This is a genomic window from Streptomyces sp. NPDC047971 (assembly GCF_040653355.1).
Lineage (GTDB): Bacteria > Actinomycetota > Actinomycetes > Streptomycetales > Streptomycetaceae > Streptomyces.
On the sequence record NZ_JBEZNW010000019.1, the window covers coordinates 56,087 to 112,396 of the forward strand.

The 56,310-nt window shown below is 72.0% G+C and carries 54 protein-coding genes (1 of these 54 running past the window's edge); 15 read left to right on the forward strand and 39 right to left on the reverse strand.

Annotated elements, in window-relative coordinates; all coding sequences use genetic code 11:
• From AB0D99_RS19465 to AB0D99_RS19490, 6 genes are all read right to left on the reverse strand, one after another.
• Positions 1-529 carry the beginning of an aspartate kinase gene (locus AB0D99_RS19465; protein WP_362363154.1) on the reverse strand. The gene continues 743 nt to the left of window position 1, outside the view, so only the first 529 of its 1,272 coding nucleotides appear in the window; the start codon lies at positions 527-529; the stop codon falls past the left edge of the window.
• A gap of 209 nt (positions 530-738) precedes the next feature.
• A complete protein-coding gene (locus AB0D99_RS19470) occupies positions 739-2,727 on the reverse strand; it encodes a tetratricopeptide repeat-containing protein (protein ID WP_362363157.1) in 1,989 nt (662 codons plus the stop codon).
• The gene (locus tag AB0D99_RS19475; RefSeq protein WP_362363160.1) at positions 2,724-3,269 is read right to left on the reverse strand and encodes a hypothetical protein; all 546 of its coding nucleotides are present in this window, start codon (positions 3,267-3,269) and stop codon (positions 2,724-2,726) included. The genes AB0D99_RS19470 and AB0D99_RS19475 overlap by 4 nt, the downstream gene beginning before the upstream one ends.
• A gap of 135 nt (positions 3,270-3,404) precedes the next feature.
• Positions 3,405-4,067: a DUF5063 domain-containing protein gene (locus AB0D99_RS19480; RefSeq protein ID WP_362363163.1), complete on the reverse strand. Its 663-nt coding sequence runs from the start codon at positions 4,065-4,067 to the stop codon at positions 3,405-3,407.
• Positions 4,068-4,108: 41 nt separating this feature from the next.
• On the reverse strand, positions 4,109-4,708 hold the full coding sequence (recR, locus tag AB0D99_RS19485; protein WP_352190380.1) for a recombination mediator RecR: 600 nt from the start codon (positions 4,706-4,708) through the stop codon (positions 4,109-4,111).
• An 80-nt stretch (positions 4,709-4,788) separates the two neighbouring features.
• Positions 4,789-5,124 carry a YbaB/EbfC family nucleoid-associated protein gene (locus AB0D99_RS19490; RefSeq protein WP_362363380.1) on the reverse strand — a complete coding sequence of 112 codons (336 nt, stop codon included), beginning with the start codon at positions 5,122-5,124 and terminating at the stop codon, positions 4,789-4,791.
• A gap of 284 nt (positions 5,125-5,408) precedes the next feature.
• On the opposite strand from AB0D99_RS19490, the gene AB0D99_RS19495 reads away from it, so the two are divergent.
• Entirely contained in the window at positions 5,409-6,155 is a 747-nt protein-coding gene (locus AB0D99_RS19495; RefSeq protein ID WP_362363167.1) for an SLATT domain-containing protein, read from the forward strand.
• Between the two features lie 94 nt (positions 6,156-6,249).
• On the opposite strand, the gene AB0D99_RS19500 is transcribed toward AB0D99_RS19495, so the two are convergent.
• The 3 genes from AB0D99_RS19500 to AB0D99_RS19510 all read right to left on the reverse strand — a co-directional run bounded on the left by AB0D99_RS19500 (position 6,250) and on the right by AB0D99_RS19510 (position 9,262).
• Positions 6,250-6,900, reverse strand: coding sequence for a hypothetical protein (locus AB0D99_RS19500; protein ID WP_362363170.1), 651 nt, complete (start codon positions 6,898-6,900; stop codon positions 6,250-6,252).
• Between the two features lie 115 nt (positions 6,901-7,015).
• On the reverse strand, positions 7,016-7,714 hold the full coding sequence (locus tag AB0D99_RS19505; protein ID WP_362363173.1) for a GntR family transcriptional regulator: 699 nt from the start codon (positions 7,712-7,714) through the stop codon (positions 7,016-7,018).
• 186 nt (positions 7,715-7,900) lie between these two features.
• On the reverse strand, positions 7,901-9,262 hold the full coding sequence (locus AB0D99_RS19510) for an aspartate aminotransferase family protein (protein ID WP_362363176.1): 1,362 nt from the start codon (positions 9,260-9,262) through the stop codon (positions 7,901-7,903).
• A 215-nt stretch (positions 9,263-9,477) separates the two neighbouring features.
• Between AB0D99_RS19510 and AB0D99_RS19515 the strand changes: the two genes are divergently transcribed.
• Both AB0D99_RS19515 and AB0D99_RS19520 read left to right on the forward strand, forming a co-directional pair.
• Entirely contained in the window at positions 9,478-10,104 is a 627-nt protein-coding gene (locus AB0D99_RS19515) for a DJ-1/PfpI family protein (protein WP_362363179.1), read from the forward strand.
• Positions 10,101-10,604, forward strand: a complete 504-nt coding sequence (locus AB0D99_RS19520; RefSeq protein ID WP_362363182.1) for a helix-turn-helix domain-containing protein — start codon at positions 10,101-10,103, stop codon at positions 10,602-10,604. Before AB0D99_RS19515 ends, AB0D99_RS19520 begins: the two co-directional genes overlap by 4 nt.
• A gap of 163 nt (positions 10,605-10,767) precedes the next feature.
• On the opposite strand, the gene AB0D99_RS19525 is transcribed toward AB0D99_RS19520, so the two are convergent.
• The 3 genes from AB0D99_RS19525 to AB0D99_RS19535 all read right to left on the reverse strand — a co-directional run bounded on the left by AB0D99_RS19525 (position 10,768) and on the right by AB0D99_RS19535 (position 13,683).
• A complete protein-coding gene (locus AB0D99_RS19525; protein WP_362363185.1) occupies positions 10,768-11,658 on the reverse strand; it encodes a glycoside hydrolase family 19 protein in 891 nt (296 codons plus the stop codon).
• Positions 11,659-11,767: 109 nt separating this feature from the next.
• Positions 11,768-12,235, reverse strand: coding sequence for a MarR family transcriptional regulator (locus AB0D99_RS19530; protein ID WP_362363188.1), 468 nt, complete (start codon positions 12,233-12,235; stop codon positions 11,768-11,770).
• Positions 12,236-12,741: 506 nt separating this feature from the next.
• Positions 12,742-13,683 (reverse strand): NADP-dependent oxidoreductase, encoded by a 942-nt coding sequence (locus AB0D99_RS19535; RefSeq protein ID WP_362363191.1) that lies wholly within the window; start codon positions 13,681-13,683, stop codon positions 12,742-12,744.
• 177 nt (positions 13,684-13,860) lie between these two features.
• Between AB0D99_RS19535 and AB0D99_RS19540 the strand changes: the two genes are divergently transcribed.
• Positions 13,861-15,387: a substrate-binding domain-containing protein gene (locus AB0D99_RS19540; RefSeq protein WP_362363194.1), complete on the forward strand. Its 1,527-nt coding sequence runs from the start codon at positions 13,861-13,863 to the stop codon at positions 15,385-15,387.
• Between the two features lie 47 nt (positions 15,388-15,434).
• Positions 15,435-17,291 carry a serine/threonine-protein kinase gene (locus AB0D99_RS19545; RefSeq protein WP_362363197.1) on the forward strand — a complete coding sequence of 619 codons (1,857 nt, stop codon included), beginning with the start codon at positions 15,435-15,437 and terminating at the stop codon, positions 17,289-17,291.
• 95 nt (positions 17,292-17,386) lie between these two features.
• Here AB0D99_RS19545 and AB0D99_RS19550 read toward each other — a convergent pair whose 3' ends face one another.
• The 3 genes from AB0D99_RS19550 to AB0D99_RS19560 form a co-directional block, all read right to left on the reverse strand.
• A complete protein-coding gene (locus AB0D99_RS19550; protein WP_362363200.1) occupies positions 17,387-18,925 on the reverse strand; it encodes a kelch repeat-containing protein in 1,539 nt (512 codons plus the stop codon).
• Positions 18,926-19,091: 166 nt separating this feature from the next.
• A complete protein-coding gene (locus AB0D99_RS19555; RefSeq protein ID WP_362363203.1) occupies positions 19,092-19,442 on the reverse strand; it encodes a hypothetical protein in 351 nt (116 codons plus the stop codon).
• Positions 19,439-20,077 (reverse strand): DUF6232 family protein, encoded by a 639-nt coding sequence (locus AB0D99_RS19560; protein ID WP_362363206.1) that lies wholly within the window; start codon positions 20,075-20,077, stop codon positions 19,439-19,441. The genes AB0D99_RS19555 and AB0D99_RS19560 overlap by 4 nt, the downstream gene beginning before the upstream one ends.
• Positions 20,078-20,479: 402 nt before the next feature.
• Between AB0D99_RS19560 and AB0D99_RS19565 the strand changes: the two genes are divergently transcribed.
• From AB0D99_RS19565 to AB0D99_RS19575, 3 genes are read left to right on the forward strand one after another with little or no spacing between them, the layout of a single operon-like run.
• Positions 20,480-20,824 carry a hypothetical protein gene (locus tag AB0D99_RS19565; RefSeq protein WP_362363209.1) on the forward strand — a complete coding sequence of 115 codons (345 nt, stop codon included), beginning with the start codon at positions 20,480-20,482 and terminating at the stop codon, positions 20,822-20,824.
• Between the two features lie 45 nt (positions 20,825-20,869).
• Positions 20,870-21,637, forward strand: a complete 768-nt coding sequence (locus AB0D99_RS19570) for a hypothetical protein (protein ID WP_362363212.1) — start codon at positions 20,870-20,872, stop codon at positions 21,635-21,637.
• 7 nt (positions 21,638-21,644) lie between these two features.
• Entirely contained in the window at positions 21,645-23,678 is a 2,034-nt protein-coding gene (locus AB0D99_RS19575; protein ID WP_362363215.1) for a hypothetical protein, read from the forward strand.
• Positions 23,679-23,831: 153 nt separating this feature from the next.
• Here the strand turns inward: AB0D99_RS19575 and AB0D99_RS19580 are convergent, their stop codons facing one another.
• Positions 23,832-25,115 carry an adenylosuccinate synthase gene (locus AB0D99_RS19580; RefSeq protein ID WP_362363217.1) on the reverse strand — a complete coding sequence of 428 codons (1,284 nt, stop codon included), beginning with the start codon at positions 25,113-25,115 and terminating at the stop codon, positions 23,832-23,834.
• A gap of 144 nt (positions 25,116-25,259) precedes the next feature.
• On the opposite strand from AB0D99_RS19580, the gene AB0D99_RS19585 reads away from it, so the two are divergent.
• From AB0D99_RS19585 to AB0D99_RS19595, 3 genes are all read left to right on the forward strand, one after another.
• On the forward strand, positions 25,260-26,063 hold the full coding sequence (locus tag AB0D99_RS19585; protein ID WP_362363219.1) for a diacylglycerol kinase: 804 nt from the start codon (positions 25,260-25,262) through the stop codon (positions 26,061-26,063).
• 176 nt (positions 26,064-26,239) lie between these two features.
• The gene (locus AB0D99_RS19590) at positions 26,240-26,737 is read left to right on the forward strand and encodes a DUF2975 domain-containing protein (protein ID WP_362363222.1); all 498 of its coding nucleotides are present in this window, start codon (positions 26,240-26,242) and stop codon (positions 26,735-26,737) included.
• Positions 26,737-26,994 (forward strand): helix-turn-helix transcriptional regulator, encoded by a 258-nt coding sequence (locus AB0D99_RS19595; protein ID WP_362363225.1) that lies wholly within the window; start codon positions 26,737-26,739, stop codon positions 26,992-26,994. The genes AB0D99_RS19590 and AB0D99_RS19595 overlap by 1 nt, the downstream gene beginning before the upstream one ends.
• Positions 26,995-27,089: 95 nt before the next feature.
• On the opposite strand, the gene AB0D99_RS19600 is transcribed toward AB0D99_RS19595, so the two are convergent.
• On the reverse strand, positions 27,090-27,599 hold the full coding sequence (locus tag AB0D99_RS19600) for a MarR family transcriptional regulator (RefSeq protein WP_362363228.1): 510 nt from the start codon (positions 27,597-27,599) through the stop codon (positions 27,090-27,092).
• Between the two features lie 62 nt (positions 27,600-27,661).
• Between AB0D99_RS19600 and AB0D99_RS19605 the strand changes: the two genes are divergently transcribed.
• Both AB0D99_RS19605 and AB0D99_RS19610 read left to right on the forward strand, forming a co-directional pair.
• Entirely contained in the window at positions 27,662-28,567 is a 906-nt protein-coding gene (locus tag AB0D99_RS19605; RefSeq protein ID WP_362363231.1) for an ABC transporter ATP-binding protein, read from the forward strand.
• Entirely contained in the window at positions 28,564-30,147 is a 1,584-nt protein-coding gene (locus AB0D99_RS19610; protein WP_362363234.1) for an ABC transporter permease, read from the forward strand. The genes AB0D99_RS19605 and AB0D99_RS19610 overlap by 4 nt, the downstream gene beginning before the upstream one ends.
• Positions 30,148-30,228: 81 nt before the next feature.
• Here the strand turns inward: AB0D99_RS19610 and AB0D99_RS19615 are convergent, their stop codons facing one another.
• From AB0D99_RS19615 to AB0D99_RS19705, 19 genes are all read right to left on the reverse strand, one after another.
• Positions 30,229-31,431, reverse strand: coding sequence for a cytochrome P450 (locus tag AB0D99_RS19615; RefSeq protein ID WP_362363237.1), 1,203 nt, complete (start codon positions 31,429-31,431; stop codon positions 30,229-30,231).
• Between the two features lie 126 nt (positions 31,432-31,557).
• On the reverse strand, positions 31,558-32,217 hold the full coding sequence (locus AB0D99_RS19620) for a response regulator transcription factor (protein WP_362363240.1): 660 nt from the start codon (positions 32,215-32,217) through the stop codon (positions 31,558-31,560).
• Positions 32,214-33,512, reverse strand: a complete 1,299-nt coding sequence (locus AB0D99_RS19625; protein WP_362363243.1) for a histidine kinase — start codon at positions 33,510-33,512, stop codon at positions 32,214-32,216. The genes AB0D99_RS19620 and AB0D99_RS19625 overlap by 4 nt, the downstream gene beginning before the upstream one ends.
• 123 nt (positions 33,513-33,635) lie before the next feature.
• Entirely contained in the window at positions 33,636-34,493 is an 858-nt protein-coding gene (locus AB0D99_RS19630) for an NAD(P)H-binding protein (protein WP_362363246.1), read from the reverse strand.
• A gap of 61 nt (positions 34,494-34,554) precedes the next feature.
• Positions 34,555-35,424, reverse strand: a complete 870-nt coding sequence (locus AB0D99_RS19635) for an alpha/beta hydrolase (protein ID WP_362363249.1) — start codon at positions 35,422-35,424, stop codon at positions 34,555-34,557.
• A gap of 85 nt (positions 35,425-35,509) precedes the next feature.
• Complete coding sequence (gene kynU, locus AB0D99_RS19640) at positions 35,510-36,748, reverse strand: kynureninase (protein WP_362363252.1); 1,239 nt, start codon at positions 36,746-36,748, stop codon at positions 35,510-35,512.
• On the reverse strand, positions 36,741-37,589 hold the full coding sequence (locus AB0D99_RS19645; protein ID WP_362363255.1) for a tryptophan 2,3-dioxygenase family protein: 849 nt from the start codon (positions 37,587-37,589) through the stop codon (positions 36,741-36,743). Before AB0D99_RS19645 ends, kynU begins: the two co-directional genes overlap by 8 nt.
• 112 nt (positions 37,590-37,701) lie before the next feature.
• The gene (locus AB0D99_RS19650; protein ID WP_362363257.1) at positions 37,702-38,469 is read right to left on the reverse strand and encodes a DUF3152 domain-containing protein; all 768 of its coding nucleotides are present in this window, start codon (positions 38,467-38,469) and stop codon (positions 37,702-37,704) included.
• 314 nt (positions 38,470-38,783) lie between these two features.
• Entirely contained in the window at positions 38,784-39,197 is a 414-nt protein-coding gene (locus AB0D99_RS19655; RefSeq protein ID WP_362363260.1) for a DUF3151 domain-containing protein, read from the reverse strand.
• A 14-nt stretch (positions 39,198-39,211) separates the two neighbouring features.
• Complete coding sequence (locus tag AB0D99_RS19660; RefSeq protein WP_362363264.1) at positions 39,212-40,648, reverse strand: MFS transporter; 1,437 nt, start codon at positions 40,646-40,648, stop codon at positions 39,212-39,214.
• Positions 40,649-40,723: 75 nt separating this feature from the next.
• Positions 40,724-42,715, reverse strand: a complete 1,992-nt coding sequence (locus AB0D99_RS19665) for an Ig-like domain repeat protein (protein WP_362363267.1) — start codon at positions 42,713-42,715, stop codon at positions 40,724-40,726.
• A 108-nt stretch (positions 42,716-42,823) separates the two neighbouring features.
• Positions 42,824-43,993 carry a MalY/PatB family protein gene (locus tag AB0D99_RS19670; RefSeq protein WP_362363271.1) on the reverse strand — a complete coding sequence of 390 codons (1,170 nt, stop codon included), beginning with the start codon at positions 43,991-43,993 and terminating at the stop codon, positions 42,824-42,826.
• 72 nt (positions 43,994-44,065) lie between these two features.
• Complete coding sequence (gene fbaA / locus AB0D99_RS19675; RefSeq protein ID WP_362363274.1) at positions 44,066-45,088, reverse strand: class II fructose-bisphosphate aldolase; 1,023 nt, start codon at positions 45,086-45,088, stop codon at positions 44,066-44,068.
• Between the two features lie 246 nt (positions 45,089-45,334).
• On the reverse strand, positions 45,335-45,883 hold the full coding sequence (pyrE, locus tag AB0D99_RS19680; RefSeq protein ID WP_362363277.1) for an orotate phosphoribosyltransferase: 549 nt from the start codon (positions 45,881-45,883) through the stop codon (positions 45,335-45,337).
• Positions 45,884-45,893: 10 nt separating this feature from the next.
• A complete protein-coding gene (locus AB0D99_RS19685) occupies positions 45,894-46,709 on the reverse strand; it encodes an aldose 1-epimerase (protein ID WP_362363280.1) in 816 nt (271 codons plus the stop codon).
• A gap of 20 nt (positions 46,710-46,729) precedes the next feature.
• Positions 46,730-47,551 (reverse strand): SRPBCC domain-containing protein, encoded by an 822-nt coding sequence (locus tag AB0D99_RS19690; protein WP_362363283.1) that lies wholly within the window; start codon positions 47,549-47,551, stop codon positions 46,730-46,732.
• 68 nt (positions 47,552-47,619) lie between these two features.
• The gene (locus AB0D99_RS19695) at positions 47,620-49,329 is read right to left on the reverse strand and encodes a polyamine aminopropyltransferase (RefSeq protein WP_362363286.1); all 1,710 of its coding nucleotides are present in this window, start codon (positions 49,327-49,329) and stop codon (positions 47,620-47,622) included.
• A 75-nt stretch (positions 49,330-49,404) separates the two neighbouring features.
• On the reverse strand, positions 49,405-49,923 hold the full coding sequence (locus AB0D99_RS19700) for a DUF2617 family protein (RefSeq protein WP_362363289.1): 519 nt from the start codon (positions 49,921-49,923) through the stop codon (positions 49,405-49,407).
• Positions 49,924-50,230: 307 nt separating this feature from the next.
• On the reverse strand, positions 50,231-50,419 hold the full coding sequence (locus tag AB0D99_RS19705) for a hypothetical protein (protein WP_362363292.1): 189 nt from the start codon (positions 50,417-50,419) through the stop codon (positions 50,231-50,233).
• A 94-nt stretch (positions 50,420-50,513) separates the two neighbouring features.
• Here AB0D99_RS19705 and AB0D99_RS19710 point away from each other — a divergent pair, with 94 nt between their 5' ends.
• Positions 50,514-51,689, forward strand: coding sequence for a pyridoxal phosphate-dependent aminotransferase (locus tag AB0D99_RS19710; RefSeq protein ID WP_362363295.1), 1,176 nt, complete (start codon positions 50,514-50,516; stop codon positions 51,687-51,689).
• A gap of 144 nt (positions 51,690-51,833) precedes the next feature.
• Here AB0D99_RS19710 and AB0D99_RS19715 read toward each other — a convergent pair whose 3' ends face one another.
• Positions 51,834-52,364, reverse strand: coding sequence for a YbjN domain-containing protein (locus tag AB0D99_RS19715; protein ID WP_362363298.1), 531 nt, complete (start codon positions 52,362-52,364; stop codon positions 51,834-51,836).
• Positions 52,365-52,587: 223 nt separating this feature from the next.
• Positions 52,588-55,173, reverse strand: a complete 2,586-nt coding sequence (clpB, locus tag AB0D99_RS19720; protein WP_362363300.1) for an ATP-dependent chaperone ClpB — start codon at positions 55,171-55,173, stop codon at positions 52,588-52,590.
• Positions 55,174-55,292: 119 nt separating this feature from the next.
• On the opposite strand from clpB, the gene AB0D99_RS19725 reads away from it, so the two are divergent.
• Positions 55,293-55,706: a pyridoxamine 5'-phosphate oxidase family protein gene (locus tag AB0D99_RS19725; RefSeq protein ID WP_362363303.1), complete on the forward strand. Its 414-nt coding sequence runs from the start codon at positions 55,293-55,295 to the stop codon at positions 55,704-55,706.
• Between the two features lie 148 nt (positions 55,707-55,854).
• Here the strand turns inward: AB0D99_RS19725 and AB0D99_RS19730 are convergent, their stop codons facing one another.
• Positions 55,855-56,175 (reverse strand): (2Fe-2S)-binding protein, encoded by a 321-nt coding sequence (locus AB0D99_RS19730; protein WP_331916590.1) that lies wholly within the window; start codon positions 56,173-56,175, stop codon positions 55,855-55,857.
• Between the last annotated feature and the right edge of the window lie 135 nt (positions 56,176-56,310).

Sequence of the window (56,310 nt, forward strand, 5' to 3'; positions counted from 1 at the left end):
CGACGTCGGTGTAGATCTCGCAGACCTCGGCGTCGAGCGCGGCGGCCAGCGCGACGGCCGTCGTGTCGGACCCGCCACGCCCCAGCGTGGTGATGTCCTTCTTGTCCTGGGACACGCCCTGGAAGCCGGCCACGATGGCGATGTTGCCCTCGTCGAGGGCGGTACGGATCCGGCCCGGCGTGACATCGATGATGCGCGCTTTGTTGTGGACCGAGTCGGTGATGACACCGGCCTGGCTGCCCGTGAACGACTGGGCCTCGTGGCCCAGGTTTTTGATCGCCATGGCCAGCAGGGCCATGGAGATCCGCTCTCCGGCGGTCAGCAGCATGTCGAACTCACGCCCGGCAGGGATCGGGGATACCTGCTCGGCGAGATCGATCAACTCGTCCGTCGTGTCGCCCATCGCGGAAACCACGACGACCACTTGGTGGCCGTTCTTCTTGGCATCCACGATCCGCTTGGCGACGCGCTTGATGCCCTCGGCATCGGCAACGGAGGAGCCTCCGTACTTCTGCACGACAAGGCCCACGTGCGCTCCTCGTTCAGTCTCTGCCGCAGTCATTACTGCGGTCGGCTCAGTTTAACGAGCGGCCCGGAATCGCCGACCGTATATCAGATCCTGAGATGTCCCGCTCAGGAAGTGATCTCGACCGGTGCCCGGGCCGCCCATGGAACTCCGTCTTCCCGGGAGGACCGGGGGTACGCGGGAGTGTGGGGGTCCTCACACCCGCAGGGCGGTCAGCCCGGGGGCAGGACGTGCCGGAGGTGGTGGGTGAAGGGGTGGTCGTCCCCCAGGAAACGGACGCTGTCGTCCACGATCCGACCGAACTCCGCCGCCGCCCGATCGCCCTGCCCGACCGCCTCGTACAGGCCCACCAGATTGAGCCGCGAGGTCAGCGTGTCCGGATGTCCGGGGCCGAACCGCGCCCGTCGCCGCTCCAGGGTGGTCTCGTGCAGGGCGATCGCCCGCTCCGGACGTCCGTCCACCCGGCAGGCGACGGCCAGGTTGTTCATCGTCCACAGGGTGTCGCGGTGGCCCGGCCCCAGCAGCCGTTCGAGCCCGGCGACCGCCCCTTCCAGGAGCACGACGGCACCGTGCGTCTCGCCCAGGTGCCGCAGGGTGACCGCGAGGCGGCCGCGGGCCCGGTGCGTCTCCGGACGCTCCTCACCGAGGGCCCGCTCCAGATCGGCGACGGCCCGTCCCTGCAGCTCGGCGGAGTCGAACAGCGCCCCTTCCCTGCCCCATGCCTCGGCGATGCCCTCCCTCGCGCAGGCCGTCAGCCAGTGGTCCGCGCCGAACAGCCGCTCCCGGCACGCGACGACCCGGTCGAACAGCTCCACGGCTGCCAGGGGGTCCCCCTGGTCCAGCAGGAACCAGCCCGCGCGGCCCAGCAGCTCCGCCGTGCTCGCGGTGTCCTCCTCGGCCGGGACCTGCTGTGCGTACGTCTCGACGTGCGGAAGCAGCTCCCGCCAGCTCCCCCACTCCGCCGCGCTCCCGCTCTCCTCAGGCGCCACCAGCCCCAGCGTCTCCTCGGCGACGAGCCGGGCCGCTTCGATGCCCTCCGCCCGGCGGTGCGGATCGCTGTCGTCCGCCGTGCGCGCGACGGCCTGGACGAGCCGGTGCACCGACACCGCTCCGTCCTCGTGCAGGGTGAGCATGCTGTGCGAGGCGAGCCGGCCGAGCGCCCGCCGTACGGCGAAGGGCGCGGCGATCCGGTCGAGGAGGGTGCGGGGGATCCGGTCCGGACCCCACCAGGCGAGGACCCGCAGGAGCGTCCCGGTGAGCGGGTCGGCCGCCGCGAGGCGGTCGAGGGTCAGCCTCCAGGTCCATGCCACGGCCTGCCCGCCGTCGGCACCGCCCTCGACGGGAATCTCGTACAGCTCACCCGGGTACTGGGCGAGCTGCTCCAGGTACTCGCCGGCGGACGTGCGGGTCTCCGCGCAGTACGCGGCCGCCTGCGCCACCGCGAGCGGCAGCTGCCCCAGCGTCGCGCACAGCGCGTGCGCCCCGGAGGTGTCGCGCGGGCCGGCGTGCGTGACGATCCGGGTGAACATCTCGACGGACTCGCTCCGGTCCGGCACGTCCAGCGTGACGACCCTCGCGATCCCGTACCAGCCCGCGGCCTGCCGGGAGGTGATGAGGACCCTCCCCCGGCCGACGCGGGCCAGCAGGGACTCGACGTCGGCGGGTGCGGAGACGTTGTCGAGGACGAGCAGCCAGGTGTCGTGGCCGGAGAGCCATTGCAACGCCCGCTCGCGCAACGCCTCCTGGGTCAGTACGTCGATGAGCGCGGGCTGCATGGCGGCGGCGAGGCCGGCGAGGCCGGCGTCGAGCTCGGAACGGTTCTCCGCGGTGATCCACCAGACGACGGGGTGGTCCTCGGTCTTCCCCGCCACCCAGCGCGCGGCGAGTGTGGACTTGCCGACTCCGCCCAGCCCGCAGACGACCGTGACGTCGAACGGCTCGTCGAGGAGCCCCATCTCGCGCCGCCTGCCGACGAAATGGGCGTGGCGCCGGGGCACGTTCACCAGGCGGCCCGGGTACGCGTCCGAGGCCAGGGCCTCCGGCGGCAGCAGGACCGCCTGCTCGACCTGGGTGACGTGGTCCCCGGTCGCGACCCGCCCGATGTTCCCTCCGGCGGCGACCGACCGCTCCCCTCCGGCCTCGACGCCGCGCTCGACGCCTCGCTCGACGCCGCGCTCGACGCCTCGCTCGACGCCGCTCACGCGTCGCCCGTCGAGACGCTCCCGATGTCACCACCGGCGGCGACGGACCGGTCCCCGGACGCGGTGACGGAACGGGGGCCGACCTGCGGCGCGGAGGCGGGGTTCGACGCGGGCGCGGGCGCGGAGGCGGGCGAGGGCGCCGGGTTGGACGCGGGCGCGGGCGCCGGGTGCGGCGCGGGGGCGGGCGAGGGGGCAGGGCTCGACACGGGCGCGGGCGCCGGGTTAGACGCGGGGGCGGGCGCGGGGCCAGGGCTCGTACCGCTGCCGGTGGCCACGGAGCCGATGCTGCCGCCCGCCGCGACGGCGCCCGCTCCGGACGCCGTGACGCCCGGCACGGGCGGCGGCGTGGCCGCGCCCCGGCCGAACTGCCCCCAGAGGGAGAGCCCGAGGCCGACGGCGGCGAGGACGGCCCCGGTGACGCTCGCGATCTGGTCGGCCTTGCCGAGGTCGCCGACGGCGACGACGACCAGCGCGCCGATCCCGACGACTCCGACGCCAACACCGGTCCACAGGAGTGCCTTTGACCGCCTCTGCGTTGTCATGTCGTCATGATGGCAGCACGGCGGCGGAGTTGGACGGGGCCCACGGCGGCGTCGCCCGTCCCGACCTGGACGACCCGGTGCGCTCGGGCAGTCGGACAGGCCCGTGGCGGCCGGGCCGGACGGACGGCCGAGGCGCTACTTCTTCAGCGTGCCCAGGCCCAGCGGTCCCGCGATCTCCTCCGCCATGACCCGGCCCGCCTCCTCCGCGAGGTCGTCCTCCGTCAGGTCCTCGTCCGTGTCGAGGCCGTCCAGGGCCGCCAGCGGCTGGTCGAGGCGGACGTGCGCGACGAGGGACTGCAGCGCCCGCAGGGTCGCCGAGGCCGTCGGGCCCCAGTTGGAGAAGTAGGAGAACTGCCACCACCACAGCGCCTCGCTCACGCGCCCGGCCCGGTAGTGGGCGAGACCGTGCCGCAGGTCGGCGACGATGTCGGCGAGGTTGTCGGAGATCCGGGCCGGAACCGGCGCCTTGCGCGGCTCGTACGGGTCGAAGACCTCCGAGAAGACGTCCACCGGGTCCAGCATCACCGCGAATCGCTCGCGCAGGTCGTCCATGTCCGGCTCCGGACCCGTGTCGGTCTCGTACCGCTCGTCCGGGACGATGTCCTCGTGCGCGCCCAGCCGGCCGCCGGCGAGCAGCAGCTGGGAGATCTCCAGGAGCAGGAAGGGCACCGCGCTGTCGGGCTCGTCGCCCTTGGCCACTTCCGTGGTGGCCACGATGAAGGATTCGATCGAGTCGGCGATCTGGACCGCGAAGTCGTCCGGGTCCTGCGTGATCGCGTGCAGCGTGGCATCAGACATCGCGGGTGCCTCCTTCGGGCGCGGGCGCGCAGACCCTGTCGTCATACATCTAGCAGTCGCCGCCCCTCGAAGGCACGCCCCAGCGTGACCTCGTCGGCGTACTCCAGATCGCCGCCGACCGGCAGTCCGCTCGCCAGGCGCGTGACCTTGAGGCCCATGGGCTTGATCATCCGCGCCAGGTACGTCGCGGTGGCCTCGCCCTCCAGGTTCGGGTCGGTCGCGAGGATGAGCTCGGTGACCGTCCCGTCCGCCAGCCGCGCGAGCAGCTCGCGGATGCGCAGGTCGTCCGGGCCGACGCCCTCGATCGGGCTGATCGCGCCGCCGAGCACGTGGTAGCGCCCGCGGAACTCACGCGTCCGCTCGATCGCCACGACGTCCTTCGGCTCTTCGACGACACAGATGACCGACAGGTCCCGGCGCGGGTCACGGCAGATGTTGCACTGCTCCTGCTGCGCGACGTTGCCGCAGACCGCGCAGAACCGGACCTTCTCCTTGACCTCCAGGAGCGCGTGCGCGAGACGGCGAACGTCCGTCGGCTCGGCCTGGAGGACGTGGAAGGCGATCCGCTGCGCGCTCTTGGGACCGACGCCGGGCAGCCTGCCCAGTTCGTCGATGAGGTCCTGAACCACGCCTTCGTACAACGGAACGCCCTTCTGAGAAGTGCTTGATTCTTACGGTAGTGGCTGCCGGGGCGCCTTAGAAGCCCAGGCGGGAAAGCGGCTCAGAAGCCGAGGCCCGGCATTCCGCCCAGGCCCTGCGTCAGCGGGCCCAGCTTGGCCTGCTGGAGCTGCTGCGCGTTGTCGTTGGCGGCCTGCACGGCGGCCACGATCAGGTCGGCCAGCGTCTCGGTGTCCTCGGGGTCGACCGCCTTGGGGTCGATCACCAGGCCGCGCAGCTCACCGGAGCCGGTGACCGTCGCCGTGACCAGACCACCGCCCGCCTGCCCGTCGACCTCCGTCGCCGCGAGCTCCTCCTGGGCGCGCGCGAGATCCTGCTGCATCTTCTGGGCCTGCTGGAGGAGCTGCTGCATGTTGGGCTGGCCACCACCGGGAATCACGGTCACTCCTGGCATTTCGACGGGTTACGGATGACATCCGGACGACTGCTGTGACGACTGACGTTCGGTACGGCCGAGCCTACGTGGTCCATGCCCGGCCTGCCGCCACAACTCTTTCGAGTGAGAAACTGCGGGCTCCTCTACCTGATCAAGACCCCCTTGTGGGCGGAAATCCCGGGATTCCGGGCCCATAGCCCACCATTCGGCGGTAGGAAGGGCAGGCACCACGTGCACCGCACGTCACAGAAGGACACGAGCGCCGAGCTGAACAGAGGAGTGCCCCGGTGAGCCAGCAGCCGGAGATGCCGCCGCAGCAGCAGCCGCAGGGGCAGCCGGGACAGCCCGGAGGGTCCGCCGCGAGCCGCGATCTGACCGGGTCGCCGTTCCCGCTCGGCGACTGGGGCGAGCCCGCGGAGCGCCTGGACGAGCTCTACCGCTGGGTCGAGTCCCAGGCCCTGCGCACGGCGGAGTGGTATCTGTCCGACCGGGTCTGGAAGCGCCGCTGCGCCCGGGTCCTGCGGGTCGGCACGGCGCTGGGCGTCATCGTGGGCGCGGCGCTGCCGCTGCTCGACGTCACCGACGTCGCGGACGGGGCGGCGAGCTGGGGCTATCTCTCCCTGCTGCTCGGCGCGGCCTGTCTGCTCTGCGACCGGTACTTCGGTCTGACCTCGGGCTGGATCAGGGACGTGGCGACGGCGCAGGCGGTGCAGCGCAGACTGCAGGCGCTGCAGTTCGACTGGGCGTCGGAGAGCGTCCGGGAGGTGCTCGGGCCCACGGAGGGAACCGCCAGCGAGGCGGCGGAGCGCTGCCTCGGGGTGCTGCGCCGGTTCTCGGAGGACGTGACGGAGCTCGTACGGGCGGAGACGGCGGACTGGATGATCGAGTTCCGCTCGGGCCCCGCGCCGCTCGCCCTGCAGTCGGTGGGCGCCGGTGCGGCCCGACCGGAGGGCTCCCACCCCTCCTCCCGCTTTCCGCTGCCGCCGGGCACCCGCCCGAACATGCCGCGGCAGCGGCCGCCGGAGCCGCGCTGAGCGTCGGCCCAGCGGGCCGGAAGCGCGACGAGAGGCGGGGCACCCCTCTCTCCGAGGCGTGCCCCGCCTCTCGTCGGCCGGATGGTTCCCGGGCTCAGCTCAGGATGATCATCGAGCCCTGTCCGAGGCTCCGCGTCGCCGCCGCGTGCAGCCCGAGCCACACATGGCGCTCGCGCGCGAACGGACTGTCGTCGTAGGCGATGGCTCCCGCCGGCTCCTCCAGCGCGGTCGGGCGCTCCGGCGGCAGCGGGGCGGCCGGCGGGTTGGCCGGGTCGATCCCGATCGCCGGGGCGACGAACTCCAGCTCCCGCAGCAGCCCGTGCGAGGACCCCAGCGGGCCGCCGCCCTCCAGGAGCTCGTCGTTGGAGAGCGGAGCGGGGAAGTCCACGGGGACGTACGCGCCGGCGTGGTCGTAGTGCCAGACCAGGTGGGACTGCTGTGCGGTCGCCTCGAACATTTCGAGGAGCTGCTCGTAGTCACCACCGAGCTCGTCGACCGGTTCGACGGCGAGACCGCACATCAGCAGCAGGTAGGCGCGGCGGAGGAAGTGCAGGGCCTCGTAGTCGAATCCGGCGACGGGCGCCACGTCGCCGGAGAGTCCCGGCATGTAGGCGAAGACGGGAACGGTGGGCAGACCGGACGCGGTCAGGGCCTTGTCGTAGGCGGCGATCTCTTCGGCGAAGGGATTGTCGGGGCTGTGGCACAGCACGTCGACAAGAGGGACCAGCCACAGGTCACAGGCCAAGGGAGGCTCTCTCTCCGTCAGTTGCAGGGACGGCCAGGGTAGTCGGCGCGGTCCGTGCCGCACACCCGCTGGTGACCTGCCCTTCGGCGCCCCGGCCGACACCCGGGCACCGCCGTCACTCCGAGAGGCGTTCCAGACGGTCCGCCCACGCCAGGGACTGGCTGTTGTACGCCTGGACGACCGCGACGGCCGCCTCCGCGTCGCCGAGCGTGAGCGCGTCGACGAGGTCGACGTGCCCGCTCCACAACCAGCCGAGGACATCGCGGTCGGACCGCAGGTACGGCACGGAGAACACCCACGCCTGGACCCGCAGCCGGTGCAGGAAGTCGGCGATGTAGTCGTTGTTGGAGACCAGCCTGGCCAGCTCGCGCCAGTAACGGATGTCGTACCCGATGAGAATGTCCAGGTCGCCCGCGCGGGCCGCCCGCGCCGCCGCCTCGCCCCGGCGCCGCACGGAGACGAGCGCGACCCCGCGGGAGACGTCCGGTTCGGCGGGCGGCACGGGAAGGGGCGTGTGGCGGCGGAAGATGCCGTCCACGACGAGCATCCGGGCCTCGACCATGCCGCGGTAGTCGTCGACGGTGAACTGGTGCACCCGGAAGCCGCGGTGCTGGTCGGAGTCGAGGAGCCCTTGCGCGGAGAGGTCGACGAGGGCCTCGCGCACGGGTGTCGCCGACACCTCGTACTGCTCGGCGATCTGCTTGACGGTGAATTCCTCGCCCGGCTGCAAACGCCCAGCGAGCACCTCGTCACGGAGCGCGTCCGCGATCTGCCGCCGCAGGGTGTTGCGGGTGACAGCTCCGCTCGCGGGCATCTAGGTCGGCCCCCTCCGTCCGGCTTCGGCACACCCTAGACCAGACGGAGGGAAGGCTCCGTGACGCCGGTTACGCGACGTTCGCGCGACCCGGCGCACGACCGACGGCGACCCGGCGCACGACCGACGGCGACCCGGCGCACGACCGACGGCACGCGCCACACGGTGTGCGTCACACGTCGCGCGTCACACGGTGTGCTCGTCGGCCACGCTCAGCGCCGCGTCGAGGGCGGCGAGGCCCTCCTTGGCCTCGGCCTCGGAGACGTTGCAGGCGGGGACGGCGTGGGTGCGGTTCATGTTGATGAAGGGCCACAGGCCGTGCTTCTTGGCCTCCGCGCCGAAGGCCGCCATGGGGGCGTTGGCCGCGCCCGTCGCGTTGTACGGGACGAGCGGCTCGCGGGTCTCCTTGTTCTTGACCAGGTCGAGCGCCCAGAAGGTGCCCATGCCGCGGACCTCGCCGACCGACGGGTGGCGCTCGGCGAGCTCGCGCAGGCCGGGGCCGAGGACGGTCTCGCCGATGCGGGCGGAGTGCTCGACGACCTTCTCGTCCTCCATGACCTGGATGGTGGCCACGGCGGCGGCACAGGCCAGGGGGTGGCCGGAGTAGGTCAGCCCGCCCGGGTAGGGCCGCTGGTCGAAGGTCGCGGCGATCTCGGCGGAGATCGCGACACCACCGAGGGGGACGTAGCCGGAGTTCACGCCCTTGGCGAAGGTCATCAGGTCGGGCACGACGTCGAAGTGCTCGGCGGCGAACCACGTGCCGGTCCGGCCGAAGCCGGCCATGACCTCGTCGAGGACGAAGACGATGCCGTACCTGTCGCAGATCTCGCGGACGCCGGCGAGATAGCCGGGCGGCGGGGTCATGATGCCGGCGGTGCCGGGGACGGTCTCCAGGATGATCGCGGCGATCGTCCCCGGCCCCTCGAAGGCGATCGTGTCCTCCAGGTGCGCGAGCGCGCGCTCGCACTCCTGCGCCTCCGTCTCGGAGTAGAACGGCGAGCGGTAGAGGAACGGCGCCCAGAAGCGCACGACGCCGGCCGAGCCGGTGTCGGAGGCCCAGCGGCGCGGGTCACCGGTGAGGTTGATCGCGGTGGAGGTGGCGCCGTGGTACGAGCGGAAGGCGGAGAGCACCTTGTGGCGGCCCGTGTGCAGACGGGCCATCCGTACGGCGTTCTCGACGGCCTCGGCACCGCCGTTGGTGAAGAAGATCTTGTCCAGGTCGCCGGGGGTGCGCTCGGCGATGAGGCGTGCGGCCTCGGAGCGTACGTCGATGGCGAAGGCGGGCGCGAAGGTGGTGAGCTTGGCGGCCTGCTCCTGGATGGCGGCGACCACGCGGGGGTGCTGGTAGCCGATGTTGGTGTAGACGAGGCCGCTGGTGAAGTCGAGGTAGCGGTTGCCGTCGTAGTCCCAGAAGTACGAACCCTCGGCACCGGCGACGGCGAGCGGGTCGATCAGGCCCTGGGCGGACCAGGAGTGGAACACGTGCGCGCGGTCGGCGGCCTTGACGGCAGCGCCGGCCTGGGGGTCGGGTGCGACATGAGGGGTCATATGCCCAGGGTAAGGACGCGCAGGTCGGAGCGGCCATGACCATCTTGTCCACCGAGACCGCGGCCGACGCGACACGTTGCCGCGCCCCTCCGAGCGGACCGCGCGGGCGAACGGACGGACCCCGATCAGGACGGCGACCATTGACAGCATCCTGTCGAGATGACAGTCTTCTGTCATACAAGCACGGCACCGAAACGATCGCTGGAGGCCCGGAAATGCCCCGCACCGTCCACCTCGCCGTTTACGAGACCCTCGCCGACTGGGAGACGGGCCACACCACCGCCTGGCTCGCCCGCTCCGGCTTCACCGTGAAGACCGTCGGCCCCGTCGCGGACAAGCCCGTCACCAGCATCGGCGGCATGCGGATCGTCCCCGACCTCTCCCTCGACGACCTCCGCCCGGAGGACAGCGCGCTGCTGGTCCTCCCGGGCGCCGATCTCTGGGACGCGGGCGAGGACCTCGCCCCCTTCGCGGCGACCGCCCGCCGCTTCCTCGACGCCGGCGTCCCCGTCGCCGCCATCTGCGGCGCCACCGCCGGCCTGGCCCGCGAGGGCCTCCTCGACGACCGCGCGCACACCAGCGCCGTCTCCTTCTACCTCGACGCGACCGGCTACAAGGGCGGCGAGCACTACGTCGAGACCGACGCGGTCACCGACAAGGGCGCGGACGGCGTCGGCGACCTGATCACCGCGGGACCGACCGAGCCGGTCGCCTTCGCCCGCGAGGTGCTCGGCGTCATGGGCGCCTTCGACGGCACCAGGCTCGACGCCTGGTACCGCCTCTTCCACGACTCCGACCCGGCGGCCTTCGAAGAGCTGAACGCGGACGAAGAGGCGTCGTGAGCAGGGCGGAGCAGGACGCCCTCGCCCGCACCGCGCTCAGCGTCTTCCGGCTCAACGGCCAGTTCCTCGCCGCCTCGGAGGAACTGGCCCGCCCGGTCGGCCTCACCGCCGCCTGGTGGCAGGTGCTCGGAGCCGTACTCCGCACCCCGCAGCCGGTCGCCGGCATCGCCCGCACCATGGGCATCACCCGGCAGAGCGTCCAGCGGATCGCGGACCTGCTCGTGGAGCGGGGCCTCGCCGTGTACGAGCCCAATCCGGCCCACCGGCGCGCCAAGCTCCTGTCGCCGACTCAGGAAGGACTGGCGGCGGTCGAACGGCTCGACCCGGGCCACGCCGACCTCGCGGCCCGGCTCGCCGGAGCCCTCGGCGGCCAGGGGCAGTTCGAGGAGACCGTACGGGTCCTGGAGCGGCTCTCCCGGGCGCTGGAAACGGTCACCGAGGCGGACCCCGCTCCCCCGGTCGGCACCTGGCCCCCCGCACGCACCGCGTCGCCCGAGTAGAAGACGGGCCCGTCATCGGGCGGCCCGACTCCCCCTCGTCGACGACCCGCCGGCGCGTGGTCTCCGCGTCCTGGTGCGCGGGGCGCCCGGCGCGGGCGCCATGACGACGATTCCCGGGGCCCTTTCGGGCATCCCGGGAATCGTCGTCGTACGGGTGGGGAGCTCAGCAGTACAGGTTCGCGCCGGTCGGCACGCCGAGGATCTGCGTGAACTGCTGGTACTTGCTCACGCGGCTCTGGACCTGCGCCGGGTTCTTGCCGTCGCACTCCAGCGCGCCGTTGATCGAGCGGATCGACTGGCCGAAGCCCGCGCCGTTGACCATGGCGTTGTGGCCGGTCATCGTGCCGGGTCCGCTCTGGGTGTTCCAATACCAGAGGCCGGTCTTCCAGGCGATGGGCGCCTCGCGCTCGACGCGGTACGGGTTGTTGAGCAGGTCGATGCCGAGGGCGTCACCCGCGGCCTTGTAGTTGAAGTTCCAGGAGAGCTGGATGGGGCCGCGGCCGTAGTAGGCCGCCTGTCCGGCCGGGCAGCCGTACGGCTGGCCGCTGTCGCAGTAGTGCGGGTAGTTGGCGGTGTTCTGCTCGACGATGTGGACCAGACCGCCGGTCTCGTGGCTGACGTTGGCGAGGAAGGCCGCGGCCTCCTGCTTCTTCACCGTGTCGCTTCCGGTGGTGGCGAAGCCGGGGTAGGCGCTGAGGGCGGCCGTGAGACCGCTGTACGTGTAGAAGGAGTTCCGGCTCGGGAACATCTGGTTGAACTGGGCCTCGGAGACGACGAATCCGGAGGGGTTCGGGCCCGGGTCCGTGCCCCCGCCACCGCATGCGCCCTCGTCGCGCCAGACGTCGGCGGAGCCGGGGCGTTCGTTCTGGGTCCACCACTTGGCGTACCAGTTGCGGCCGTTGTACGAGGCGGTCATGCCGCCGGTGTAGACGTTGCCCGAATTCCAGGCGGCCACACAGGCGGGCGCCGCGCCCGCGCTGGACGCCGGGATGAACACGGCAAGCCCGAGGGCCGTACAGAGTGCGGACAGGAGAATGAGCAGACGTCGCTTCATGCGCTCGCCCTTCCGTGGGGGAAGGCCAGCGAATCGTCTTTGGTCTGGACCTGTCAAGGTCTAGACCATCACTTGTGACAAACGGTGGTCGAACCACCCGGCGGGCGGCTCAGTGGTCGAGTACGCGCTCCAACAGGCTTGTCAGCAGCTCACGTTCGAGCTTCGACAGCGGCTCCATCAGCTCGTCCTGGACACCGGAGAACACCTCGTCCAAGCGCTCCAGGTGGCTGCCGCCCCGCTCGGTCAGGGTGATGACGTTGCGTCGACGGTCCTCGGGGTCGGGGGTGCGCTCGACGTGGCCGCGTTCGGCGAGTTCGTTGATGACGGCGACGAGGTCACTGCGGTAGATGCCGGTGCGGCGGCTCAGGCCGGCCTGACTGGTCGGGCCGTACTCGTCGAGCGAGGCGAGGACCGCGTAGTGCCACTTGCGGGCGTCCTCCGACGCGAGACCCTCGCTGATCAGGCGGTCCGCGCGAGCGGCGGTCAGGGCCAGAAGGCGGCTGGGCAGACCGCGGAGGCGGGCCGGGGTCTGGCGCTCATCCATCTCGGAGGCGTCGCCCCCGCTGTCCGTCGTCATGCGCGCAGATTACCCCTTGCGTTAGTCGCCCGAACGATATAACTTCGTTAGTGTCATGAACGTTAGGGATGGAAACGTTAAAGATACGAACGTTAGAGGTGTGGACGCTAGAGGCGTGGACGCTAGGGGGGCGGATCATGGCGGGACGACCGAGGTCCTCGACGCGACGGGGTACGACGAGGAGTCGAGCGCGGCGGACACCGAGGACGCCGATCTCACCGCTGTCGGCTCGGGGGGCGACGCCGGCGGGCGCGCAGGCGCAGGCGCGGGAGCGGGCGGCGGTGTGGGCGCGGGTGCGGGAGCACGTGGCGGGCGGCGGGGGCGAGGCTGCGGCGTGGGAGCACGTGGCTGGCGGCGGGGGCGAGGCTGCGGCGTCGAGGAGGGGAGTGACGGCGGTGCCGGTCGGCCACGGCAGCGGCGGCGGGCGGCCCGCGGCTCGGCCCGCGTCGGCACGCCGTCGGGCGGCGGGTGCGGCCGCGCCCCCCGACCCTCCCGGCCGCCGCGCCTCAGATCATCAGGATGATGCGGCCCGGCCGGTGGCCCGCCTCCGCTCGGCGGTGCGCCTCGGCCACCTCCTCCAGCGGCATGACGTCGGCAACCCGGGTGATCACCTCCCGGGCCTCCACCTTCTCCAGCGTCTCCTTCAGCCGGGCGGCGTCCGGCCGCCCCCGGACGGTCTCGACGCGGATGCTCCGTTCGGGCGTCGGCACCCGGTCGGGGGCGAGGGCGAGGAAGACGCCGTCGTCCTTCAGCGCGGGAAGGAGCGGGTCCCCGAGGAACGCCCCGTCGAAGACCGCGTCCACCCCTCCCGACGCAGCGGTCAGGGCCTCCCTGACGATGTCGTCCGGGGTGCCGCGCGGGACGCTGTGCTCAGCGCCGAGCACCTTCAGCTCCCGCTCGTCGCCCTCGTGGGCGACGGCGACCACCCGAACACCCACCGCCGACGCGTACTGGACGGCGAGGCGGCCGACCACGCCGCTCGCGCCGGTCACGAGCAGCGTCGCCCCCGCCGGGAGCGCGAGCTGGTCCAGGCCCTGCTGGGCGGTGGCCGAGGCCAGGGGGAGGGAGGCTGCCACCGTGTAGTCGACGTCGTCCGGGATGGGGGCCACCCACTCCGGGGCGACCCTCACGACCTCGGCGTAGGTCCCCTCGCCCGTCAGCTCGTCCCACCAGGGAACGAACCCGGCCACACGGGTACCGGCCTCCAGACCGGGCACCGGGTCGAGGAGCTTGCCGGCGAAGTCCGTGCCGAGGACGAAGGGGGGCCTGAGCGCTCCGAGCTGGTCGGCGTACCTGCCGGCGCGGATCCGCAGATCCGCCTGGTTCACACCGGCGGCCTTCAGGCGCACCCGCACGCGCCCCGGGACGTCTCCGGCCTCGGGCTCGGGCCGGCGGGCCATGCTCAGGACCTCAGGGCCACCGTAGGCGGTCACTTCGACGACACGCATGGAGTTCCTCTCCGACAGGCCCCCTCGTCGCCATTACACCCACGGTCCTCACCCCCGGCAACACTTGATCCGCCAACCCGTGCGGCCCCGCGACCACTGCTGAACGAAGGGAGAACTCCAGGTGGCGGGATGCGACCTCCCCCACGTAACCGCACACGCGTCCGTACCGTCTCGTCCGTGGACTGGGTTACCGCCGAGAACGTCGTCGCCGTCGTCACCGCGCTGCTCGGTGTCCTCGTCTCCGCCGGTGTGGTCGCGTACGAGCGCTTCCTCCAGCGGGGGCGTCGGCTCGGCTACCGCGTGCAGCTCAACACCCCGCTCCGCGAGGCGGGTGAGACCACCGGCGACCTGACCCTCTGGGACGGCGACCTCGGCGACTCCAACGGGTCCACGCTCGTGCTGCTGCGGATCGAGAACGACGGCCTGCGGGACATCACCCACGGCGACTACACCCAGGGGGACGACACCGGAGGGCTGAAGGTCACCTTCGGAGACCGGCTCGTGCGGGCCGTCGTGGCGACGATCCCGCGCGCGTTCGAGCCGGTGAAGATCGACATGGCCGCCGGTCTCGGGCTGCGCAAGCACGAGAACTCCGTCCTGATACCGAAGGTGTCGCTCGAACGGAAGCAGTACTTCAAGCTGCTCGTCCTGCTCTCCGGCAACGTGCTCGAAGGCGCGATCCGGATCAACGGCTTCCATGAGACGGTCGAGGTCCACCACAACAAGAGCATGAGCGTCGACGACCGCCGGCCGACGTTCAGCCCGGCCGCCCGGAACATCACGCTCGTCCTCGCCGCCTGTGTGCTCACCCTCGCCACGATCATCGTCCGCAGCGACACCCCGCCCCCGATCGGCTGCGCCCGGGGCACGCTCACGGTCACCGGGTCGACCGCGTTCGCCCCCGTGGTGCGGGAGCTGGCGAAGAAGTACGAGAAGGACTGCGACGGCGCCACGGTCGTGGTGGACACGCACGGTTCGACCGCCGGCATCAGGGAGCTGGCGGCGGTCGGCGCCGCCGCCGGCGCCAAGGGTTCCCCGGCCGTCATCGCCCTCTCCGACGGGCGCAAGCCCGGCGGCTACCCGCAGCTGCGCGAAAGCATGGTCGCCGTCTCCCTGTTCACGCTCGTCCTCAACGACGCGATACCGGTCACGAACCTCTCCCTCGACGAGGTCCACCGCCTGTACCGCGGCGAGATCACCAACTGGAAGCAGATACCGGGCGGGCCGGACCAGCCGGTCCTCCTGGTCAGCAGGGGCGCCAACTCCGGTACACGGGAGGTCTTCCAGCGTCGCGTCCTCGGACGCAACGAGCCCGCGAACTCCTCGCTCGACTGCGTGCGCAAGGACGACCCGGAGGCTCCGGTCGTGCGCTGCGAACTCGACACCACCGACCAGGTCGTGTCGACCGTCGCCAAGCTCCCCGGCGCCATCGGCTACACCGAACTCCGCTCCGGCACCGGGCTGAAGGGCCTGCACCGGGTGTCGATCGACGGCCGCGTGCCGAACGTCGACGAGATCGGCGACTCGACGTACCCGTACCGGGAGATCGAGTACGCCTACACCTGGGGGCAGCCGCCGGCCGACTCGCTGACCTCCAGTTTCCTCACCTATCTGAGCCGGGGCAGCGGCCAGGACATCATCCGCACCCACGGCCACCTGCCGTGCGCGACACCCAAGGGCCTGCGGATCTGCGGTGAAGGGTGACAACGCGAGGGAGAAGCGGCGGGGCGGTTCTGGCATCCTCTTGCGACGTGGAGCCATTGAACGCGGAAGACCCGGTCAGCATCGGTCCGTTCCGCCTGCTCGGTCGACTGGGCGTGGGCGGGATGGGCCGGGTGTTCCTGGCGCGTTCGGCCGGCGGCAGGACGGTCGCGGTGAAGGTCGTACACGCCGAGCTGGCGGCGCAGGACGAGTTCCGGCGCCGGTTCGCCCGTGAGGTGGCCGCGCTGGAGCGGGTCGGCGGCACGGGCACGACCCCGGTCCTCGGTTCGGACACGGCCGCCGAATCCCCCTGGGTGGCCATCGGCTACGTACCGGGGCCGTCGCTGCGGACCGTGGTGGGCGACGAGTTCGGGCCGCTTCCGTCCGCGACGGTACGGGCGCTGGCGTCCGGGCTCGCGCGGGCGCTCACCCACGTACACAGCGCCGGACTCGTCCACCGCGATCTGAAGCCCTCGAACGTGCTGCTCACCGTCGACGGCCCGCAGGTCATCGACTTCGGCATCGCCCGCGCCGTCGACACGATCACCGACGGCGGACTGACCAGCACCGGTGCGGTGGTCGGCTCGCCCGGCTTCATGTCCCCGGAGCAGGTGCGCGGCGAGAAGCTGACCCCGGCTTCGGACATCTTCTGCCTCGGCTCCGTCCTCGTGTACGCGGCGACCGGCCACTCCCCGTTCGGTACGGCGGACAGCGGCGTCCACGCCACGATGTTCCGCATCGCCCACGACGAGCCCGATCTGACCGACCTCGCGCCGGAGCTCGCCGGCCTGGTGCGGGCCTGCCTGGCCAAGGACCCGGCGGCCCGGCCCTCGGCCACCGAACTGGTGGAGACGATCACCGTCGCCGACCCGTGGCTGCCGGCCGAGGTGCTGGCCCGCCTCGGGCGCCACGCCGCTCGGGTCCTGGAGGCCGAGGCGGAGTCGACGGCCACCGACGGCGCCCCGACCGGCCCCGGCGACCCCACACCGCCGCCGGCCCCGAAGGCGCCCAGGCGGCGGCGCACCGGCCTGATCGCCGCCGCGACGGCCCTCGTGGTCGCGGCGGCGGCCACCGTCACCTACGTCTTCTGGCCGGACCCGGACAAGGGCAGGGACGAGCAGAAGAACCAGGCGCGCGGGACGACCGGTGACGTGTCCGCCCGCCCCGCGGGGATCGTTCCGGCGGCGTTCCTCGGCGCCTGGGAGGGCGTCCAGCGCGGCTCGGCCGACCACCCCAGGGCGACGATGCGGATCGAGATCGTCCAGGGCGCCGCGGGCGCCAAGAGCGCCGTCTACGTCCAGGTGAACGAGGAGCAGCTGTGCATGGGGCGCTCGCGGCTGGTCTCCGCCGACGAGGACAAGGTGGTCCTCGGCGAGTCCGACGTCACCACGAGCGTCCCCGCCCAGCGCTGCACACCCGCCGCCCACCAGACCCTGACGCTGCGTTCGCCCGAGGTCCTGGAGTGGACGTCGGGGGCCGCGAAGGCCACCTTCCGCAAGGCCAGGACCGGCACGAACATCGTGCCGGCGCAGTTCCTCGGCCGGTGGAAGATGAAGAACGACCCGCTGATCTTCGGTGAGAACGTCGACCGCTACAGCGATGAGGTGACGATCACCCAGGGCCCTGTCGGCTCCACCGTCTTCCGCCGCGTGCACGTCTATCCGCGCACCGACGACGAGGGCAACCCGACCCCCGACTCGGTCGCCTGCACCTTCACCGCGCTCCTCGCCGGTTCCGGAGCGCCCCTGGTCATCGGTCCGGGAACCGCGGACCCCGACGCCTCCGACCGTGACTGCGAGCGGGCCGACGTCTCCGGCTATCTGTCGATCGTCCCCTTCAAGGGACGGGAGCGACTGCTGGTCTTCCCGATGCTGGACGGGGAACCGGGCGAGTACTACCGCAGCTAGAGGGCGTACCGACGCCCTCCGGGGCCCGGGTGAGGTCCGGTGACGGCCTCACGCCCGGGCCCCGGGCGCGTCCTTGTCGACACGCGACACGTGTCTCAGGGACGCATCCCGATGGTCGTCACGGGCGGCGTGGGCTTGGGCGCGGGTGTGGACGCGGGCGTGGCCGTCGGCTTGGCCGTCGGGGTGCCCGACGGAGCGGGGGCCGACGGGGACGGCTTGGCAGCCGGGGTCGGCGAGGCGGCCGGCGCGGGCTTGGCCGGGCTCGGGCTGGCGCTGGGGCTGGTTGCCGGTTCCGGTCCGTCGACGGGCCCGGACACGGGGACACGCGGGCCGGAGGCGGGAGTCTGCTTCGCGTCCGGGTCCGGCCTCGGGTCCGGCTTCGGCGTCGGCTTCGTCTCCGGCTTCGGGGTCGAGGTCGGCTTCGTCTCGGGCTTGGGCGTCGCGGGCGCCGTCGCCGTGGGCGTCGGCTTCGGCGTCGGATGCGTCGTCGGCTTCGGCGGGGTGACCTCCGTGCGTTCGATCGCGAACGCCTCGGTCGTCCCCGCGATGGTGGTGCCCGAGTCGAACCCGGCGAGCGCGTACACACAGTCCTGCTTCGCGTTCCGGGGACACGGCGCCGCGGCCGCGGCCGTCTCCCGGTGCGGCGTCGGGATCGAGGGCAGTGTCACCCAGGTGTCGGCGACCGGGCTGTACGCCTCCATCGTGTCCGAGGTCCGGCCGTTCTCGTCCAGGCCCCCCATGACGTACACGCAGCCGTTGCTCAGGCCGTCCGGGCAGGGTGCGTAGGCCGCCCCCGGCCCGTCGTCGCGGCCGGTCGGCATCTCCGGCAGGTACGTCCAGGCGTTGAGGACGGGGCTGTAGACCTCCGCGGAACGCAGCGCGGGGGTGGTGTCGTTCGCCCCGCCCAGGGCGTACACGCACGTGCCCGTCAGCCCCAGACCTGTCGGGCAGGGCCCCGCCGCGCCGGCGAGACCGACCCGGGCGGTCTGCAGCGGAGTCACGGTGGCCCAGGTGTTCGTCTCCGGGCTGTACGCCTGCACCGTGGTCCGGATGGGGTTGGCAAGGTCGGAGCCGCCGAAGACGTACACGCACGTCCCCCGCAGTCCCAGCCCTTCGGCGCACGGCGCGGTGGCGCCCGCGGCGCCGGTCCGGGGTGTCGGCATGTCCGGCAGGGTCAGCCAGGTGTTCGTCTCGGTGCTGTACGCCTCCGCCGTCGCCACGACGGTTCCGGCGGAGTCGGTCCCCCCGACGGCGTACACGCAGTCCCCTCGCACGCCTTCGGGGCAGGGGGCCGTCGCCGCGGCGACCGAGTGGCGAGGGGTCGCCATCTGCCGCAGCGTCGCCCACGCGTTGGTGCTGGGGCTGTACGCCTCGAACGGGGCGAGGGCCTCGTTGCCGACTCCGCCGATCGCGTAGACGCAGGTGTCGAGCAGGCCCTCCGGGCAGTCCGCCGCCGTGGCCCCGAGGGCGGCCCGGGCGGTCGGCATCGACGGCACCGACACCCACACGCCCTGCGCGGTCGCGGAGCCGGACACCAGGGCCAGCAGCGGGGCGAGTGCGAGCACCGCCAGCCGCCGGCTCCGTCTGCGTGGCGGCGGATGCCCCTGCTGGTCACTGTGGCGTGCGCGTCTCATGGGACCTCTCTTCATCTGCGGGGAGTCGGACATTCCAGCGAAACGTATGACTATGTGACAGTTCCGCGTGAATGCCCGAACCCTGCAGATACGCCCTGACGTCACCCGCGCAGCGGACCCCGCCGGACCACGGGGTCCGCTCGTGGGGGCGCGTGGCCCCGGCGTCCTAGAGCAGCGCGATCACGCGCTCGACCGCCGCGAGGAGCGGCGCCCCGATCGCGCCCGCCGCCCCGGCGATCTCCGCGATCCGGTCCAGCGCACGGCGCCGTTCCTCCGGCTCGGCGGCCGGACCCGCGGTGATGGCCGGCAGGGCGGCGTCGAGGGACTGGGCCGTCCCCGCGGGCACGGCGCCGCGCAGCTCCACGAGCAGCCGGAGCAGCTCCTGCACCGCGGCCTCCATGGCGGGAGACGTGGCCTGGGCGCCCACCGTCCCCGACTGGTGGTTCACCATGCCCGTGTTGTTGCTGCCACCGTGCATGTTGACGGTGTTCCCGTAGAAGTAGTTGTCGCCGCTCATCCGTTGGACATCCCCACGTTGCCGCTGCCGCCGTACATGTTCACGGCGTTGCCGAAGTAGTAGTTGCTGGGGTTGCTGATCGTCAGCCGCTCCACCCGCACGCTGAGTTCCGTGTCCGGGTTCTCTATGGCATGCGCGATCTGGTGAACCAGCTGGTTCAGATGGTCGGGGCGGCCGGTGACCAGGGCGGTCGACTGGCCGTTCGACTCGACGGCCATCACGAAGTGGGAGGACGCGGTCACCACCATGAGCATGTCCACCAGGAAGTAGATCAGGCCGGCCACGCTGATCACCCAGACGAACTGGAGGGTGCCGGCGAACGCCCCCTCCTCCCTGGAGAGGAGCGAGGCGATTCCGCCGAAGAGGGTGAACGCCATCGCCGTCAGCAGTGTGATCACCGTGCGCTTCAGAAACTGCAGCACGGCCTCCTTGCGTCGGGGGTGGAGCACGAACGTGTAGACGCGAGCCACGTTCTGGAGCGGATAGACCGCCCCACCGACCCACAACAGCCGCCTCGTGACGGTCAGATCGAGCGAGCCCGGAAGCCCGGCCGCCGAGGCCGGAGGAGGTCCCGGCGGACGCTGCGGCACCGGCGAACTCGCCGCCGTGGGAGGCTCCTTCGGTGGCTCCGGCATCGGAGCCTCACGAGGCTCCGGTGGTTCCTGAGGCGTCGGTGACTCTGTCGCTGCCATGATTCCCCCTGAGATCGGCATCGGAGTGGAGCCACATTAGGCACGTGAGGCACTCCGCCACACAAGGTGAGTTCAGGCCGCACACAGTCCGATTCGGGGCACGCCCCGCACCAAAAACCCCGCCGTGGCCGGGGCCGGTGGACATCCCGACGACGAGCGTGGCCTGCTCCTCGGCGCGTGGGCCCGGCGCACGGCCTTGTCCGCCTCCACCCAGGCGGCCGGCACCGCGCGGGCCGCCGGATCGCCGGCTCCTACGACGATCCTCAACTCATGTGACCTAAAGACTGGTTGTGCGATGCTGGTACCGTCACCGCCCTCTGAGGCGGCGACAGAGGGGAGCAGCCCGTGAACGTCGGGTGGCCTGAGGCCGTGATCTCCATAGCGCTGGTGACGGCGCTCGTCCTGATCTTCTTCCTGCTGAGGCGCCGGCTGCGCAAGGCGACTGTCCACGTGCCCGGCTTTCACGGCGGTTTCGAGGCCGACGAGCCGCAGCGCCTGGCCGACCAGGAACTCCAGGTCCACGACTCCCTGCTGAAGAACGCGGACCTCACCATGAGCAAGGGAGTCAGGACGGGCTTCTTCGGCTCCAAGGTGAAGAAGACGACCATCCGCGTCACCGGCGGGGACCTCCCCGCCCAGCCGGGTCAGACGGACCAGACGGACCCGGCGCCCGGCACGGCCGCCCCCTGAGGCGCCGGCACCCAGGACCGGACCGGGAACGGGGGACACCAGCGCGTGTCGAGCACAGACCACGTCCATGTCGACCGCGCCGCGCAACTCGCGGACGCAGCGCGCGTCGCCGCCGGCACCAGAGATCGTCAGGCGCTCTTCTACGAAGGGCCGGCGGACATCGGCAAGACCTCACTCCTGCTGGAGATCCACCGGCGGCACGCCACCGCCGGTTCCTACTACGTCGACCTGGGGCGGATCGTCGAGAAGAACGACGTCCTGGCCCACATCGCCCGGCAGGCCCGCCGGCAGGAGATCCCGGTCGACGCCTTCCAGACCGTCCGCGACCGGCTCGCCCAGGCCGGCTCGCTCAGCGTCAACGACATGCGCGCGAGGAACTCCTCCATCACGATGGTGGTCAACGTGTTCAAGGACCGGAAGCTCCAGCTCGACGCCATGAGCGACGCGCTCCTCGACACCCTCACCGCGCCACCCCGCCAGCCCGTGATCTGCCTGGACGGCTTCGAGCAGTGCGAGGCGCCCATGCGCGACTGGCTCAGCGACGATCTCCTGCCCGACCTGCTCAGCCGGCGGGGCACCAGCGTCTTCCTGGCCGGACGGCAGGTCCCCCGCCTCGGCCGGCCGTACGCGGCCCTGACCCGGACCATGGCCCTGCCGCCCTTCGACGTCGCCACGGTCGAGGAGTGGATCAGCACCCTCGGCTTCGACAGCCTGAAGGGGGAGGGAGCACGGATCCACACCCACCACGGCGGCGTCCCTGGACTGATCCGGGAGTTCTTCGACCTCCACGCCGAACCCTCCGGAACCCGGTGAGCGCGCCATGACCCACGAACCCGGCCACCGTGCCCTGGAGATCCTCGACGCCCTGCCGGGCACGGAGAGACGGCTGATCGAGGCCCTGTGCGTGTACGAGCTCTTCGACCGGCCGGTCATCGGATACACCGCCCGGGCCCTCGCCCTCGACATCCCGCCCGAGCGGATCACCGCCCGTCCCTTCGTCCGGCCGGACGACCTGTCCGGCGTCGACCCGGCCGACGAGGACCGGTACACGCTGCACCGCAGCCTCCGGAGCGCGCTGAACGACCGGCTCCGCGAGCGCTTCCCCGACCGCCTCGACCGCGCCCACCGTCTGGCCGCCGCCTACTACCACCAGCCCCTCGAACCGCTCCGTACCGACCGGCTCGACCGGTACGTCCACGAACTGCGCCACCTCGCCGCCGTCCGCCCGGAGGCCGCCGTCAGCCGGCTCGCCTCCTTCGCCCACACCGCCCTCCTCGCGGGACACGCCGAGGCCGCGGGCCGGGCCGCGACCACCGCCGTGACGGCCCTCGCCCGACCGACCCCCGGCGCCGGGCTCGTGGCGGAGTCCGTCAAGGCCGTCGCGCGGATCCTCAGCTCTCCCGACGACGCCGACCACCACACCGTGATGGCCCTGGACCGGCTCCTCGCGGACCACCCCCTGCCCCGGGACCGTGCCGCCCAGCGCATCGTCATGTTCGCCGCCGACCTGGTCGCCTACCACACCGAACGGCACACTCCGGCGCCCTCCCTCACCGCCGCCGTCCTGCCGGCCGCGGTCACCACCGTCGACCCCATGGGCCTCCCCGCCGGGCGGGGCTGGGACGAGTTCCGCATGGACCGGGAACTCCGTGAGATCGCCGCGACCATCACCAGCCGCACCCACAGGGTGGCGTTCCCCGACAAGAGAACCGCCCAGCACGAAGTCAGCACCAAACTGAGCGCCGTCCTCGACGACCCTCTGGGCGCCCCCCGCCGCCCGGTCATCGTGGACCTCGTCCCCTGGGACGACGACCGCTTCCTCGACGACCTGCGGCTACGGGACCGCAACGGACGCCCCGTCAACATGATGACGTCCACCGACGTCAAGACCCATGTCGGGCGGGAGGTCCATCGCCTCGTCACCTCCGACGGGGAACCGGACACCGAGACCGGCGGAGCCCTCGTCCGCAGCCTCCATGCCCTCGCCTGGTCCTCCGACACCGACGAGATCACCGCCGTCCTGCGCCGCGCCGCCGACCGCGGCACGGGACTCGGAGACGCGCTCCGGCAGCGCATCGGACGGCTCATCCGCTATATGCCGGTGGTGGCCCTCGTCGACACCCACCCGGGGATGTCCTCGGAGGTGGTCTACGACTACGGCGACACGTGCGCGGTGCGACGGACCGCCTGGGGAATGGTCGTGGTGTCCACGGACATCCCCGTGCCCCGCGAGGTACGGCAGAACCGGCTCCAGGTGGTCACCCCCGAGGGCATGGAACCCGCCGGTCCACCCCGCACGCCCCAGCCCGCCGAGATCGCCCCTCTCCATGCCCCCGACGCCGTCGGCGGCATCCGCGAGTACGCGGTCTCCCTCGCGGGGGACGGTGAATCGGGCGACCCGCTGACCGGCATTCGCGTGGACATCCCCTTCGTCGTGCCCCGCGCGCCCTACTCCCGCGCCCTCATCACCGGCACGGTCTGCACCCTCATCGCGCTCGCCTCGGGGCTCCTGTCCTTCTGGGTCGACCCCTCCGCCTGGGCCCAGATCATCTCGATCGTCGCGGCCGGCGGCCTGGGAGCGGACAGCCTGGTCAAGGGCCGCGGCGGCGCGGGGGGTGTCTCCGACCTTCGCACCCACGCCGAACGGCCCCTGCACCGTGTCACGTACAGCACCGTCGTCCTGGCCATCGGCGCAGCCCTGTCCGCCGGCCTCGGGGACAATGTCGGACGGGCCGTGGCGCTCGCCGCCGCGCTGGTCTGCCTTGCGCTCTCGGGAGCGGTGCTCCTCAGGGCGCTCCGCCGCTCCGCCTTCAGGCCGGAGGGCTCCCACCGCGCCCTGGCACGCCACGACTGACCACCCGCGCCTCATCCGGCTACGCCCCGGAGTTCCGTCCGCGCAGGCGAGTGGTGGACGACACCGGTTACCCCAGGAGACCCCGGGAATGGCCGAGGGCCCGCGCCCCGGAGTACGGGGGGCGGGCCCTCGGTGGGGAACGGCGACCGCGGCCTACAGGAAGGAGTTGATCTCGATCGTCTCCGTGCGGCCCGGGCCCACGCCGATCGCCGAGATCGGCGCGCCCGACATCTCCTCCAGCGCCTTCACGTACGCCTGCGCGTTCTTCGGCAGGTCCGCGAAGGTCTTCGCCTTGGTGATGTCCTCGGACCAGCCCGGCAGCATCTCGTAGATCGGCTTCGCGTGGTGGAAGTCGGTCTGCGAGTAGGGCAGCTCCTCGACGCGCTTGCCGTCGATCTCGTACGCGACGCAGACCGGGATCTGCTCCCAGCCCGTCAGCACGTCGAGCTTGGTGAGGAAGAAGTCCGTCAGGCCGTTGACCCGGGTCGCGTAGCGCGCGATGACCGCGTCGAACCAGCCGCAGCGACGGTCACGGCCGGTGGTGACACCCCGCTCGCCGCCGATCCGGCGCAGCGCCTCGCCGTCCTCGTCGAAGAGCTCCGTCGGGAACGGGCCGGCGCCGACACGGGTCGTGTACGCCTTGAGGATGCCGATGACCCGGCTGATCTTCGTCGGGCCCACGCCGGCGCCGGTGCAGGCGCCGCCCGCGGTCGGGTTCGAGGAGGTGACGAAGGGGTACGTGCCGTGGTCGACGTCCAGGAGCGTGCCCTGGCCGCCCTCGAAGAGCACGACCTTGTCCTCGTCCAGCGCGTTGTTGAGGATCAGGGTGGTGTCCGCGACGAACGGCTTGATCTGCTCCGCGTACTGGAGCATCTCCTCGACGATCTGCGCGGCGTCGATGGCGCGACGGTTGTAGAGCTTGGCGAGCAGCTGGTTCTTGCCCTCCAGCGCCGCCTCGACCTTCTGGGTGAGGATCGACTCGTCGTACAGGTCCTGGACCCGGATGCCGACGCGGTTGATCTTGTCGGCGTAGGTCGGGCCGATGCCACGCCCCGTGGTGCCGATCTTGCGCTTCCCGAGGAACCGTTCCGTCACCTTGTCGAGGGTGACGTTGTACGGAGTGATCAGATGCGCGTTGCCGCTGATCAGGAGCTTGGACGTGTCAACGCCGCGCTCGTTCAGTCCGCTCAGCTCGGAGAGCAGGACCGCCGGGTCGACGACGACACCGTTTCCGATCACCGGGGTGCACCCCGGGGAGAGGATTCCGGAAGGGAGAAGATGCAGTGCGTACTTCTGGTCGCCGACGACGACGGTGTGGCCGGCATTGTTGCCGCCCTGGTAACGCACGACATAGTCAACGGATCCACCGAGGAGGTCGGTGGCCTTTCCCTTGCCCTCGTCACCCCACTGAGCACCGAGCAGCACAAGTGCGGGCACAGGCGTACACCCCTTCCGGGCGGGGCATGTCCAAGGTCAGGGGGCCTAATGCCGCCTCACCGGTGTGCCCCGGAATAGACGAAGCCCCTGGCGCAATAGCGCAAGGGGCTCTTGCACAAAGATGCTACCCGAGGAAGGACCGAGGTGTCGGCTCACGACCAGCTGCTGGTGGTCATCGACCCGGTCGCCCGCCGAAGTGACGGCGAGTCCGTACGGATCGCGAAAGATGTGTTGTGTGCGGGAGCGGAGACGAAGATCTGTCTTCCGGACAGCCCGGAAGAATTCTTCCGGGCCCTTGCGCGGCGGGGCTCCCGCCGCCCCGTGGTGGTCGGCGACGACCGCACGCTGCTACGGACGGTGACGGTGCTGCATCGTGAGCGTGAGCTCACGGACGAGACGCTGTCCCTGGTCCCGATCGGCGCGGCGGGCTCGCTGGAAGTCGCGTACGCGCTCGGCGTGCCGCAGAGCGCGGTGACGGCGGCGCGGGCGGTGCTCGACGGGGCCGTACGCCGCCTGGACCTGCTGGTGGACGACAGCGACGGGGTGGTGCTCGGCGATCTGAGCATCCCGGCCACGGCGGGGCGTGCGGTGACCGATGCCACGCCCTCCGTCTGGGGCGCCTGCCGTTCCCTGGTCCGCACCCTGGTCCGGCCGGCCCCGTCCCAGCCCGTGGCGCGCACGCACCGCCTCCGGGTCGAGGCGGACGGCGTCCTGCTGAGCGATGTGAACGCCCCCGTGGAGGAGGTCAGCGTCCATTCCGTGGCGGGACTGGCCGACATCACGATCCGCCCGCCGGCCGCGCCGCCCATCCACACCGGGGCCCGCTCCCTCACGGTCTCCGGCCCGGACTTCCGGTACCGCGCGGACACGGTGGTGTCGGGGCCGGTGCGCAGACGGACGTGGATGGTGCGCGAAGGGGCGTGGGGGCTGACGCTGCCGCGGGTCTGAGGGCGCGCAGCGGACGTCCCGCCCGCCCGGCGACACCCGGCACGCGCGCTCGCCGCGTCGTCGGGATCGCCCGCGTGCGCCCGGGGCGTCCCTTTCGGGTCCACACGGCCTTCCCCCCTTGCCATGTCTATCGATTATCAATAGATTCCCATCGTGACTCGATCGAAGGAGCGACGATGGGAAGACTGACGGTGCTCGCGCTGCGCGCCGTGCTCGTGCTGCTGCTCGCCGGCTCGGTGTTCGTGCAGACGGTGATGGTGCCCCTGCTGGCCATCGACATGAAGGGGCTCGACCCGGACTACGCCTACCTGCGCACACCGATCCTGGTGATCGCGGTCCTGGGCGTGGTGACGGCACAGGTCGTCCTGGTCTGCGTCTGGCGGCTGCTCACGATGGTGCGGCGCGGGACCGTGTTCTCCCACGCCGCCTTCCGCTACGTGGACGTCATCACCGGCGCGTTCGTGGCGGCCGCGCTGCTGGTGTTCGCGCTGGGCACGGTCCTGGCGCCCGGGGAGGCCGTCGCGCCCGGTGTCGTCCTGCTCCTGGGCGGCGTCGCCCTCGGGATCCTGGGGGTCGCGCTCATCGTGCTCGTGCTGCGGACGCTGCTCGCCCAGGCCGTCGCGCGCGATGTCGAGGCGACGGCGATGCAGGCAGAGCTGGACGAGGTGATCTGATGCCGATCGCCGTCGACATCGACGTGATGATGGCCCGGCGGAAGATGTCCGTCGGCGACCTCGCGGACCGTGTCGGGATCACGCCGGCGAACCTGGCGGTGCTCAAGAACGGCCGCGCGAAGGCGGTGCGCTTCACGACGCTCGCGGCGCTCTGCGAGGTGCTGGAGTGCCAGCCGGGGGACCTGCTGCGCTGGGAGCCGGGACCCGAACCCGAACCCGACGCCGAGTCCGCGGCGGCCACGGCGACGGACGGCTGACCGGCCCACCCCTCGGCCGCCCACCTCTCGGCCGCCCACCTCTCGGCCGCCCACCCCTCGGCCGCCCACCCCTCGGCCGCCCACCCCTCGGCCACCTACCCCTCGGCCGCCTTCGCCGCCTTGCGCTCGCGCCAGCGGCTCAGCATCCCCGACATCTCCTCCTGCAGGAACTCGAAGAACTCCGCCGTCTCGGCCGTCCGGCGCCCCGCCGCCGTGCCCGGACCGAGGATCTCGGAGCCGTCCCGGAGCACCTTCTCCCAGCGGATCAGGATCTGGTCGCGCCGGGTGATCGACTCGTACCAGACCTCGTTGTGGAGGACGTAGCGGTCCCGGCGCGAGCCCGGGTCCCGCTCGCGGCTGACCATGCCGACCTGGTTGAGGTAGCGCACGGCGCCGGAGACGGCCGCCGGGCTGATCCGCAGCTGCTCCGCGAGTTCGGCGGAGGTCATGGACGCCGACTCCGAGGTCAGCAGCGCCGCGAACACACGTGAGGCCATCCGCTGCATCCCGGCCTCGGTGAGTTCGGCGGCGAAGCGCTCCACGAACCGGGACACGGCCTCGTCACCGCCGCCCTCGCCGCCACTGGTCCTCGTCAACTCGTTCATCCCCCAACTTTATACGCTTCCTTAACTTCACAATTTTGTGAAAGTACCGTACGTTCTGAAGCATGACGAAGGCAATCACCATCGCCGGACTGCACAAGTCCTTCGGGCGGACGCATGCGCTGGACGGCCTCGACCTCACCGTCGAGACCGGTGAGGTCCACGGCTTCCTCGGCCCGAACGGCGCCGGGAAGTCCACCACCATCCGGGTCCTCCTCGGGCTGCTGCGCGCCGACTCCGGCGCCTCCCAGCTCCTGGGCCGCGACCCGTGGAACGACGCCGTCGAGCTGCACCGCCGGATCGCGTACGTCCCCGGTGACGTGACGCTCTGGCGCAATCTCTCCGGCGGCGAGGTCATCGACCTCTTCGGACGGCTCCGCGGCGGACTCGACACCGCACGGCGAGCCGATCTGATCGAGCGGTTCGAGCTCGACCCGACGAAGAAGGGGCGCACCTACTCCAAGGGCAACCGCCAGAAGGTCGCCCTGGTCGCCGCCTTCGCCTCCGACGTCGACCTGCTCATCCTCGACGAGCCCACCAGCGGCCTCGACCCGCTGATGGAGGAGATCTTCCAGGGCTGCGTCGCCGAGGCACGCGAGCGCGGGTGCACGATCCTGCTCTCCTCGCACATCCTCAGCGAGGTCGAGACCCTCTGCGACCGGGTCAGCATCATCCGCAAGGGGCGGACGGTGGAGAGCGGTTCGCTCGCGGACCTGCGCCACCTCACCCGCACCAGCGTCACCGCCGAACTCGCCGGCGCGCCGAACGGGCTCGCGCACCTCCCCGGCGTCCACGACCTCACGGTCCAGGGCCACCGGGTGCGCCTCCAGGTCGACACCGACAAGCTCGACGCGGTGCTGCGCTCGCTGACCGAGTCGGGGGTGCGTTCCCTGACGAGCACCCCGCCCACGCTGGAGGAGCTCTTCCTGCGGCACTACGCCGACGAGACCGCCGAGGTGACCGCGCGATGAGCACGCTCGCCGCGCATCTGACCGGGACCGGCTCGCTGGCCCGGCTCGCGCTCCGCCGGGACCGGCTGATGCTGCCGATCTGGGTCCTGGTCACGGGCGGCATGGTCGCCGCCGGGGTCGGCTCCCTGGAGGGGTTGTACGGCACCCAGGAGCAGCGGTCCGAGCTGGCCGCCTCCATGAACGCCAACAGCTCGGTGCGCTCGCTGTACGGGCCGGTGTTCGGCGACTCGCTCGGCGGCCTGGTGGCCTGGCGCTTCAGCACCTTCGCCGCCGTGCTGGCCGCCGTGATGAGCCTGATCATCGTCATCCGGCACACCAGGGAAGAGGAGGAGACCGGGCGTCAGGAGATGCTCTCCTCCACGGTGGTGGGCCGTCGGGCGCCACTGACCGCCGCCCTGCTCGCCGCGCTCGTGGCCAACACGGCCGTCGCGCTCCTGATCACGGCCGGCCTCGCCGGGCAGGGTGCGGGCGGCGCGCTCGCCCTCGGGCTCGCCGTCGGCGGCACGGGAATGCTCTTCGCCACGATGGCGGCCATCGTGGCGCAGCTGACGGAGAGCGCGCGTCTGGCGAAGGGCCTCACGGCGGCCGTGCTGGGCCTCGCCTTCGTGCTGCGGGCGGCGGGGGACGCCGGGACGGCCGGAGGGTCGTCCGTTCTGACCTGGCTCTCCCCGATCGGCTGGGCCGAGAACGTGCGCGCCTTCGCGGGTGAGCGGTGGTGGGTGCTGCTGCTGACCGGCGCGGCCGTGCTCGTACAGGCGGCGGTGGCGTACGCGCTGGCCGGCCGGCGGGACGTGGGCATGAGCTTCCTGCCGACCCGGCCGGGTCCGGCGGTGGGTCTGCTCGGGACGGCCGGGGCCCTGGCCTGGCGGCTGCAGCGGGGCGGTGTGCTCGGCTGGTCGGTCGGGTTCCTGCTCGGCGGGATCGTCTTCGGCGGGATGGTCGAGGGCGCGGCGGACCTCGTGGGCGACAACGAGCAGGCGCGCCGGATCTTCGAGCGGATGGGCGGGGAGACGGGCCTGACCAACGCGTTCCTGGCGACGATGGTGAATCTGTTCGGGATGATCGCGGCGCTGTACGCGGTGGGTTCGGTGCTGCGCCTGAACGGCGAGGAGACGTCGCAGCGGGCGGAACCCGTCCTGGCGAACGCGGTGGGCCGGGTGCGGTGGGCGGCCGGTCATCTGGTGATCGCGTTCGGCGGGGCGGCGTGGATCATGCTGCTGAGCGGCTTCGGCCTGTACGTCTCGTACGGCTCGGACCTCGGCCCGATCCTGGGCGCGTCGCTGGCGCAGCTCCCCGCGATCTGGACGCTGGCGGGGCTCGCGGTCCTGCTGTGGGGAGCGTTCCCCGGGGCGGCGCCGGCGGGTTGGGGGGCGGCGGGGCTGTGCCTGGCGCTGGGCTGGATCGGCCCCGCGCTGGATCTTCCGCAGCCGGTCCTGGACCTGTCGCCCTTCGGCCACCTGGCGAAGCTCCCGGGCTCCCCGATGGCCTGGGGCCCGGCCCTGACCCTGACGGCCCTGTCCCTGGCCTTCGTGGCGACGGGCCTGTGGCGCCTGCGCCGCAGGGACCTCACGACGTCCTGACGACGGCGGCGCACCGCGGGCCCCGGAGACGGGGCCCGCGGTGCGCGGGCAGGGGTCTGCTACGCCTCCGCCACGGGTCTGCTACACCTCCACCAGGAGTTCGTCGACGCCCCTGATCACATAGCCCGGGTTCCACCGCGGTTCCGACACCAGACGCAGGTTCGGGGCCTCGCGGATCAGCTCACCGAAGAGGGACGACAGTTCCAGGCGGGCCAGCGGGGCGCCCAGGCAGTAGTGGATGCCCGCGCCGAAGGTGATGTGGGGGTTGTCCTTCCGGGTCAGGTCCAGGACGTCGGGGGAGGCGAAGCGGGCCGGGTCCCGGTTCGCCGAGCCGAAGAGGAGGGCCACCTCCGAGCCTCGCGGGATGGGGACGCCACCCACCTCGATGTCGTCCAGGACCCAGCGCTCGAACATCTGCAGCGGGGTGTCGTACCGCAGCAGCTCCTCCACAGCTGTGGACAACATTCCGTCCGGATCCCTCCGCAACGCGGCCAGCTGCTCCGGATGCCGCAGCAGCGTCCACCAGCCGTTGACCGTCGTGTTGACCGTCGCCTCGTGCCCCGCGTTCAGCAGCAGCACGCACGTGGAGATCATCTCCTGCTCGGTCAGCCCCTCCACCGCGATCAGCGAGGAGATCAGATCCTCCCCCGGGTCCTTCCGCCGCCGTTCGATCAACTCCCGCAGGTACGACGAGAACTCGATCGACGCCCGCACCGCCCGCCGCGCCGTCTCCTCCGACGGGTTGAGCTCGAACATGCCGCAGATCTCCGCCGACCAGGGCCGCAGCCGGTCCCGCTCCTCGTCCTCCTCCGGAACGCCCAGCATCTCCGCGATCACGGCGACCGGCAGGGGTTCGGCGACGTCGGCCAGCAGGTCCCCGCCACCGCGCTCGACCAGACCGCCGACGAGCCGCGCCGCGAGCCTCCGTACCGTCGGTGCCAGGTTCTCGACCGTCCGCGGCGTGAACGCCTTCGACACCAGGCGCCTGATCCGGGTGTGGTCGGCCGCCTCCAGGTCGAGCAGACCGTGGTCGTTCAGCGTGTGGAAGGGCTCGTGCGCCGCCGGCGGAGGCGTGCGCCCGAACTCCTCGTGGGTGAAGCGGTGCGTGTACGTGCGGCCGAGGCGCCGGTCCCGGAGGAGCGCCGACACGTCCTCGTAGTGCGGGATCAGCCATTGGCGGGTCGGCCCGTACCAGTGCGCCCGGCCCGTCGCCCGCAGTTCGGCGTAGGCGGGGTACGGGTCCGCGACGAAGGCCGGCGACCACGGCTCGAAAGGAACGTCCATGACCGGACGCTACCGGCCGAGCCACGGCCCCGGCCATGGTCCGCCGCGCACCGCCCACCCGCCGGCCCGCACCGGCCCCGCCCGGCGCGCACGCTCCCCGCCCCCGGCGCATCCGGAGGAGAGGCCCTACCCGCCGACCTGCACCAGCCTCGCCTCGTACGCGAAGACCGCCGCCTGCGTCCGGTCCCGCAGTCCCAGCTTCACCAGGATCCGGCTGACGTGCGTCTTGATCGTCGACTCGGCCACCACCAGGTGGTCGGCGATCTCCGCGTTCGACAGCCCCTGCGCGATCAGCACGAGCACCTCGGTCTCCCGCTCCGTCAGATCCCCGACCTGCGCCAGCGTCGGGGGCCTCGGCGTCTCGGCCGCCTTCGCGAACTCGGTGATCAGCCGCTTCGTCACGGTCGGCGCCAGCAGCGCCTCGCCGGCCGCCACGACCCGTACGCCGTCGGCCAGCTGCCGCGCCGACGCGTCCTTGAGCAGGAAGCCCGAGGCTCCGGCACGCAGCGCCTGGTAGACGTACTCGTCGAGATCGAAGGTCGTCAGGACCAGCACCTTCGCGTCGGCGTCCGCCGTGACGATCTCGCGGGTCGCCTCGATGCCGTTCAGCTCGGGCATACGGATGTCCATCAGGACCACGTCCGGGCGCAGGGCGGCCACCTGCGCGATCGCCTCCCGGCCGTTGACGGCCTCCCCGACGACCTCGATGTCCGGCATCGCGCCGAGCAGCACCGAGAAGCCCTCGCGGACCATCATCTGGTCGTCGACGATCAGCACCCGGATCACTGGTCCACCTCCTCACGCGTCACGGGGATGAACACGGCGACCTCGAAACCGCCGTCCTCGGCCGGTTCGGCCGTCATCTCCCCGTTCAGCATCGTCACCCTCTCGCGCATCCCGGTGAGGCCGTGACCTGCGCCGGGGGACGGCTTCACGAGGCCCCGGGCGGGTCCGTTGACGATCCGCAGGCCGAGCCCGCCGAGGACGTACGACACCTCCACCCCCGCCGCCGCACCGGGCGCGTGCCGCAGCACGTTGCTCAGCGCCTCCTGGATGATCCGGTACGCCGAGAGCTCCACACCCTGCGGCAGCTCCCGCACGGCGCCGGTCACCGTCTTCTCGACGTCGAGCCCGGCCTCCCGGACGTTGCCGATCAGCCCGTCGAGCTCGGCCAGCGTGGGCTGCGGGGCGTCGGGGGCCTCGTAGTCCTCCGCCCGTACGACCCCGAGGACGCGCCGCAGCTCGGTCAGGGCGGCGACCGCGTTCTCGCGGATGGTGACGAACGCCTGCTCCAGCTCCGGCGGCGGGTTCTCGACCCGGTAGGGCGCCGCCTCGGCCTGGATGGCGACCACCGACATGTGGTGGGCGACGACGTCGTGCAGCTCGCGGGCGATGGTGGTGCGCTCTTCGAGGAGCGTGCGCCGGGAGCGCTCCACGGCGGTGACGGTCTGCTGGGCGGTGACGGTCTGCTCGGCCTCGCGGCGGACCTGGAGGACGGTGACGAAGAGCAGCGAGAGCGCGGAGGGGAAGAGCACCGAGACGGCGTTGTCGCTGCCTCCCCGGAGCGTGGTGGCGAAGAAGGCGTACACGAGGGTGAGCACCCACATCCAGGCCGCGGTACGGGGCCGGGTGCGGGCGGCCACCACCGTCATCACCACCACCTGGGCGATGCCGGACGTCGGACCCCACGGCCAGCCGTGGTGGTACGAACCGAGGAGGGCCACGAAGGGGGTGAAGGCCAGCGACGCCCAGAAGGCGAGCACGGGCCTGATCAGCGTCAGCAGTACCGCCACGGTCGGCATCGCGGCGAAGAGCAGGGCGAACACGCCGTTGCCGGGTCCGAGGTCCAGCCCCATCGCGAAGACGAAGAAGGCGAAGGCGCCCACGACGGCGTGGGGCGTCCATCGGACCTTCCTGCGTATCCGCTCCGGCAGGCGCCGTGTCACCGGCCCGTCGACCGCCATCGGCGGCAGCAGGCGGTACGCGAACGCGTTGTGGAAGAGGTCCTCGCGCAACCCTCCGAGCGCGCCCTGGGCCAGGCGGAACTCGGGGCTGCGGCTCGTTTCACGGGTGTCGGTCACAGCAGCCAAGGTACGGGGGCGGGCGAACGCGGTCGTCACCTTGAATATGGATCCTCCCGCGTCCTCCCTGAGTACTACGGCGCTGACCAGCGCACCCTCGCGGTCAGCGACGACGCGTGTGCGTCAGGCCCGGAACGCGGCCGCGTGGTCCGCCGCCCACCGCGCGAAGGTGCGCGCCGGGCGACCGGTGACCCGCTCCACCGTGTCGGCGACCGTGCGGCCGGCCTCGGGGGTGTTGCCGTACACGTCCAGCAGGAAGCCGATCGTGTACTCGTCCATGCCTGCCGTCCGCCACCGGCCGACGGCCTCCTCCTCGGTCAGCTCGACCAGCCGGATCTCCCGGCCGCGGGCCGCGCCGAGGGCCGCGATCCTGTCGTGCAGGGTGAGGACCTCGGGGCCGGTCACGACGTACGACTGTCCGCCGTGCCCCTCCTCGGTGAGCGCGACGGCGGTGACCGCGCCGATGTCGCCCTCGTGGACCATGGCGCTGAGCCGGTCGGCGAAGGGCTCGCGGACCTCGTCGTCGGCCTGGATGCCGGGCGCCCACTCCAGGGCGTTGGACATGAACTCGACCGGCATGACGACGGTCCAGTCGACTCCTTCGCTCTCCCTGACCGCCTGCTCCAGCGGCGTGTCCCCGCCGCCGTGCAGCACGGTGACCCGGCGGACCCCCGCCTTCACGGCGAGCTCCAGGACGCGCGGGCCGGTCTCCAGCGGGGCGAAGACCGCGCCGCCGAAGGTGATCAGGTGCAAGCCCGTGACGCCCTCCAGGGCGGGGGCGAGCGAGTCCGGGTCGGTGAGGTCGCCGACGGCGATCTCGACCGGCTCGGGGAGCACGGCGCGGGCCTTGGCCGCGTCCCGGGTGAGGGCACGGACCGCGTGGCCGCGGGCGAGGAGTTCGGCGACGACCTGACGGCCGACGGTGCCGGTGGCTCCGGAGACGAGGACCTTCTGGCTGCTGGTGCTCTGCTGGTTCTTCATGCCTCGACGGTAGGGAGACTTGCGGTCGACTTCTGTCCGCAAGCCTCCGTCCCCCGTCGACTCAGTAGGCGAGCTGGGCGATCTCCTCCGCGACCACCGCGCACGCGTCGGCGGCCGGGTCGATCAGCGGGAAATGACCGATGTCCGGGAGGAGCGTGAACCCGACCGTCTCCCCCGCCTTCGCCGCCGCCTCCACATACGCGTCGGCGACGGCCTGCGGCACGACGATGTCGTCCCGGCCCTGGACGACCGTCGTGGCGATCCCCGTCGGCAGCAGCAGCGCGGGGTCGGCATGGCGCGCCCGCACGTCGAACTCCCCTTCTCCACCCAGGAACTGGGTCACCGCACCACCGCAGACCCCGAGTTCCACCGCCCGGTCGAAGTGGGCGATGGGGGCGAGCGCCACCACCCCCCGCAGAGCGGGCGGCGCCGGCAGCCGCCAGGGCGCGTCCGGCGCCAGCACGTGCCGGGCGGCGGCCCACAGGGCGAGATGGCCGCCGGCGGAGTGGCCGGTGACCACGATCCGGCGGGGATCGGCCTGCGGCAGATGCTCGGCCGCCAGTCGTGGTACGGCGTCCAGCGCCGCGGCGACGTCGTCGAAGGTGTCCGGCCAGCGTCCCGCGACGGGCCCGGTGCCGCCCTGCCGGGGGATCGCGCTGCCGCGCCGGTACTCGACGTTGGCGACCGCGAAACCCCTGCGGGCCAGAAAGTCCACGAAAGGAGTCAGGTGCTGCCGGTCGTACGGCGCGCGCCAGGCACCGCCGTGCAGCGCGACGACCAGCGGCGCCCGCTGCCGGCCGTCGCGCGGCGCGTAGAAGTCGACGACCTGGTCGGGGTGTTCGCCGTACGCGGCGGACACATCGGGGGCGACGGCCGGGTGCGAGAAGGCCGACGCTTCCTCGGCGGCGTCGCGCGCGGCGGGGTCCGGCATTCTGTTCCAACCTCCCAGAGACGCGGCCGAGCTGGCCTGACCTGCGGGGACCGTACCAGGACTGACGCCCCCACAGATCAAGCGATCATCGGACCTGGGAACCGGACACGTCGGTCGGAGCCCCTGCCGGAATCTCGGCCAGGACCTCGGCCAGAACCCGCGCCGCCCGCTCCGCGTCCGCGAAGCCGACGTACAGCGGCGTGAATCCGAAGCGCAGCACGTCGGGCCTGCGCAGGTCACCGACCACCCCGCGCCGTATCAACTCCGCCATGACGTCCGGCGCCTCCGCGCAGCGCAGCGCCACCTGGCTGCCCCGCTCCCCGTGCGGCTCGGGCGTGAGGGACGCGACCCGGCCGTCCGGAACGTACTCCCGCACGCACTCCAGGAAGAAGTCCGTCAGGGCGAGGGACTTCGCCCTGACGTCCTCGATGTCGACCCCGTCCCAGACGTCCAGCGCCGCTTCGAGCGCCAGCATGGACAGGATGTCGGGGGTGCCGACGCGGCCCCGGAGCGCGCCCGCCGCCGCCTCGTAGCCGGGGGTCATCCCGAACGGGTCGGCGTGCGAGTTCCAGCCGGGCAGCGGCGAGTCGAAGGCGGCCTGGTGACGCTCGGCGACGTACAGGTACGCGGGCGAACCGGGGCCGCCGTTGAGGTACTTGTAGGTGCAGCCGACCGCCAGGTCGACCCCGTGCTCGTCCAGGCCGACCGGCAGGGCGCCCGCGCTGTGGCACAGGTCCCAGACGGCGAGCGCGCCGGCGGACCGGAGCGCGGCCGTGATCCCGGGCAGGTCGTGCAGCCTGCCGGTGCGGAAGTCGACGTGGTTGACCAGCGCGGCGGCCGTGCGCGGCCCGACGGCGCCCGGCATGTCTGCGGGGGCGACCGGCACGATCCGCCGACCGGTCACCCGGGCCGCGGACTGGGCGATGTACCCGTCCGTGGGAAAGGTCGTCGCGTCGACGAGGATCTCGTCGCGGTCGTCCGTGCTCAGCCGGGCGGCGGCGACCATCGCCTTGAAGACGTTCACGCTCGTCGAGTCGCCGACCACGATCTGCCCGGGGGCGGCGCCGACGAGCGGGGCTATCCGGTCGCCGATCCGCTCGGGCGCGGTCCACCAGCCGCTCTCGTCCCAGGAGCGGATGCGCAGCCGCCCCCACTCACGGGTGATGACGTCGGCCATCCGGGCGGGGACGTGCGCGGGCAGGGCGCCGAGCGAGTTCCCGTCGAGGTAGACCGTCTCGTCGTCGAGGGCGAACCTCTCGCGCAGCTTGGCCAGCGCGTCCTCCGTGTCCCGGCGCAGCGCGTTCTCGCGCAGGGACTCAGACATGGCTGCGCGCCGTCCACAGCTCGGGGAAGACGTTCTTCTGCGCCCGCTTCTCCAGCCAGGCCACGCCCGCCGAGCCGCCGGTGCCCGTCTTGGAGCCCATGGCCCGCCGGGTGGCGACGAGGTGGTCGTTGCGCCAGCGCCAGATCAGCTCGGCGACATCGCTCAGCGCCTCGCCCAGCCGGACGAGTTCGGCGTTCTGGTCGGCGTCGGCGTAGATCCCGGCCCAGATCCGCTCGATCTCCGGCGACGGCTCGTACTTCTTCGCCAGGTCGCGGCCGAGCACGGCCTCCGGCACGGGCAGCCCGCGCCGGGCGAGGAGCCGGAGCACCTCGTCGTACAGGCTGGGCTCCTGGATCGCCTTCTCCAGCTCGGCGTGGACGCGGGGCGCGCCGCGGTGCGGCACCAGCATCGACGCGGACTTCTCGCCGAGCAGGAACTCCATGCGCCGGTACATCGCCGACTGGAAGCCGGAGCCCTCGCCGAGGGCGGCGCGGTAGGAGTTGAACTGCGCGGGGGTGAGCTGGGCGAGCGGGCGCCAGGACTGGTTCAGGGCCTCCAGCTCGCGCACGGAGCGCTTGAGCGCGTCCATCGCCACCGGGACGCGGTCCTCGCGCAGGGCGCGGCCCGCGGTCTCCCACTCGTGGACGATGACGGTGAACCACAGCTCCATGACCTGGGTGGTGACCAGGAAGACCATCTCGCCCGGGTCGTCGGAGCGGAGGTGCTGGAGGTGGGTGAGTACGTCCGCCTGGACGTAGTCCTCGTACGGCGTGGTGCCCGCGAAGTCGAGGTTCGGGTCTGCGACCGAACCGGCTCCGGAGGCATCGGGGAAGGTGGACATCGCTGTCTCCTCGATACGCAACTACCGGGTAGCGGTCCGCTCCTTCCGTTTGGCAAGTGGAGCCCCGGTCCCCTCGGGGCCGCGTGCTTCGTCGCGCGCGGTCCCATGCGCATCATGGCACGACAGGGCCCTCGATGTAGCTCCCGTCTTCGTCATACGGATATGCGTTCGAACGACAGCCCTTGAGTCCCTTGATCTGCTGCATCATGACGGGCGCCGGCTTGCCCGCTCCCGGGCAGGTCATGTGCATCCGGATGCCGATCTCGTGCCCGACCTCGTGGTTGATGATCAGATGCCGGTACTCGGCGGGGGTGCCGGCGAAGGTCGGGGAGCCGAGCAGCCAGCGCCTGAGGTTCACCACGACGCCCTGGGTGGTCTCGCAGTTCAGCTCGCCGCGCGTGTTGAGGCCCTGCGCGAGACAGAGCCTGTCGGCGGTCGTCGGAGTCGCGATACGGATCACGAAGTCGGCGTTCTCGGAGACCAGCTGGAAGCGTCCGCGGCCGTGCGCGGCCCAGCCGCGCGGATGATCGAGGATCTGCTGGATCTCGTCGGCGACCTGGCGGGCGGAGAGGTCGATGCCGTCCTCGACCTGGACGCGGTAGCGGCGCAGGGTGCCCCCGCTGCCGACCGGCTCGCCGGTGGACCGGGCCGTGGTGAAGGTGCCGGCGCCGGAGACGGGCACGGTCGTCCTCTTGGGCGTGGACGAGGGCTTCGGCTTGGGGGTGGTCGGCTTCGGCTTCGGCGGGGGCGTCGTGGCCGGCGGGGGCGCGGGCTGCACCGTCGTCCGCTCGGCGGTGGGGGCCGCGGCCCCGGTGGAATCGGGTGTCCCGCCGCTGTTGTAGTGGGCGAGGGCGGCGCCTCCGCCGAGGGAGAGGGCCACCAGGGCGAGGGTCGGAAGGGCGAGACGTCTGAGGGGGCTTTTCGGGCGCCTCTTGGAGCGGCCACGCCGGCGGCTCTGTGTGCGGCCCCGGCCTGCGGGTGCGGCGGCACGCTTGCCCAAGACAGACTTCTCCCCTGCGTCAGCCGGATGGGGGGAAGAGGGTGGGGCCTCTGCGCCGGCGGCTCGGTTACACGGTCCGAAGGATCGTAACCGCGTCTTCGAACGCCCTCGAACGACCACGGGACTATGACCGGAATTCCCCCTGCCCTCCAGGACAGGGGGAACCGAACGTCACCGCGGCGCCACGCGGGGCATCAGCCGAGGGTCTCGGCCGCCGTCTCGGAGGAGTCGCGCAGGAACGTCGAGCAGCGCTCGTACTCGTCCTTCTCACCGATCTCGCCGGCGGCCCGCGCCAGCGCGTGCAGCGCCCGCAGGAAGCCCCGGTTCGGCTCGTGCTCCCACGGCACCGGGCCGTGGCCCTTCCAGCCACTGCGGCGCAGCGCGTCCAGGCCGCGGTGGTAGCCCGTACGGGCGTACGCGTAGGACTCGACGACACGACCTCCCTCGTACGCCTCGTCGGCGAGCTGGGCCCAGGCCAGCGAGGAGGTCGGGTACTTCGCGGCGACGTCCGCCGGCGCCGCGCCGCTCGCGAGCAGCTCGCGCGGCTCCGGGTCGTCGGGCAGGTGGGTGGGGGGCGGTCCCCCCAGCAGGTTCTCGTGGATGGCCATGGGGCCAGTCTGCCTCAGCCGTTGCCCGGGTCCAGCGGCGGCGCCGTCACCCCGCAGTGCACCTTGCACTCGGGATGACACTCCGCCCCGCCGACGGGCGCCCGCACCATCGCCCAGGCGAGGACCGCCCCCGCCACCATGAGGCCCGCGCACATCGGCATCGCCCGTTGGAACGTCTCCCCGAACTCCTCCGCCGAGCGGTACGCCTCCGGCCCCATGCCCGCCAGCGCGGGCAGCGCCGCGACCGCCAGCAGGCCCGCGGCACGGGCGGCCGCGTTGTTGATCCCGCTCGCCAGACCGGCGCGCGCCACGTCCACCGAGGCCAGCACGGTCGCCGTCAGCGGGGCCACCACGACGGTCAGGCCGAGACCCAGCACCACCATCGCCGGCAGCACGTCCCGCACGTACGAGGCGTCCTCCCCCACCCGCAGCATCAGCATCATCCCGCCGGCGCACAGCAGCGGCCCCACGGTCAACGGGATCCGCGGCCCGATCCGCTCGCCCAGCTCCCCCGCCTTCGCCGAGAGCAGCAGCATCAGCACGGTGGTCGGCAGCAGCGCCGTGCCGGCCGCGAGCGCCGAGTAGCCGGACACCACCTGGAGCTGGAGCGTGGCCAGGAAGAAGAAGCCGCCGAGCGCCGCGTACACGCACAGCGTCACGAGGTTGACCACGGTGAACAGCCGCGAGGCGAAGACCGAGGGCGGCACCATCGCGGTCTCGCCCCGCCGCCGCTCCACCAGGACGAACACCGCCCCGGTCACCACACCGAGCACCGCCGCCCACCACACCTCGGCGATCAGCGCGTAGGTGACCAGGGCGAGCCCCGCCGCGCCGAGGAAGGCGCCGAGGACATCGAAGCGGCCCGCCGCGGACTCGTCCCGGGACTCGGGCACATGGCGCAGCGCGACCGGGACGCAGAGCGCGGCCAGCGGCACGTTCAGCAGGAACACCCAACGCCAGCCGGGCCCGTCGACCAGCCATCCGCCGACGAACGGCCCGATCGCCGCCCCGACCCCGCCGAACCCGGACCACAGCCCGACGGCCTTCGCCCGGTCGTCGGGGTGGAAGCTCGCCTGGATCAGCGCGAGCGAGCCGGGGGTGAGCAGCGCGCCGCCGATGCCCTGGAGGGCGCGGGCGGCGATCAGCACACCGGCGTTGGGCGCGATCCCGCACAGCAGCGACGCGATCGCGAACCACACGATGCCGACGACGAAGACCTTCCGCCGCCCGTACCGGTCACCGAGCGCCCCGCCGAGCAGGATCAGCCCGGCGAGGGTGACCATGTAGGCGTTGACGATCCACTGGAGGTCGGCCATGTCGGCCCCCAGATCCTCACCGATGTGCGGCAGGGCGACATTGACGACGGTGGAGTCCAGCAGCGCCATCCCGGACCCGAGCACGGTGGTGAAGACGATCCACCGCCCCGTGCCGGAGCTCAACCGGATGTCCATGCCTGCATGGTCCCGCGAACCACGGAGCCCCGCCCGCCGGAACGGCGAACGGGGCCCTGTCGGTGCGCAGGCGCCTCAGCGGGTGAAGTTGAAGTACTTCCAGGAGCCGTAGACCGTGGTGTTCACGTTGTCGCCGGAAGCGGTGTCGATGTACGCCGAGCGGACGCGGAAGCGGTATCCGGCCGCCCCGTCACCGTCCACCGTCACGTACGCCATGCCGTTGGCGTTCAGCTGGAAGTAGTCCGAGGCGACGTGCTGCCACGCGCCCCCGTACCAGATCTGCAGGTCCAGCCGGGTGCTGCGGCCCGGGTAGGAGTTGTGCCAGGCGGCGATCATCGGATCGGCCGTCTGGCGGTAGGTCTGGTACGAGGTGCCGCCGATCTTCGTCCACGTGTAGTGGCGCGACAGCGTGGTCGTCTGGCCGGCCCGCGTGTAGACGGCAGAGCGCGCCTCCGCCGGGGCCGTCCGGGAGTCACCGGCGAAGTTCACGGACACCCACGTGTCGCGGGTCATCTTGAGCTGCGCCGCGAACTTGCCCTCCGCGTTGACCGGGCCGCGCCGGAGCAGCTTCTTGGGCTCCGGGCCGATCGGGTCCGCCCAGATCTCCACCTCACGGTTCTTGTACGTCGGGCCGAGCGTGGCCGTGTACCAGACGGGGGTGTTGAAGTTGACGTTGAGCCCGTTGCGGTCCAGCGTCAGCGCGGCCTTGTTCCGCGAGACCTCGACCTTGGCGGTGCCGGAGGCGCCCTCGTGCTCGGCGTCCCCGGCGTACGCGACCTTGTAGGTCACGCCGCCACCGGCGGTCGGGGTGTCGGCGAACGAGAAGGACCCGTTCGCGCCGAGCGTCCGGGTGCCGAGCGCCTTGCCCTGCGGGGCGTCGACGTCGTACCGGGTGACGGTGAGCGGCGTACCGGCCGGGAGGGGCACGGAGGCCGTGACCGTACCGGTGACGGTGAGCGGCTTGAGGACGGGCGAGGTCGCGGGGACCTGGACCGTCACGGTCGGCGCGGACATGGTCGGCGTGTCCAGGACGTGCAGGCGGGGGCTCGCCCCGTACGCGGTGGTGACCGCGAAGAGGCGGCTGCCGCCCGGCTCCCAGGCCAGACCGCCGTTGGCGAGGTCGTCCCCGCCGCTGGAGGTGCCCGTGCCGGGGAAGTCGTACTGCCGCACGGAGGTGGTCGCGCCCGGCCGGTAGACGAAGACGTCCTTGCCGTACGACGAGTCGGAGCCCGCGGCGACGGTGCCGTCGGGCGCCACGGCCACGGCCGCGCCGTGGTAGTCGCTGGCGTAGCCGCCGACCTCGGCGAGGTCCGTGGTCTGCCACACGAAGTGGCGGTTTCCGGCGCCGGCCGTGATGAGGCGGCTGCCGTCCGGGGTGAACGCGAGATCGTTGATCATGCTGCGATTGCTCACGCTGTCGGCGGTCCGCGCGGTGCGGCTCGCCGTGCCGGCGGTCACGTCGTACAGGCCCACCGTGAACCGGTGGTGGTAGGACGACGCGGCGGCGATGCTGTTCGGGTCCGTCGGCGAGGCGACCAGCCTCGGAGCACCCGAGTAGTTCGTCTCGGCGTCCTGCGCCAGGGTCACCACGGGCTCGGCGCCGGAGACGTCGATCGAGCCGATGTCGCCGTGGTCGCCGTTGCCGTAGCCGAACCAGATCTTGCCGCCCGCGAGGGCGACGTGCTGCGGGTCGGTGCCCTCGCCCGTCGCGTACCGGGCGGTCTCGGTGACGGTCTGCGTCTCCAGGGAGACGACGACGTCGGCGCCCGGAACCGCGGCGTACAGGCTGCCCGCGTCCCCGGAGAGCGCCAGACCGGTGACACCCGGCAGTCCGTCCGCCGTGGCCAGGACCGTGCCGGCGTAGTCGGTCGCGACGACCTTGCCGAGGTACGGGTCACTGATGAAGACCCGCTGGTGGACGCCGTCCACCACCATGTCGCCCACGGACGACACGGGCAGCACCTTGCTGCTGTCGGCGGCCGCGTGGCCCGCCGTTCCCGCGACGAGGGCCGCGGAGCTGAAGAGGACCGCGAGCGATGTCGCGGCCGAGAGAGTGCGCTTGCGCACGATGATGTGACCCCCCAATGGTCTCCGGCCGCGTCGCTTCAGCGGCCGGTGAGCGAAGACTAGATCACGCCACCGACACGCCGCCTCCCGGTATCCCTCCGGGCCGACTCAGGCCGTACGCAGCCTGGTCACCGCCCTGACCAGCGCGTCCGCACCCCGCTCCGTCTTCTTCCGGGAACAGCCGATATTCAGCCGCACGAACCCGGGGGCCCCGTAGACGCCGCCCGGCATGATCGCGACCTTCTCCGTCTCGACCAGGTCGCGCTGGAGCGCGGTCTCGTCGATGCCGAGCGGGCGCAGGTCGATCCAGGCCAGGTAGCCCGCCTGCGGGGGCGTCCAGGTCACCCCCGGCAGCCCGGCCGCGAGCCGCTCCTCCAGGAGCCGCATGTTTTCGGCCACGTACGCCCGCAGCTCGTCCAGCCAGGGACCACCCCGGGTGTACGCGGCGATGTGGGCGGTCAGCGAGAGCACGGCCGGGGAGGCGAGGCCCTCGCCGGTCTCCATGCGCCGGATGAAGGTCTCGCGCTCGCCGGGGTCGCCGATGATCCCGTACGAGCCGGAGAGGGCGGGGAAGTTGAACGCCTTGGTGCCCGAGGTGATCAGAGCCCAGCGCCGGACGCGCGCGGCCTCCGCGACCCGGCTGAAGGGCAGATGGCGGTGGCCGTCCGCCACCAGGTCCGCGTGGATCTCGTCGCTGACGAGGGCGACGCCGTGCCGCTCGGCGAGGCGCGCGAACTCCACCAGCTCGTCCTCCCGCCAGACCCGGCCGGTCGGGTTGTGCGGCGAGCAGAGCAGCAGCATCCGGGCGTCCGGACGCGCCAGCTCCGTCTCCAGCGCCTCCATGTCCCCGACGGGTACACCGCGCAGCTCACGCCCCAGCCCGGTGACGGCCTTGCGGAAGCCGTCGTACGTCGGGGTGTGCACGACCACCCCGTCGCCGGGCTCGGTCCACATCTGGAGCAGCTGGGAGAGCTGGCTCAGCACGGACGGCGCGTAGACCAGCGTCTCGATGTCGACCGCGGTGTCGTAGCGGGTCGCGTACCAGTGGCGGATCGCCTCCCGGAACTCGCCGAGCCGCCAGTCCGTGTAGCCGAACACGCCGTGCTCGATCCGGTCCTTCAGGGCGTTCAGCACCTCCGGCGGGGAGGCGAAGTCCATGTCGGAGATGGTGAACGGGAGCAGGTCGGAGACCGCGAAGCGGTCCGCTATGCCGTCCCACTGCACCGACCAGGTACCGCGCCGGTCGATCTCCCGGTCGAAGTCGTAGTGCGTCGTCAACTCGGATCCCTCCGGACATGCCGAGGGCCCGGCGCCACCGAGGGGGTCGCGCCGGGCCCGTCGAACAGAGTCTTACTTCAGCTTCGTGCCGGTCGAGCGCAGCGCGGCGCACGCCTCGGTGACGCGCGCGGCCATGCCGGCCTCGGCCAGCTTGCCCCAGGTGCGCGGGTCGTAGGTGGACTTCTTGCCGACCTCGCCGTCGACCTTCAGGACACCGTCGTAGTTGCGGAACATGTGGTCCGCGACCGGGCGGGTGAAGGCGTACTGGGTGTCGGTGTCGAGGTTCATCTTCACGACGCCGTTCTCCAGCGCGGTGGCGATCTCCTCGGCCGACGAGCCCGATCCGCCGTGGAAGACGAAGTCGAACGGGTTGGCCTTGCCGTACTTCTCGGCGACGCCGGCCTGGAGGTCCTTGAGGAGCTCGGGGCGCAGGACGACGTTGCCCGGCTTGTAGACACCGTGCACGTTGCCGAACGAGGCGGCCAGCAGGTAGCGGCCCTTCTCGCCCAGGCCCAGGGCCTCGGCGGTGCGGATCGCGTCCTCGACGGTGGTGTACAGCTCGTCGTTGATCTCGTGGCTGACGCCGTCCTCCTCGCCACCGGTCGGGGTGATCTCGACCTCAAGGATGATCTTGGCGGCGGCGGCCTTCGCGAGCAGCTCCTGGCCGATGGCCAGGTTGTCGGCGAGGGTCTCGGCGGAGCCGTCCCACATGTGCGACTGGAACAGCGGGTTGCGGCCGGCCTGGACGCGCTCGGCGGAGATGTCGAGCAGCGGGCGGACGTAGCCGTCCAGCTTGTCCTTCGGGCAGTGGTCGGTGTGCAGCGCGACCGTGATGTCGTACTTGGTGGCGACGATGTGCGCGTACTCGGCCAGGGCGACCGCGCCCGTGACCATGTCCTTGTTGTACTGGCCGCCCAGGAACTCGGCGCCGCCGGTCGAAATCTGGATGATGCCGTCGCTCTCGGCCTCCGCGAAGCCGCGCAGCGCAGCGTGCAGGGTCTGGGACGAGGTCACGTTGATGGCCGGGTAGGCGAACTTGCCTGCCTTCGCCCGGTCGAGCATCTCGTTGTAGACCTCGGGGGTTGCGATGGGCATTCGTCCGCTCCTTGTGATGTGCGGTGGGTGCGTTGCTTGTCCCTGACCTGGGGCGACGTCATCGTCGGGGCCCATCTTTCCAGACTCTCCTGCGGACGCCAGGACCAAGGGGCGGAGCGTTTCACGTGAAACACTCCGCCCCTCGTCAAAGCCGCAGGTCAGGCCCGCACGCAGCCGCCCCGGGACCTAAGTCACGACTTCGCGTCGGCCGGCACGGAACCCCGCCCGGCGCCGCGAGCCCGGCTGCTAGGCCAGGCCCAGCTCGTCCAGCGCGAAGGCGTACAGGTACGGCACGCCCGCCGTGGTGCTGATCTTCTCGCCGGCGCCCGTGGCCCGGTCCACGATCGTGGCGACCGCGACGACCTCGGCGCCGGCCGCCCGCGCCGCCTCGACGGCGGTGAGCGGCGAACCGCCGGTGGTGGAGGTGTCCTCGACGATCAGGACCCGGCGGCCCTTGATGTCCGGGCCCTCGACCTGGCGCTGCATCCCGTGCGCCTTGGCGGCCTTGCGGACGACGAAGGCGTCCAGACGCTTCCCCTGCGCGGCGGACGCGTGCAGCATCGCGGTCGCGACCGGGTCGGCGCCGAGCGTCAGCCCGCCGACGGCGTCGAACTCCAGGTCGGCGGTCAGATCGAGCATGACCTGACCGACCAGCGGGGAGGCCGCGCCGTCCAGCGTGATCCGGCGCAGGTCGACGTAGTAGTCGGCCTCAAGACCCGACGAGAGGGTCACCTTGCCGTGCACCACGGCCTTGTCCTTGATCTGCTCCAGCAGGTCAGCGCGTACGTCAGTCATGTCCACGAGCTTAAGGCGCGGTGCCTCCGAGCCGCCGCCAGGCCCACGTGGCCGCGATCTCCAGGGGCTCGATCGGGGTCACGTACGTCGGGTGGGTGTTGAGCCCGTTCGGCGGTCCGGACTGCGGCTCGACACAGACCGCCTCCGCCTGCTCGTCATAGATCACCACCCACTCCGCGCGGCTGGTCACCGTGAGCTCCAGCTGCTCCGGCCAGGTGAGGGTGACGTCCACGCCGCCGGGCATACCGAAGCAGTCGTCCCAGGGGCCCGGGGTGGGCCCGATCCGGCGCCCGGTGGGGAGGTGGTCGGCGCCGCGCTCCTCCTGCCAGTCGGCGGTGAAGTCGAGACGAACCTCCTTGCCGTCCTCCCCGAGCGTGCGGTTGAACCAGGGGTGCCAGCCCGCCTGGGCGGGGAAGGAGTCGGCGTGGGTCTCGACGCCCAGGCTGAGCGTGAGCCCGTCCTCGGTCAGTTCGAAGAGCTGCGTGACCCGGCCGGCATACGGCCAGGGGTCCCCGAGTTCATAGGTGAACGCGGCCGTGCGGCCGTCCCCGTCCGCCGTCCTCGCGGCCTTCCACACGGTGTCGCGGCCGGTGCCGTGGATGGCGAAGGGCGGGGAGTTGAGGGGCATCTGGTGCACCTCGGCGCCGTCGCGGAACCGCCCGTCCTCGATCCGCCCGCACCACGGCACCATCGGGAAGCATCCGTACCGCTCGCCCTGGCGGAGCAGTTCCGTTCCCGCGATCCGCAGGCTCTCGATCCGGCAGCCGTTGTCGGGGTTGATGGTCAACTCGGCGTCGCCCGCCGTCAGTCGTGTCAGCTCGCTCACGACTCCGACAGTAGACGGGATCAGCGCCGGCGGCGCAGGGCCCGGCCGACGACGACCGCCGAGGCGAGCGCGAGCGCGGCCGCGGGGGCGATCCAGCGCAGGGTGGCGCCCGCACTGGCCGACTCGGGCGCGGGGACCGGCGCGTACCGTCCGCGCGGCGGGGCGTGGTCGACCTCCTCGGCGGACCGCCCGATCATGGTGCGCCGGGCGTGGGCGGCCTCGGCGGCGGGCGGCTCGGCGGGGTACTCGACCGGCGCGTCCTCGAAGTCACCGTCCACGAAGGGGTCGAGCGACGGCGGCGGGAGGGGTGTGTCGTGGACGCTCGCGCGGTGGGGCTCCTCGACGCCGTCATCGACCCCGTCGCTGTCGCTGTCCGCCTCGTCCTCGACCGCTTCGTCCACCTCGTCGGCGGCGAGCTCCGCGACGGCGGCCAGGCCGGCGGCGAACTTCTCGATCAGCCGCTGGGCCGCCGACTCCCGCGCCTCCTCGGAGAGCTCCGCGAGCCGCCCGGTCCGCTCGGCGTCGCCGGTGAAGGTCAGCGTCGTCCCGTCCGCCACCGGGGTGAGCGCGATCGCGAGGGAGAACGTCACCGAGCCCTTGCCGCGGACCTCGGTGCCCTTGCCCTCGACGGCGACGACACCGTCCCGTGCGACCAGGCGCAGCGCGCCGCGGTAGGTGATCGTGTTGCCGCCCGCGCGGATTCTCAGCCGACCCGACAGCGGGTCCGCCCCCGCTTCCGCGTCCTGCTGGAGGCCGGGGACGCAGCGCGCCACCCGGGCGGGGTCCGTGAGCGTCTCGCGCAGGACGTCGGCCGGTACCGGAACGAACACCTCATGCTCCATGGAAACCGAGCCTACTCAGACCGGGCGTCGGCGTCGCCTGTTTGCCCCGGCAGCACTCGCGGCGACGCTCACCCGCCGTAGCGCGGGTGCACCAGCGTCGACGGCGGCGGGCCGGCTCCGCGCGGGTCGCGGGTGGCCTCCGCGGCCCGTGCCCCGGCCGCGAGGTCGTCGGCCGTGAGGGACCGCAGCCGGGGCGCGTCGGGGGCGAGGCCCAGATCGGGCGGGTAGGTGTCGGCGACGGCCAGGAGGTATCCCCAGTCCGCGGTCCCGGTGCCGGTGCCGGTGCCGGTGCCGGTGCCGGTGCCGGTGCCGGTGCCGGTGCCGGTGAAACGGTCCGCCCGCTCGGCCCGGTCGGGTCCCGCGCCGACCCGCGCGCCCCTGCCCCGCGCGCTGTACGGCCGGGTCGCGAGGCCCGCCGCGCGCAGGGTGGCGTCGACCGTCCAGAAGGTACGGGGGCGGGCCGAGGCCGAGCCCGCGTGGACGACGAGCCGTCCGCCGTCGGCCAGTACCCGGGAGGCCAGCCCGTAGAACTCCTGCGAGTACCACTTGGCGCCCGTGGAGATCCCCGGGTCGGGCAGGTCGGAGACGATCACGTCGTACCGCCCGCCCTCCGTCGCCCCCCGCAGCCAGTGGAAGGCGTCGGCGACCGCCACCCGCACCCGCGGGTCGCGGTACGCATGGCCGTTGAGGGCGGTCAGCTCGGGGTTGGTCCGGGCGAGGCGCACGACTCCGGGGTCGCGCTCGACGACGGTGACGGAGCGGACGCCGGGGTGGCGCAGCACCTCGCGGGCGGCGAGTCCGTCCCCACCCCCGATGATCAGCACGCGCGCGTGGCGCCCGGTCATCGCCGGGTGCACCAGCGCTTCGTGGTAGCGGCGCTCGTCCCGGCCGCCGGCCCGCAGCCGCCCGTCCACGAAGAGGTCCGGCGGGCCTCCGGGCCCGCCCGTCACCACCACCTCCTGGAGGTCGGTGTGGACGGCGACCCGCACGCTGTCGCCGTACACCGCGCGGCGGGCGGCCCGCTCGAAGTCGTCGACGAGGACGGTGGCGGTGGCGAGGACGGCGAGGACCGTCACGTTCGCGGCGATCAGCAGCGCCCGGGACCCGGGGCTGAGATCACGCCGGAAGAGCCAGAGCACCAGGCCGCCGCCCGCCACCGCGTTCACCGCGCCGGTCACGAGCGCGCCGGTGAGCTGCCCGAGCCAGGGCAGCAGCAGGAACGGGAAGGCGAGGCCGCCGACGAGCGCCCCCACGTAGTCGGCGGCGAACAGCTCGGCGACCGTCCCGGCGGGGTCCCGGGCGCACTCCTTCCCCCGTGCGCCGGGGGCGCGCGCCGACTCCGCCTTCTGGATCAGCGACATCAGGAGCGGAATCTCCGCCCCGATGAGCACGCCGATGGCGAGCGAGAACCCGACCAGGACGTACCGGGCCTCGCCGATCCACGCGAACGCCGCGTACAGCACGAGGGCGGAACAGCCACCGACCAGCGCGAGTCCGCCCTCGACCAGGCCGAAGGCGACGGCGGCGCGGCAGCGCAGCCGCTTGGCGAGCAGCGAACCGACGCCCATCGCGAAGACCATCAGCGACAGCACGACGGATGCCTGGGTGACCGAGTCGCCGATCAAGTACGCGGCGAGCGCGACCAGTTCCAGCTCGTAGACGAGTCCGCACGCGGCACAGACGAAGACCACGACCAGGACCGGATACCGCACCGGGCTCGGCCGCACGGGCGCCCGCGTCACCCTCTTGGGTGGCAGGGTCACGGGCGGATCGATCATGTTCGTAACGCTACGTCGTGCTTCTGTCGCCGCCTGTCACCCACACGAGTGCACATGAGGCTCCGAAGGGGCGCGTTACAGCGACGCGGGCATACGAACGCCGATCCGCGTCCTGGTGACGACCAACTGCCCTTCCTGCGGGTAGGCATGCCAGGTGCGCCAGCGCACCTGGCCCTCGTGGCGCTGCGCCAGCATCGCCGTGAAGGCGTGCGGGGAGCCGGGGAACGTCCCCGCGAGGCCGTTGGGATGGTCGGCGACAAGCGCGAGCAACTCCTGCGCGCGGCCCGCGAAGGAGCCGTGGGACAACGTTTCGACACGCGCCGCGAATTCGTACTCCCACGTGCCGAAGCGCTTGGAGACGCCCAGCGGCAGCGGCGTACTGCTGCCGGGCATGCAGGCGACGGTCTCCGAGCAGCTGTGCTCCTCTTCCTCCAGAAGCACCTGATGGGAGGCGCCGAGAAGCCGCAACTGCAGCTTTGCGCCGGTCAGTTCGAGGTCGAGAACGGCGAGGGCGGGCAGCGGCTCGCGCCCGAGCGCCCAGGCCAGATCGGCCGCGCGGGTGTCGGTGTAGGAGGTCTTCAGGGTCGTGAGCATGGGTCGGCTCCGCAGACACGGTTCGACGGGTGGGCCGGGACGCCCCGGAGAAGGGTTCGAACGAGAGTGGAGGAGCGCCGGCTCGGGCACACACGGTCCGAGGGCTGTCTCTTTTCAACAGCGAGGGAATCATGGACGTCGATCGACTCGCAGCGTTTTTACCCAACTTGCAGCGGTTTCCATCCCCTTCGGGGACCCAACAGTTCACTTGTTCAATCAGAATCGACGGCGGCTCCAACACAGAGGTGCCCGGCGGATGTTGAACCGGCCGGGCACCTGGGTGATCGCGGGAGGCGACTGCCCCGTGTCAGTCGCCGCCGCCACCGCCCCCGCAGCCGCCCCCGCCGCCGCAGGACGAGCCTCCGCCGCAGGACGAACCGCCGCCGCTCGACCAGCCGCCGCCGCGCCGCCCGCCGCCGCTCCGTGAGCCCTTGACGACTGCCGCGATGACCCCGATCACGAACAAGGCGATCAGCGTGGTGATCAGAAATTCCATGTGTGACACCCCCGTAGGTCTTGTGTGACAGGGGGATGCCCTCCACCGCTCCGGTCCAAAGCGCACTTGAGGAAGTCCAGAGCTTCACCGCAGGATGGCGGGCATGACACGACCGCTGCTCAACCGCCGGCTCGCCGAGTTCGGGACGACGATCTTCGCCGAGATGTCCGCGCTGGCCGTCCGGACGGGGGCGATCAACCTCGGGCAGGGCTTCCCCGACACCGACGGCCCGGAGCAGATCCGGGAGGCGGCGGTCCGGGCCCTGCGCGACGGACGCGGCAACCAGTACCCGCCGGGGCCCGGCGTCCCCGAGCTGCGCACGGCCGTCGCCGAGCACCAGCTGAAGCGCTACGGCCTCGCGTACGACCCCGACACGGAGGTCCTCGTCACCGCCGGCGCGACGGAGGCGATCGCCGCCTCGCTCCTCGCCCTCCTCGAACCGGGCGACGAGGTGATCGCCCTGGAGCCGTACTACGACTCGTACGCCGCCTGCATCGCCATGGCGGGGGCCACGCGCGTACCGGTCACGCTCCGCCCGCACGAGGGCGCGTACCACCTCGACCTGGACGAGCTGCGGAACGCCGTCACCGACCGGACGCGGCTCATCCTCCTCAACACCCCGCACAACCCCACCGGCACCGTCCTGACCCGCGCGGAACTCACCGCCGTCGCCGAGCTCGCCGTCGCGGGCGACCTGCTCGTCGTCACCGACGAGGTGTACGAGCACCTGGTCTTCGACGACGCCGAGCACGTGCCGATCGCGAGCCTGCCGGGGATGCGCGAGCGCACGATCACCATCGGCTCGGCGGGCAAGACCTACTCGTTCACCGGCTGGAAGGTCGGCTGGATCACCGCTTCCCCCGCGCTGACCACCGCCGTCCGCTCCGCGAAGCAGTTCCTGACCTACGTCTCCTCGGGCCCGTTCCAGTACGCGATCGCCGAGGCGCTGCACCTGCCCGACGCCTACTTCGACGACCTGCGCGCCGATCTGCAGGCCAAGCGCGACCTGCTGAGCGACGGCCTCGCCCAGGCGGGTTTCCAGGTCTACCGGCCGGCCGGCACCTACTTCGTCACCACCGACATCCGCCCCCTGGGCGAGTCCGACGGCTTCGCCTTCTGCCGCGCCCTGCCGGAGCGGGCGGGCGTGGTCGCCATTCCCAACGCGGTCTTCTACGACCACCAGGACGAGGGAGCGCCGTTCGTGCGCTTCGCCTTCTGCAAGAGGCTCGATGTCCTGGAAGAGGCGGTCTCGCGGCTCAAGCGGCTCTGAGCGCACCCCGCCGGGGCGCGGCACGGGACACGAAGAGCCCGGCCGGGGCCGCGATCGTGAGGGTCGCGGCCCTGGCCGGGCTCTCGTCGGCTACGGGGTGCACGCGCCGTCGGCGGCGTACACGGCCCCGCGGGAGGCCGAGGGCTACTCGCCCCCGGTCTCCTTGTCCTCGGGGGACTCCAGGCCGAACTGCTCCACGAGCCACTTGTCGAACTCGATGGAGGCGCGCACCCAGCTGACGGTGGAGGACACGAAGTGCTCCAGCGCGACGCCGGTGCCGATCAGCATCTGGGCCTCACCGATGAGACGGAGGGTGGCGGAGCCGTCCTCCTCCTCGTGCAGGTGCGTGTACACCTTGGGCCACAGGGTGCGGCGGTTCCAGTCGTCGATCGCGTCGAGAACCTTGGCGCGGTCGTCCGCGGAGTGCGGGCGGTCGTAGAACGTCCGCACCGAGAAGACACGCTGGTCCTCCTCGCCGCGGAACATGAAGTACGTCCGGAACTCCTCCCACGGCGCCGCGAGGTCACCCTCGTCGTCGACGACGTACTTCAGCTCCATCTGGTCCAGGAGCTGCTTGACCAGGTCCTGGTCGGGGACGACGGGGCCCGCCGGTCCTGCCGCCTGAGGCTGGGGCTGTCCCCCGAAATTCGGAATCGAGGACGGGTCGATGCTCACCGTGAATATCCCTTCGTACGGTTGCCGCCATCCTCCCCCATGCCGGGCGGTACGGCGCAAGCCCCGCCTGCCGCGATCCGCTGCGGGCTGACAAGAACTGGTGCCTATGGGGGACAAACCGAAGCGGCGCGATCACGGCCCGTGCCCACGGCGCGCGCGGTGGTGTGCGAGGGCGGGGCCGCCCTCGCACACCCCGGGTCCCGCGGCCGCCGACCCGGCCCTGCTACTGCACCGCGCCGACGATCAGGCCGTCCTCGAAGCGGTCCACGCGGACCGTGTCGCCGTCGCGGACCTCGCCCGCGAGGATCTCCCGCGCCAGCCGGTCCCCGATCGCCGTCTGGATGAGGCGGCGCAGCGGCCGGGCGCCGTACGCCGGATCGTTGCCCTCCTCGGCCAGCCAGGCCAGCGCCTCCGGGGTGACCTCCAGCGTCAGCCGGCGCTCGGCGAGCCGCTTGGCGAGCCGGTCGATCTGGAGCCGCGCGATCCGCCCGAGCTCGGACTCGTCGAGGGCGGAGAAGACCACCAGGTCGTCGAGCCGGTTGAGGAACTCCGGCTTGAAGGAGCCCCTCACCACCTCCAGGACCCGCCGCTTCTTCTCCTCCTCGCCGATCAGGGGGTCGACCAGGTACTGGCTGCCCAGGTTGGACGTCAGGATCAGGATGGTGTTGCGGAAGTCGACCGTGCGGCCCTGGCCGTCGGTGAGCCGTCCGTCGTCGAGGACCTGCAGCAGGATGTCGAAGACCTCGGGGTGGGCCTTCTCCACCTCGTCGAGCAGCACGACGCTGTACGGGCGGCGGCGCACCGCCTCCGTGAGCTGGCCGCCCTCCTCGTAACCGACGTAGCCGGGGGGCGCGCCGACGAGCCGGGCGACGGAGTGCTTCTCGGAGTACTCCGACATGTCGATGCGGACCATGGCCCGCTCGTCGTCGAAGAGGAAGTCCGCGAGCGCCTTCGCCAGCTCGGTCTTGCCGACACCGGTCGGACCGAGGAAGAGGAAGGAGCCGGTGGGACGGTCGGGGTCGGCGATCCCCGCGCGGGTGCGGCGGACGGCGTCGGAGACGGCCCGGACGGCCTCGGTCTGGCCGATCAGCCGCCTGCCGAGCTCGTCCTCCATCCGCAGCAGCTTCTGGGTCTCGCCCTCCAGGAGGCGGCCGGCGGGGATGCCGGTCCAGGCGCCGACCACGTCCGCGATGTCGTCGGGGCCGACCTCCTCCTTGACCATCGTGCCCTTGGTGACCTCCTGCTCGGCCTCGGACGCCTCCTCCAGCTCGCGCTCGAGCGTCGGGATCTCGCCGTAGAGCAGCTGGGAGGCGGTGTCGAAGTCACCGTCGCGCTGGGCCCGCTCGGCGCGGCCGCGGAGCTCGTCGAGCCGTTCCTTGAGCTCGCCGACACGGTTGAGGGACTGCTTCTCCTTCTCCCAGCGGGCGGTCAGGCCGCGCAGCTCCTCCTCGCGGTCGGCGAGGTCGCGGCGGAGCTTCTCCAGGCGCTGCCTGCTGGCGTCGTCGGTCTCGTTCTTCAGCGCGAGCTCCTCCATGCGCAGCCGGTCCACGGAGCGCTGGAGCTCGTCGATCTCGACGGGCGAGGAGTCGATCTCCATCCGGAGCCGGGAGGCGGCCTCGTCGACCAGGTCGATGGCCTTGTCGGGGAGGAAGCGGGAGGTGATGTAGCGGTCGGAGAGGGAGGCGGCGGCCACGAGCGCGGAGTCGGCGATCTGGACCTTGTGGTGGGCCTCGTACCGGCCCTTGAGTCCGCGCAGGATCGCGATGGTGTCCTCGACGCTCGGCTCCGCGACCAGGACCTGCTGGAAGCGGCGCTCCAGGGCGGGGTCCTTCTCGATCCGCTCGCGGTACTCGTCGAGGGTGGTCGCGCCGACCATGCGCAGCTCGCCGCGGGCCAGCATCGGCTTGAGCATGTTGCCGGCGTCCATGGCGGAGTCGCCGCCGGCGCCCGCGCCGACGACGGTGTGCAGCTCGTCGATGAAGGTGATGATCTGGCCGTCGCTGGCCTTGATCTCGGAGAGGACGGTCTTCAGCCGCTCCTCGAACTCCCCGCGGTACTTGGCGCCCGCGACCATCGCGCCGAGGTCGAGCGAGACCAGGCGCTTGTCGCGGAGCGACTCGGGGACGTCGCCCTTCACGATCCGCTGCGCCAGCCCCTCGACGACGGCGGTTTTGCCGACGCCGGGCTCGCCGATGAGGACCGGGTTGTTCTTGGTGCGGCGGGAGAGCACCTGGACGACCCGCCGGATCTCCTGATCGCGCCCGATGACGGGGTCGAGCTTCCCCTCCCGCGCGGCGGCCGTGAAGTCCGTGCCGAACCTCTCCAGCGCCTTGTACTGACCCTCCGGGTCGGGTGTGGTCACCCGGCGTCCTCCCCTTGCCCTCTCGAACGCGTCCAGCAGCCTCTTCGCGCCCGCTCCCTGCCTGTCGAGGAGCTCGCCCGCGCGTCCGCCCCTCGCCGCGATCCCGACGAGCAGGTGCTCGGTGGAGAGGTACTCGTCCCCGAGCTCCTTGGCCACCTCGGCGGCCTCGGCGATGACGGCGAGCAGCTCCCGGTCGGGCTGCGGCGGCGCGACGGTGGAGCCGGTCACGCTGGGCTGGGCGGCGAGCAGCCGCTCCGCCCCGGACCGTACCGCGGCCTGGTCGGCCTCGACGGCCGCGAGCAGGTCGGTGATGTTCTCGTTGTCCTGGCCGGCGAGCAGGGCGAGGAGCAGATGCGCGGGGGTCAGATCGGGGTGCCCCCCGGCCACGGCGCGGCTGGTGGCCGCGTTGATCGCGTCCCGGCTCCTGTTGGTCAGTTCGGCGTCCACGTGCGCTTTCTCCTCCTCGGTGTGCGCGGTACACGTCCATGACTCATCCAGCGTACACAAAGTTGAGTCTATTCCGCTCAAGGTGTCGTCCATGACCGTCCCGCGGGTAGGTTCCGGGCATGGCGACTGACCCGCGGAACCCGGACGACTCGTACCTCAGCTTCTGGCGCGAGTACCACATGAGCACCCTGACCACCCCGCGCCCGGACGGCACCCCGCACGTCGTGGCGGTGGGCGTGACGTACGACCCCGCGGGCGGCGAGAACGGCATCGCCCGGGTGATCACCAACAAGCACAGCCACAAGGTCGCCAACGTCCTGGCGGCGGGTCCCGAGGGCGCGCGCGTCGCGGTCTGCCAGGTGGACAAGGGGCGCTGGGCGACGCTGGAGGGCGTGGCGCACATCCGCACGGACGCGGCCGTCGTCGCGGACGCGGTGGAGCGCTACGCGGCGCGCTACGGCCGGACGCCGGCCCCGAACCCGGACCGGGTGGTCATCGAGATCGCGCTGACGCGGGCCATGGGCCGGGCGTAGGGCGGGCACGGCGGGTCCGGAGGAGACGGCCCGGGGGGCTTCGTCCGACGTACCCGGACAGCACAGCGGCGCCATCGCGTTTCAGGTCCGCGATGGCGCCGCTGTGTGGGGGAAGCACCTGAGCGATCTACAACGACGGGGGAACCGCTCAGGCACTGCGGGGGGTGGCGGTGATGGTCTCGGGCTCGACCAGCTGGTGGTCCCGCTGGTCGAGATTGACGAAAATCATGCCGTACCGGATGGCACAGCGAACGGGCTGCGGGGCTCCGCGGGGCCGGCGCAGACACCGGTAGGCGCGAACGTCCTCGTCCTGCTCACGAGCGACGACGATCGGTTCTCCGAAGAGGGTGACCATCAACGAATCGCCACGGTGGGGGATGGCCGTGACGAGGTCGATGAAATGCCACCCGGATCGATAGGCCGAAGCCATCTCTCGCCGGAAGACCCGGTCGTCCGGCGGCACGGTCATGCGTCCGCGCCCGCCGGGGAGGAGTCCCACACCGGATCGGCCTGGGCTGCCGGGGACACGTCCCACACCGGGTCGGTCACACCCGCCGGAGAGACGTCCCACACAGGATCACCGGCGGGGGCGACATCCCACACC

What these genes read in the sequence shown, in the direction of transcription:
- AB0D99_RS19655 (WP_362363260.1), bottom strand. Translation starts at nt 39,197, where the DNA reads ATGGCCATCCACGAGAACCTGCTGGGGGGACCGCCCCCCACCCACCTG.
- AB0D99_RS19725 (WP_362363303.1), top strand. Translation starts at nt 55,293, where the DNA reads ATGGCGACTGACCCGCGGAACCCGGACGACTCGTACCTCAGCTTCTGG.
- AB0D99_RS19645 (WP_362363255.1), bottom strand. Translation starts at nt 37,589, where the DNA reads ATGTCCACCTTCCCCGATGCCTCCGGAGCCGGTTCGGTCGCAGACCCG.
- AB0D99_RS19730 (WP_331916590.1), bottom strand. Translation starts at nt 56,175, where the DNA reads ATGACCGTGCCGCCGGACGACCGGGTCTTCCGGCGAGAGATGGCTTCG.
- AB0D99_RS19705 (WP_362363292.1), bottom strand. Translation starts at nt 50,419, where the DNA reads ATGGAATTTCTGATCACCACGCTGATCGCCTTGTTCGTGATCGGGGTC.
- AB0D99_RS19515 (WP_362363179.1), top strand. Translation starts at nt 9,478, where the DNA reads ATGCCCCGCACCGTCCACCTCGCCGTTTACGAGACCCTCGCCGACTGG.
- AB0D99_RS19630 (WP_362363246.1), bottom strand. Translation starts at nt 34,493, where the DNA reads ATGAAGAACCAGCAGAGCACCAGCAGCCAGAAGGTCCTCGTCTCCGGA.
- AB0D99_RS19610 (WP_362363234.1), top strand. Translation starts at nt 28,564, where the DNA reads ATGAGCACGCTCGCCGCGCATCTGACCGGGACCGGCTCGCTGGCCCGG.
- AB0D99_RS19660 (WP_362363264.1), bottom strand. Translation starts at nt 40,648, where the DNA reads ATGGACATCCGGTTGAGCTCCGGCACGGGGCGGTGGATCGTCTTCACC.
- AB0D99_RS19590 (WP_362363222.1), top strand. Translation starts at nt 26,240, where the DNA reads ATGGGAAGACTGACGGTGCTCGCGCTGCGCGCCGTGCTCGTGCTGCTG.
- AB0D99_RS19635 (WP_362363249.1), bottom strand. Translation starts at nt 35,424, where the DNA reads ATGCCGGACCCCGCCGCGCGCGACGCCGCCGAGGAAGCGTCGGCCTTC.
- pyrE (WP_362363277.1), bottom strand. Translation starts at nt 45,883, where the DNA reads ATGACTGACGTACGCGCTGACCTGCTGGAGCAGATCAAGGACAAGGCC.
- kynU (WP_362363252.1), bottom strand. Translation starts at nt 36,748, where the DNA reads ATGTCTGAGTCCCTGCGCGAGAACGCGCTGCGCCGGGACACGGAGGAC.
- AB0D99_RS19700 (WP_362363289.1), bottom strand. Translation starts at nt 49,923, where the DNA reads ATGCTCACGACCCTGAAGACCTCCTACACCGACACCCGCGCGGCCGAT.
- AB0D99_RS19510 (WP_362363176.1), bottom strand. Translation starts at nt 9,262, where the DNA reads ATGACCCCTCATGTCGCACCCGACCCCCAGGCCGGCGCTGCCGTCAAG.
- AB0D99_RS19575 (WP_362363215.1), top strand. Translation starts at nt 21,645, where the DNA reads ATGACCCACGAACCCGGCCACCGTGCCCTGGAGATCCTCGACGCCCTG.
- AB0D99_RS19560 (WP_362363206.1), bottom strand. Translation starts at nt 20,077, where the DNA reads ATGCCGGAGCCACCGAAGGAGCCTCCCACGGCGGCGAGTTCGCCGGTG.
- AB0D99_RS19525 (WP_362363185.1), bottom strand. Translation starts at nt 11,658, where the DNA reads ATGAAGCGACGTCTGCTCATTCTCCTGTCCGCACTCTGTACGGCCCTC.
- AB0D99_RS19535 (WP_362363191.1), bottom strand. Translation starts at nt 13,683, where the DNA reads ATGCGTGTCGTCGAAGTGACCGCCTACGGTGGCCCTGAGGTCCTGAGC.
- AB0D99_RS19615 (WP_362363237.1), bottom strand. Translation starts at nt 31,431, where the DNA reads ATGGACGTTCCTTTCGAGCCGTGGTCGCCGGCCTTCGTCGCGGACCCG.
- AB0D99_RS19530 (WP_362363188.1), bottom strand. Translation starts at nt 12,235, where the DNA reads ATGACGACGGACAGCGGGGGCGACGCCTCCGAGATGGATGAGCGCCAG.
- AB0D99_RS19595 (WP_362363225.1), top strand. Translation starts at nt 26,737, where the DNA reads ATGCCGATCGCCGTCGACATCGACGTGATGATGGCCCGGCGGAAGATG.
- AB0D99_RS19505 (WP_362363173.1), bottom strand. Translation starts at nt 7,714, where the DNA reads ATGCCCGCGAGCGGAGCTGTCACCCGCAACACCCTGCGGCGGCAGATC.
- AB0D99_RS19695 (WP_362363286.1), bottom strand. Translation starts at nt 49,329, where the DNA reads ATGATCGATCCGCCCGTGACCCTGCCACCCAAGAGGGTGACGCGGGCG.
- AB0D99_RS19605 (WP_362363231.1), top strand. Translation starts at nt 27,662, where the DNA reads ATGACGAAGGCAATCACCATCGCCGGACTGCACAAGTCCTTCGGGCGG.
- AB0D99_RS19480 (WP_362363163.1), bottom strand. Translation starts at nt 4,067, where the DNA reads ATGTCTGATGCCACGCTGCACGCGATCACGCAGGACCCGGACGACTTC.
- AB0D99_RS19550 (WP_362363200.1), bottom strand. Translation starts at nt 18,925, where the DNA reads ATGAGACGCGCACGCCACAGTGACCAGCAGGGGCATCCGCCGCCACGC.
- AB0D99_RS19475 (WP_362363160.1), bottom strand. Translation starts at nt 3,269, where the DNA reads ATGACAACGCAGAGGCGGTCAAAGGCACTCCTGTGGACCGGTGTTGGC.
- AB0D99_RS19555 (WP_362363203.1), bottom strand. Translation starts at nt 19,442, where the DNA reads ATGAGCGGCGACAACTACTTCTACGGGAACACCGTCAACATGCACGGT.
- fbaA (WP_362363274.1), bottom strand. Translation starts at nt 45,088, where the DNA reads ATGCCCATCGCAACCCCCGAGGTCTACAACGAGATGCTCGACCGGGCG.
- AB0D99_RS19690 (WP_362363283.1), bottom strand. Translation starts at nt 47,551, where the DNA reads ATGGAGCATGAGGTGTTCGTTCCGGTACCGGCCGACGTCCTGCGCGAG.
- AB0D99_RS19710 (WP_362363295.1), top strand. Translation starts at nt 50,514, where the DNA reads ATGGCGGGCATGACACGACCGCTGCTCAACCGCCGGCTCGCCGAGTTC.
- AB0D99_RS19600 (WP_362363228.1), bottom strand. Translation starts at nt 27,599, where the DNA reads ATGAACGAGTTGACGAGGACCAGTGGCGGCGAGGGCGGCGGTGACGAG.